At 39.8% G+C, this 49,525-nt stretch carries 46 protein-coding genes and 2 tRNA genes; 40 read left to right on the top strand and 8 right to left on the bottom strand.

Features of this window, described 5'->3' with window-relative positions; genetic code table 11:
- The first annotated feature begins 746 nt into the window (after window positions 1-746).
- From AABI99_RS06700 to ihfA, 5 genes are all read left to right on the top strand, one after another.
- Window positions 747-1,802 carry a DUF2066 domain-containing protein gene (locus AABI99_RS06700; protein ID WP_338364714.1) on the top strand — a complete coding sequence of 352 codons (1,056 nt, stop codon included), beginning with the start codon at window positions 747-749 and terminating at the stop codon, window positions 1,800-1,802.
- Complete coding sequence (hda, locus tag AABI99_RS06695; RefSeq protein ID WP_338364712.1) at window positions 1,802-2,512, top strand: DnaA regulatory inactivator Hda; 711 nt, start codon at window positions 1,802-1,804, stop codon at window positions 2,510-2,512. The genes AABI99_RS06700 and hda overlap by 1 nt, the downstream gene beginning before the upstream one ends.
- An 82-nt stretch (window positions 2,513-2,594) precedes the next feature.
- The gene (pheS, locus tag AABI99_RS06690; RefSeq protein WP_338364710.1) at window positions 2,595-3,575 is read left to right on the top strand and encodes a phenylalanine--tRNA ligase subunit alpha; all 981 of its coding nucleotides are present in this window, start codon (window positions 2,595-2,597) and stop codon (window positions 3,573-3,575) included.
- Window positions 3,576-3,590: 15 nt separating this feature from the next.
- Entirely contained in the window at window positions 3,591-5,978 is a 2,388-nt protein-coding gene (gene pheT, locus AABI99_RS06685) for a phenylalanine--tRNA ligase subunit beta (protein WP_338364708.1), read from the top strand.
- Window positions 5,979-5,980: 2 nt separating this feature from the next.
- Window positions 5,981-6,280: an integration host factor subunit alpha gene (gene ihfA / locus AABI99_RS06680; protein ID WP_036969033.1), complete on the top strand. Its 300-nt coding sequence runs from the start codon at window positions 5,981-5,983 to the stop codon at window positions 6,278-6,280.
- Window positions 6,281-6,335: 55 nt separating this feature from the next.
- Here the strand turns inward: ihfA and AABI99_RS06675 are convergent, their stop codons facing one another.
- Window positions 6,336-7,136, bottom strand: a complete 801-nt coding sequence (locus AABI99_RS06675) for a DUF2989 domain-containing protein (protein ID WP_338364696.1) — start codon at window positions 7,134-7,136, stop codon at window positions 6,336-6,338.
- Window positions 7,137-7,310: 174 nt separating this feature from the next.
- On the opposite strand from AABI99_RS06675, the gene AABI99_RS06670 reads away from it, so the two are divergent.
- From AABI99_RS06670 to ccoG, 10 genes are all read left to right on the top strand, one after another.
- Entirely contained in the window at window positions 7,311-8,753 is a 1,443-nt protein-coding gene (locus AABI99_RS06670) for a glyceraldehyde-3-phosphate dehydrogenase (protein WP_338364694.1), read from the top strand.
- A 199-nt stretch (window positions 8,754-8,952) separates the two neighbouring features.
- Complete coding sequence (locus tag AABI99_RS06665) at window positions 8,953-10,080, top strand: M14-type cytosolic carboxypeptidase (RefSeq protein ID WP_338364692.1); 1,128 nt, start codon at window positions 8,953-8,955, stop codon at window positions 10,078-10,080.
- Window positions 10,081-10,238: 158 nt separating this feature from the next.
- Window positions 10,239-11,906 carry an AGCS family amino acid carrier protein gene (locus AABI99_RS06660; RefSeq protein ID WP_338364689.1) on the top strand — a complete coding sequence of 556 codons (1,668 nt, stop codon included), beginning with the start codon at window positions 10,239-10,241 and terminating at the stop codon, window positions 11,904-11,906.
- Window positions 11,907-11,965: 59 nt separating this feature from the next.
- The gene (locus AABI99_RS06655) at window positions 11,966-12,292 is read left to right on the top strand and encodes a hypothetical protein (RefSeq protein ID WP_338364718.1); all 327 of its coding nucleotides are present in this window, start codon (window positions 11,966-11,968) and stop codon (window positions 12,290-12,292) included.
- 1 nt (window position 12,293) lies between these two features.
- Window positions 12,294-12,575, top strand: coding sequence for a DUF1315 family protein (locus AABI99_RS06650; RefSeq protein WP_004587239.1), 282 nt, complete (start codon window positions 12,294-12,296; stop codon window positions 12,573-12,575).
- Window positions 12,565-15,246 (top strand): DUF349 domain-containing protein, encoded by a 2,682-nt coding sequence (locus AABI99_RS06645; protein WP_338364683.1) that lies wholly within the window; start codon window positions 12,565-12,567, stop codon window positions 15,244-15,246. Before AABI99_RS06650 ends, AABI99_RS06645 begins: the two co-directional genes overlap by 11 nt.
- Before the next feature lie 91 nt (window positions 15,247-15,337).
- A complete protein-coding gene (locus AABI99_RS06640) occupies window positions 15,338-15,895 on the top strand; it encodes a DUF1439 domain-containing protein (protein WP_338364681.1) in 558 nt (185 codons plus the stop codon).
- A gap of 114 nt (window positions 15,896-16,009) precedes the next feature.
- Window positions 16,010-17,326 (top strand): AarF/ABC1/UbiB kinase family protein, encoded by a 1,317-nt coding sequence (locus tag AABI99_RS06635; RefSeq protein ID WP_338364678.1) that lies wholly within the window; start codon window positions 16,010-16,012, stop codon window positions 17,324-17,326.
- A 60-nt stretch (window positions 17,327-17,386) separates the two neighbouring features.
- Window positions 17,387-18,805: a sigma 54-interacting transcriptional regulator gene (locus AABI99_RS06630; RefSeq protein ID WP_338364677.1), complete on the top strand. Its 1,419-nt coding sequence runs from the start codon at window positions 17,387-17,389 to the stop codon at window positions 18,803-18,805.
- A gap of 144 nt (window positions 18,806-18,949) precedes the next feature.
- A complete protein-coding gene (gene ccoG, locus AABI99_RS06625) occupies window positions 18,950-20,332 on the top strand; it encodes a cytochrome c oxidase accessory protein CcoG (RefSeq protein WP_338364672.1) in 1,383 nt (460 codons plus the stop codon).
- A 19-nt stretch (window positions 20,333-20,351) separates the two neighbouring features.
- Here the strand turns inward: ccoG and AABI99_RS06620 are convergent, their stop codons facing one another.
- The 3 genes from AABI99_RS06620 to AABI99_RS06610 all read right to left on the bottom strand — a co-directional run bounded on the left by AABI99_RS06620 (window position 20,352) and on the right by AABI99_RS06610 (window position 22,365).
- On the bottom strand, window positions 20,352-20,762 hold the full coding sequence (locus AABI99_RS06620) for a hypothetical protein (protein ID WP_338364670.1): 411 nt from the start codon (window positions 20,760-20,762) through the stop codon (window positions 20,352-20,354).
- A gap of 40 nt (window positions 20,763-20,802) precedes the next feature.
- Window positions 20,803-21,717, bottom strand: a complete 915-nt coding sequence (locus AABI99_RS06615) for a M14 family metallocarboxypeptidase (RefSeq protein ID WP_338364669.1) — start codon at window positions 21,715-21,717, stop codon at window positions 20,803-20,805.
- Window positions 21,718-21,780: 63 nt separating this feature from the next.
- Window positions 21,781-22,365 (bottom strand): hypothetical protein, encoded by a 585-nt coding sequence (locus AABI99_RS06610; RefSeq protein ID WP_338364667.1) that lies wholly within the window; start codon window positions 22,363-22,365, stop codon window positions 21,781-21,783.
- Window positions 22,366-22,654: 289 nt separating this feature from the next.
- Here AABI99_RS06610 and AABI99_RS06605 point away from each other — a divergent pair, with 289 nt between their 5' ends.
- The 3 genes from AABI99_RS06605 (at window position 22,655) to AABI99_RS06595 (ending at window position 27,258) form a co-directional block, all read left to right on the top strand.
- A complete protein-coding gene (locus AABI99_RS06605) occupies window positions 22,655-25,117 on the top strand; it encodes a UvrD-helicase domain-containing protein (RefSeq protein WP_338364665.1) in 2,463 nt (820 codons plus the stop codon).
- A gap of 186 nt (window positions 25,118-25,303) precedes the next feature.
- On the top strand, window positions 25,304-26,860 hold the full coding sequence (locus AABI99_RS06600) for a cyanophycinase (protein WP_338364663.1): 1,557 nt from the start codon (window positions 25,304-25,306) through the stop codon (window positions 26,858-26,860).
- A gap of 149 nt (window positions 26,861-27,009) precedes the next feature.
- Window positions 27,010-27,258 carry a hypothetical protein gene (locus tag AABI99_RS06595; RefSeq protein ID WP_338364662.1) on the top strand — a complete coding sequence of 83 codons (249 nt, stop codon included), beginning with the start codon at window positions 27,010-27,012 and terminating at the stop codon, window positions 27,256-27,258.
- Between the two features lie 57 nt (window positions 27,259-27,315).
- Here AABI99_RS06595 and AABI99_RS06590 read toward each other — a convergent pair whose 3' ends face one another.
- Complete coding sequence (locus tag AABI99_RS06590; protein ID WP_338364660.1) at window positions 27,316-27,639, bottom strand: hypothetical protein; 324 nt, start codon at window positions 27,637-27,639, stop codon at window positions 27,316-27,318.
- A 274-nt stretch (window positions 27,640-27,913) separates the two neighbouring features.
- Between AABI99_RS06590 and AABI99_RS06585 the strand changes: the two genes are divergently transcribed.
- From AABI99_RS06585 to bamE, 9 genes are all read left to right on the top strand, one after another.
- The gene (locus AABI99_RS06585) at window positions 27,914-29,287 is read left to right on the top strand and encodes an integrase family protein (protein ID WP_338364658.1); all 1,374 of its coding nucleotides are present in this window, start codon (window positions 27,914-27,916) and stop codon (window positions 29,285-29,287) included.
- Window positions 29,271-30,134 carry a hypothetical protein gene (locus AABI99_RS06580; protein ID WP_338364656.1) on the top strand — a complete coding sequence of 288 codons (864 nt, stop codon included), beginning with the start codon at window positions 29,271-29,273 and terminating at the stop codon, window positions 30,132-30,134. The genes AABI99_RS06585 and AABI99_RS06580 overlap by 17 nt, the downstream gene beginning before the upstream one ends.
- A gap of 75 nt (window positions 30,135-30,209) precedes the next feature.
- Window positions 30,210-30,401, top strand: coding sequence for an AlpA family phage regulatory protein (locus tag AABI99_RS06575; protein ID WP_338364654.1), 192 nt, complete (start codon window positions 30,210-30,212; stop codon window positions 30,399-30,401).
- Window positions 30,402-30,403: 2 nt separating this feature from the next.
- Window positions 30,404-30,943, top strand: a complete 540-nt coding sequence (locus tag AABI99_RS06570; protein ID WP_338364653.1) for a hypothetical protein — start codon at window positions 30,404-30,406, stop codon at window positions 30,941-30,943.
- Window positions 30,944-31,251: 308 nt separating this feature from the next.
- Complete coding sequence (locus tag AABI99_RS06565; RefSeq protein ID WP_338364651.1) at window positions 31,252-32,283, top strand: hypothetical protein; 1,032 nt, start codon at window positions 31,252-31,254, stop codon at window positions 32,281-32,283.
- Complete coding sequence (locus AABI99_RS06560; protein WP_338364649.1) at window positions 32,280-33,605, top strand: VapE domain-containing protein; 1,326 nt, start codon at window positions 32,280-32,282, stop codon at window positions 33,603-33,605. The genes AABI99_RS06565 and AABI99_RS06560 overlap by 4 nt, the downstream gene beginning before the upstream one ends.
- 346 nt (window positions 33,606-33,951) lie before the next feature.
- Window positions 33,952-34,233 (top strand): GIY-YIG nuclease family protein, encoded by a 282-nt coding sequence (locus tag AABI99_RS06555; RefSeq protein WP_338364647.1) that lies wholly within the window; start codon window positions 33,952-33,954, stop codon window positions 34,231-34,233.
- Between the two features lie 59 nt (window positions 34,234-34,292).
- Window positions 34,293-34,763, top strand: coding sequence for a hypothetical protein (locus tag AABI99_RS06550; protein WP_338364646.1), 471 nt, complete (start codon window positions 34,293-34,295; stop codon window positions 34,761-34,763).
- Window positions 34,764-34,867: 104 nt separating this feature from the next.
- Window positions 34,868-35,227 (top strand): outer membrane protein assembly factor BamE, encoded by a 360-nt coding sequence (bamE, locus tag AABI99_RS06545; protein ID WP_338364644.1) that lies wholly within the window; start codon window positions 34,868-34,870, stop codon window positions 35,225-35,227.
- Between the two features lie 70 nt (window positions 35,228-35,297).
- Here bamE and AABI99_RS06540 read toward each other — a convergent pair whose 3' ends face one another.
- Window positions 35,298-36,215 carry a YbjQ family protein gene (locus AABI99_RS06540; RefSeq protein ID WP_338364642.1) on the bottom strand — a complete coding sequence of 306 codons (918 nt, stop codon included), beginning with the start codon at window positions 36,213-36,215 and terminating at the stop codon, window positions 35,298-35,300.
- 167 nt (window positions 36,216-36,382) lie between these two features.
- On the opposite strand from AABI99_RS06540, the gene AABI99_RS06535 reads away from it, so the two are divergent.
- Complete coding sequence (locus AABI99_RS06535; RefSeq protein WP_338364641.1) at window positions 36,383-36,643, top strand: hypothetical protein; 261 nt, start codon at window positions 36,383-36,385, stop codon at window positions 36,641-36,643.
- A gap of 174 nt (window positions 36,644-36,817) precedes the next feature.
- On the opposite strand, the gene AABI99_RS06530 is transcribed toward AABI99_RS06535, so the two are convergent.
- Both AABI99_RS06530 and AABI99_RS06525 read right to left on the bottom strand, forming a co-directional pair.
- Window positions 36,818-36,894: transfer RNA gene (locus AABI99_RS06530), tRNA-Pro, on the bottom strand.
- A gap of 171 nt (window positions 36,895-37,065) precedes the next feature.
- Window positions 37,066-37,689, bottom strand: coding sequence for an arylesterase (locus tag AABI99_RS06525; RefSeq protein WP_338364639.1), 624 nt, complete (start codon window positions 37,687-37,689; stop codon window positions 37,066-37,068).
- On the opposite strand from AABI99_RS06525, the gene AABI99_RS06520 reads away from it, so the two are divergent.
- From AABI99_RS06520 to AABI99_RS06465, 12 genes are all read left to right on the top strand, one after another.
- On the top strand, window positions 37,690-38,403 hold the full coding sequence (locus AABI99_RS06520; RefSeq protein WP_338364716.1) for an ABC transporter ATP-binding protein: 714 nt from the start codon (window positions 37,690-37,692) through the stop codon (window positions 38,401-38,403).
- Entirely contained in the window at window positions 38,393-40,894 is a 2,502-nt protein-coding gene (locus AABI99_RS06515) for an FtsX-like permease family protein (protein ID WP_338364637.1), read from the top strand. Before AABI99_RS06520 ends, AABI99_RS06515 begins: the two co-directional genes overlap by 11 nt.
- 129 nt (window positions 40,895-41,023) lie before the next feature.
- Window positions 41,024-41,548: a crossover junction endodeoxyribonuclease RuvC gene (ruvC, locus tag AABI99_RS06510; RefSeq protein ID WP_338364634.1), complete on the top strand. Its 525-nt coding sequence runs from the start codon at window positions 41,024-41,026 to the stop codon at window positions 41,546-41,548.
- 2 nt (window positions 41,549-41,550) lie between these two features.
- On the top strand, window positions 41,551-42,168 hold the full coding sequence (ruvA, locus tag AABI99_RS06505; RefSeq protein ID WP_338364632.1) for a Holliday junction branch migration protein RuvA: 618 nt from the start codon (window positions 41,551-41,553) through the stop codon (window positions 42,166-42,168).
- Between the two features lie 7 nt (window positions 42,169-42,175).
- Complete coding sequence (gene ruvB, locus AABI99_RS06500; protein ID WP_338364630.1) at window positions 42,176-43,183, top strand: Holliday junction branch migration DNA helicase RuvB; 1,008 nt, start codon at window positions 42,176-42,178, stop codon at window positions 43,181-43,183.
- 1,168 nt (window positions 43,184-44,351) lie between these two features.
- On the top strand, window positions 44,352-45,056 hold the full coding sequence (tolQ, locus tag AABI99_RS06495) for a protein TolQ (protein ID WP_338364628.1): 705 nt from the start codon (window positions 44,352-44,354) through the stop codon (window positions 45,054-45,056).
- A complete protein-coding gene (gene tolR / locus AABI99_RS06490) occupies window positions 45,043-45,474 on the top strand; it encodes a protein TolR (protein ID WP_338364626.1) in 432 nt (143 codons plus the stop codon). The genes tolQ and tolR overlap by 14 nt, the downstream gene beginning before the upstream one ends.
- Before the next feature lie 4 nt (window positions 45,475-45,478).
- Window positions 45,479-46,405 (top strand): cell envelope integrity protein TolA, encoded by a 927-nt coding sequence (gene tolA, locus AABI99_RS06485; protein ID WP_338364624.1) that lies wholly within the window; start codon window positions 45,479-45,481, stop codon window positions 46,403-46,405.
- 9 nt (window positions 46,406-46,414) lie between these two features.
- Window positions 46,415-47,773, top strand: coding sequence for a Tol-Pal system beta propeller repeat protein TolB (tolB, locus tag AABI99_RS06480; RefSeq protein ID WP_338364622.1), 1,359 nt, complete (start codon window positions 46,415-46,417; stop codon window positions 47,771-47,773).
- Window positions 47,774-47,810: 37 nt separating this feature from the next.
- A complete protein-coding gene (pal, locus tag AABI99_RS06475) occupies window positions 47,811-48,353 on the top strand; it encodes a peptidoglycan-associated lipoprotein Pal (protein ID WP_004587277.1) in 543 nt (180 codons plus the stop codon).
- A gap of 13 nt (window positions 48,354-48,366) precedes the next feature.
- Entirely contained in the window at window positions 48,367-49,116 is a 750-nt protein-coding gene (gene ybgF, locus AABI99_RS06470) for a tol-pal system protein YbgF (protein WP_338364612.1), read from the top strand.
- A gap of 219 nt (window positions 49,117-49,335) precedes the next feature.
- Window positions 49,336-49,411, top strand: a tRNA-Lys gene (locus tag AABI99_RS06465).
- Window positions 49,412-49,525 lie beyond the last annotated feature (114 nt).

Below are 49,525 nucleotides of genomic sequence, written 5' to 3'. Positions count from 1 at the left end.
AGTGCCCATTTAATCCCATTAAAAAACATTAAGAGTACTTTGCTATGTGACTCTATCGCTGTGGGTACTACGACACCGCAGGCTCCAGATACAAGAAAAGTAATATTCAGCATCTTCTTCTCTAAAGCGGAGTGTCTCTTAAGCGCAGCGCCTCTTTGTGAACAGTGTTTTGGTTATCCAACACATTAAGCGATGATAGTGCAGTATCTCACCATGACTCTACACCGCTGTCAGCACCACGATATTCTACTGCGTAGCGCACCGACTCTATAGACACGAAAGCCGTTTCATTTTGAAGCGGCTTTTTTACGTCTAGAGACAAGTGAAATCCAAACACATAATGCATTCACTTCTAAACCTATCTCGTAGATCGGGCGAGCAAACCGATATCCGACGCTAAAAATCATCGATAATAATTCTAGTGTTATTATTTTACGTGTTGGATTATCAGATATTATTCACACAGTTTCCACCACTGTCGTAGCGTGGGCTGAGTATCACTAAACTCTCAGATAAAGCACACTACATAATCATAATATTGCTTTTAAAGTTTATTGTGTGCCTACTGTAAATGCGCCTAAGCAATAAAAATCCCCTTTGCATATTACTAAGAGGCAGTTTGATTCTGTATTTTAACTTTAAAATAAACGTATTTATTCAAAATAACTAGATTACAAATATAATTTTGCTTTGTTAGTGGCTTTGATTTAGGATCAAAATAGTTTAAAACCAAGAACTAATAGCCAGTGTATAGATTATTAATTAGTGTCATATCATTTATATTTTGTTTCTCTGTATCGGCAGTCGAAGTAACTGATCTGTATCAGGATATATTAAAAGTAGACGATAAAAGCCGAGACACGCGTTTAGCCGCTAGTCGTAAAGCATTACTTAATGTCTTAGTTAAAGTCAGTGGAGATGAATCAGCTGATGAAAATAAGCTTGCTCAGCAGCGCACTAGGAACATTTCAGATTACATGCTCAAATTTGAATATGACGAAAAAGCAAATGGGCAGCTTAATCTCGTTGTTAAATTTGAAGCGCGCAAAATTAATGAATTAATTAAAGAATTAAATTTACCGCTTTGGGGAGTACAGCGTCCGTTAGTTGCGATTTGGTTAGGTATTGAAGATAACTGGCGAAGAGAGCTTGTCACACAAGAAAGTTATCCGCAGTTAGAGCAACTAATATATGACAAAGCCGGTCGACGTGGTTTACCTGTGGTAGTACCGCTTTTGGATTTACAAGATAGGCGTTTAGTCGGTATCCCTGAGGTGTGGGGTAACTTTTCAGGCCCTGTTGAAGAGGCGTCACGACGTTATAGCGCTGAGCGAAGTATTACGGCAAGAATGTATCAAGAGCCCGATAGTGAAACGTGGACTTTAGACTGGCGTTTTACTAATGATGACTTATTCGATTCAAACCGACTCGAAGGTGATAAACAACAAATAGTAGGCCAAATGATTGACAGCTTAGCGTTGGGTTTAGCCAATGAATACGCTATCGACCCTAACGCGTATTATGAACAAGCTGCGGCTACGCTCACCTTAAAAGGTACTCAAAGCTTTGTAGATATTGAACTTGCAAAACGTCGTCTACAAAGTTTGAGCGTAGTGACGCAAGCAATAATAATGCGCAAAACTCCAGAATTTGTCGAGTTTAAGCTTAACCACACCGGCAGTGTGTCAGATCTTAAAAAAGGCCTTGGGCTTGATAGTGCCTTTAGAGACTATGTAGACCCTCGCGCATTTTATCATGTTGTAGACAAAAACAGTCTTGAGTATCAATGGGTCGGTGAGTAATGCTAAGCGCTGAGCCTATGCAAATGGCACTACCTGTTACATTGCCTGACGATGAAACATTTGCCTCTTACTTTGGTGGGGAAGACTCTTTAGAGGTAAACCACCTTAAAGCGAGCTTTTTAAAGCTGGCCAACAAATTCCAGTACACCTATCTGTGCGGCTTAGGCGACTCTGGTAAATCTCACTTATTGTACGCTACTTGTATACAAGCCCAAGAGCGGGGCTTATCAAACATGCTTTTGTCTATGCGTGAAGTGATAGACTTTGGCCCTATGGTGTTAGATGGCTTAGAGGCACTCGACGTATTATGTATTGATGATGTGCATTTAGTTGCCGGCAATGATGCGTGGGAAAAAGCGTTGTTTAATTTTTTTAATCGCTTTAATGAGCCCGGAAAAATGTTAGTGGTTACTGCCGACTTACTACCTGATATGCTCAATATTAGCTTACCAGACTTAGAGTCACGGCTGAAGTGGGGAACCACTTTTCAAATTCGCTCAATGAGCGATGATGATAAAGCACAGGCATTAGTTAAGCGGGCACATATGCGTGGGCTTGAACTAAGTGATGAATGCGCCCGCTTTTTATTGACTCGCTTAAGTCGCGATATGCGTGCCTTATTAGACGTTTTAGATAAATTAGATCATGCATCAATGGCAGCACAACGAAAATTAACAATTCCCTTCATAAAATCAACGTTAAAGCTGTAGTAGGTCTAGAATCTAGACCCTGCTTTCAGTTATCATTAGTCAACAAAATTGTAATCACCTTCTGTGAAAGATCAGGTATCGAATGAACTTAGAAAATATTTTAGCGCAAGCACTTGAGGCCGTTGCAAGTGCCAGTGAAATCGCGCAACTAGAAGAGATCAGGGTTAATTACCTTGGTAAAAAAGGCGAAATCACAAGCTTACTTAAAACCCTGGGTAAAATTGCACCTGAAGAGCGTAAAGAAGCAGGTCAAGTAATTAACCAAGCTAAGCAAGATGTACAAACAGCAATTAATGAAAAGCGTGAACTTTTAGCAAGCAAAGCGCTAGAAGAAAAACTAGCTGCTGAAACAATTGATGTAACATTACCAGGGCGCGTAATGCCTACGGGTGGCCTTCACCCAGTCACACGTACAATTGAGCGTATAGAAAGCTTTTTTGGTGAACTTGGTTTTGCTGTTAAATCAGGCCCAGAAGTAGAAGATGATTTTCATAACTTTGATGCGCTAAATATACCTGAGCATCATCCTGCACGTGCAGATCACGATACCTTTTATTTTAATCCTAAGTTAGTACTGCGTACCCAAACAAGTGGTGTGCAAATTCGTACTATGGAAACAGAGCAACCGCCACTGCGAATTATTTCGCCAGGTCGAGTATACCGTAACGATTACGATCAAACGCATACTCCGATGTTTCATCAGGTAGAAGGTTTAATGGTTGATACTGATGTAAGCTTCACAGAGCTTAAGGGTATTTTACACGACTTCTTACGTAACTTTTTTGAAGAAGATATGGAAATTCGTTTCCGTCCTTCATTCTTCCCATTTACAGAGCCTTCAGCTGAAGTGGATGTTATGGGTAAAGACGGTAAATGGCTTGAAGTATTAGGCTGTGGCATGGTTCACCCTAACGTACTTAAGTCAGTGGGTATTGATCCAGAAAAATACACTGGTTTTGCATTTGGTATGGGTGTTGAGCGCTTAACCATGTTGCGCTACGGCGTAAATGACCTACGTGCATTTTTCGAAAATGACTTAAAATTCCTAAACCAGTTCCGTTAAGAGTGAAAATATAAAATGAAATTTAGTGAAAAGTGGTTAAGAGAGTGGGTAAACCCTGCTATTGATACGCAAGCTCTTTCGGAACAGCTGTCTATGGCTGGCCTTGAGGTTGATGCAGTTGAAAGCGCAGCAGCGGATTTTAACGGCGTAGTGGTTGGTGAAGTGGTAGAGTGCGCACAGCATCCTGATGCAGATAAACTTCGCGTGACTAAAATTAATGTAGGTGGTGATGAGCTACTTGATATTGTGTGTGGTGCTCCAAACTGTCGCCAAGGCATTAAAGTAGCGGTAGCAACGGTAGGCGCGGTTTTACCTGGCGATTTTAAAATTAAAAAAGCCAAATTACGAGGTCAACCATCACACGGCATGCTGTGTGCTTTTGTTGAGCTAGGTATAAGCGAAGAAGGCGATGGCATCATGGAACTGCCAAGCGATGCACCAGTTGGTACAGATTTGCGTGAATACTTAGGCCTTGATGACAATATAATTGATGTTGACTTAACGCCAAACCGTGGTGATTGTTTAGGTATAAAAGGCCTTGCACGTGAAGTCGGTGTATTAAACAGCGTTGATGTAAACGAATTACAAATTCCGGCAGTTAGCGGTACTATTGACGACGAAGTTTCTATTGAGCTTGTGAACGAAGATGCATGTCCTCGTTACCTTGGTCGCGTGATAAAGGGTATTAACCTTGATGCAGAAACACCACTTTGGATGGTTGAAAAACTTCGTCGCAGTGGTATTCGCTCAATTGACCCTGTTGTTGATATAACTAACTACGTATTACTAGAGCTTGGTCATCCAATGCATGCGTTCGATTTAAATGCAATCGAAGGCGGTATTAAGGTACGTAATGCCAATGCAGGTGAAGAGCTAGTATTGCTTGATGGTAATACTGCAAAACTAAACGAATCAACACTTGTGATAGCCGATCACAACAAAGCACTTGCTATTGCAGGTGTATTTGGTGGCGAGCAATCAGGTGTAACAGAAAAAACGTCTGATATTTTATTAGAAAGTGCGTTTTTTAACCCAGTCGCAATTGCAGGTCAAGCCCGCAGTTACGGTTTGCATACCGATGCATCACATCGCTATGAGCGTGGCGTAGATTTTACCCTGCAGCACGATGCAATGGAGCGCGCAACTGCTTTATTACTTGATATTGTAGGCGGTGAAGCGGGCCCAGTTGTAGAAGCTGTTGCTGCTGATAAACTACCCAAAGTGACAGAAGTACGCTTGCGTCGTGCGCGTTTAGACCGTGTAATTGGTCATCATATTGACGATGCGAAAGTAACCGATATTTTGACTCGTTTAGGCTTAGACGTTAAGTTTGAAAGCGATAGCTGGAGCGCCGATATACCAAGCTACCGTTTCGATATTTCTATTGAAGAAGACTTAATTGAAGAAGTTGCGCGTGTTTACGGTTACAACAGTATTCCTAATGTTGCCCCTACTGCAAAGTTAAAAATGACTACGCATGATGAGTCAACAATTGCACTAAGTAAGTTTCGTAATACCTTAGTGACACGTGGCTACCAAGAAGCAATTACCTACAGCTTCGTAGACCCTAAAGCACAGGCAGTTATACACCCACAAAGCCAACCACTGGTATTGCCGCACCCAATTTCAATTGAAATGTCGGCGATGCGTGTAAGTTTAATGCCCGGCCTTTTAGCATCGGTTGCGTATAATCAAAATCGTCAACAACCTCGTATACGTTTGTTTGAGCATGGCCTTAAATTTATCAGTGACGATAGTGCTGAAAATGGCTTACAACAAATCCCTGTATTGGGTGGTGTTATTACTGGCCTTGCCCATGGTGAACATTGGGTTGAACAAAAACGTAACGTTGATTTTTACGACTTAAAAGGTGATGTAGAAGCCCTGCTTGCTATTACTAATGATGTGAGTCGTTTTGAAATTAAAGCAGAGCAATCTGATGGTTTACACCCAGGTCAATCTGCAGTTATTTATGTAGATGGTAAAAAGGTCGGCTTTTTTGGTGCGCTTCACCCTCAAGTACAAAAATCGTTAGATATCAATAACGCGACGTTTGTATTTGAAATTGAAATGTCTGCAATAGAAAAAAGAAATTTACCGCAAGCTGTAGGGGTTTCAAAATTCCCTTCAAACCGCCGCGACATCGCTATTTTAGTGGCTGACAGCGTTAATTCAGGTGATATTTTGAGCACTATAGAAAAAGTTGGCGGAAATCAATTGGTTGACCTAAACTTATTCGATGTGTATAAGGGCAAAGGTATTGAGCCAAATTATAAGAGTTTGGCGATTGCTCTAACACTGCAGGCGGTTGATAGAACACTCGAAGAGAAAGATATCAATCTGGTTGTTGATAACGTGGTGGCCACATTGGCCGAAAAGTTTAATGCATCGTTGAGGGACTAGATATGGCGCTTACTAAAGCCGACATAGCTGAACACCTATTTGAAAAGCTCGGGATCAATAAAAAAGATGCCAAAGATTTAGTTGAAGCGTTTTTTGAAGAAATCCGCTCAGCGCTTGAAAAAGGCGAGCAGGTTAAGCTCTCTGGATTTGGTAACTTTGATCTTCGTGATAAAAAAGAAAGACCAGGCCGTAATCCGAAAACAGGGGAAGACATTCCTATTTCGGCACGCCGCGTGGTGACCTTTAGACCAGGTCAAAAGCTTAAAACCCGTGTAGAAGTGGGCACAAGCAAATCAAAATAAAAAAAAGGGCAGCGTAAGCTGCCTTTTTATTTGCGCATTATTTGATATTGCAAAGCTAAAACTCTCGAGGGGATACAAACTCACCGTTTTGTATTTGTTCATACGTTTGTTGAGCAAGGTTATCCAGCGCATCTAAGTTTTTACCATCACTCATTAGCTGGTGTTCAATAGGTAATAAATCTATATTTTCAATGCCAGCGCTTTGCGCCACTTTCGAAAAAATATAAGCGTGCTTATATTTATCATGCTTATAAAACAAACTGATTAACGAGGTATACACTTCTGGGTTTGGCTGTTGGCCTTGCTTATTTAGCTCAAGCGTTTTGTAAAGCAAATCAATCGTTTTTTCATCATCGAATTTAATGTAATAAGAGGCAAGGTAAAACTGCATTTCTGCACTGTTTGTGACACGTTCATCATTTTCCATTGCAAGTAAGCGTGTTAATGCACTTTGTTGATTGTTGCGAGACCAATGATAATAGAGCAAACCTGGATGATTAGTATTTTTTGTATCTTGATAAAGTCGCGTCATCTCTTTAATGCTAGTGAGTTGGCCTTCAATTCGTGATGTTGTTTTAGACTTTAGTTTAATGTGCTCAATTTTTGCGGCTAAAGTAATACATTGATTATAAGATTCAAATTTTTTTAGTAATTGAAATTTGTTTTCATCTGTTGGTTTTTTATATTCAATGTAGCGTTTTAAAATTACGTCAGCACGTTCGTTTTTACAGTGGCTATCTTTATTTAAATCACCGCAAAAGCCCGGAGTTTCCTCACATACTTGGGCAAGCGAAAGAGAATCTTCGCACCCCGCTAACGCTAACATTGCTACTACTAAACTTGCTCTTAAAGCCATTCCTTAACCTCAAATGAATATATACATTGTCATTCTAACGCAATCATTTGTGCGCTAACAGTAGAGAATAACTTTAGATTAACTTAGAATAGAGCGGCCTTAAGTGCATTACTCTCAAAATCTAATGCATTTTAATAGGCTATCCGTTCAAAATGATTAAATTAGGTAAATAAAATGACCTCATCTCACGAATTAGAATATACAAATAGTTGGCAAGAACGCCAAGATTACGCTGAAAGCATGCAACCTATTATTGGTAAGCTTTATCGTAACCGCGGCATAGAAATCGCTGTGTACGGCCGTCCTCTCGTAAATGCCAGTACTATCGATATTATCAAGTCACATAAAACCGTTGCTCAGTTTGAAGGCACTAAATTACGTTTACGCGAAAGCTTCCCATTTTTAGAAGCCATTAGCAAAATGGAACTAAATTCAGCACGTATTGATATTGGTAAACTTGCTTATAGCTATTTGTATAACGATGCAGCTAATGGCCGCACTGTTGATGAATTTGTAAAAGACGAATTAGCCGAAATTGCAGACTCACCTGCAAAAGAACCGCGTGATGTTGTTTTGTACGGTTTTGGCCGTATAGGGCGTTTATTGGCGCGTTTATTAATTGAAAAATCAGGCCCGTATGCTGATCTTCGTTTACGTGCAATCGTAGTACGTGGAGGTAAAGAAGGCGACCTTGAAAAACGTGCAAGCTTGCTTCGTCGTGATTCTATTCATGGCCCATTTAATGGCTCAATTACCATTGATAAAGAGCGTAATGCAATAAAAGCAAATGGTAGTTACATACAAGTTATTTATGCTAACTCGCCAAGCGAAGTTGATTACACAGCTTATGGTATCGAAAATGCGCTTGTCGTAGATAACACCGGTATTTGGAAAGATGAAGCAGGCCTTGGCCAGCATTTAGAGTCTAAAGGGGCTGCAAAAGTATTATTAACAGCACCAGCTAAAGGCAACATCAAAAATATTGTTTACGGTGTAAATAACCAAGACATTAAAGCAGAGGATAAAATCGTGTGTGCAGCAAGCTGTACAACTAATGCGATTACCCCAACGCTCAAAGCATTAAATGATAAGTTTGGTATTGCTAACGGCCACGTAGAAACCGTTCACTCTTACACAAACGATCAAAACCTAATTGATAACTATCACAAAGCAGAGCGCCGTGGCCGTGCTGCAGCACTAAATATGGTTATTACCGAAACAGGTGCAGCTAAAGCGGTATCAAAAGCACTACCTGAGCTTGAAGGTAAGTTAACGGGTAACGCAATCCGTGTACCTACACCTAATGTATCGCTTGCTATATTAAACTTAAACCTCAATAGCAGCACATCCGTTGAAGAGCTTAATGCGTTTCTACGTGAAACAGCACTGCACTCAGATTTACGCGACCAAATTGACTACACGGCCTCAACCGAAATTGTATCGACCGATTTAGTGGGTAGCCGCTATGCGGGTGTAGTTGACTCACAAGCGACCATTGTTGAAGGTAACCGCGTTGTTTTATACGTATGGTACGACAACGAATTTGGTTACAGCTGCCAAGTAGTTCGCTGTATGCGTGATATGGCTGAAGTGGCTTTCCCAAGCTTACCTCGCTAAACTAAACGCAATTATACCAAGCCAGCTTTTTTGCTGGCTTTTTTAATCGCGTTATATTTTTAAAGTGTACCCTGTGTGGTAGGCTTTGATTATTGCAATGTGTACTGCGGTTATCCCGTAATTATGCATTTACTATTTATAAAATAGTGTCAGTTCTGCAAGTTAAGCAGATAAACTTATTCTACCTTAAGGTTTTTTCATGAAAATCAGCAGCAATTTTGATAGTGGTAACATAAAGGTTATCGAAGCCACCGATCCGCTAAATATTCAATTAGAAATTAATAACGATCATCAGTCTGAGTTTTATCAATGGTTTCACTTTCGTCTAGAAACAACTCCTTATCAATTGCATAAGCTAAACATTAATAATTTAGAAAACTCAGCTTACCCAGATGGGTGGGAAGGCTATCAAGCAGTGGCATCGTACGATCGCCAAACTTGGTTTCGTGTGCCGTCAAATTATGAAAATGGCACGCTCACGTTTGAGCTAGAGCCTGAGTGCGGTAGCGTTTATTTTGCTTACTTTGCGCCTTACAGCTATGAGCGTCATTTAGATTTATTAGCCTGGGCACAAAGCGAAGAGCTTTGCCAATTACAAACATTAGGCGAAACACTTGATGGACGTGATATGAGCGTGCTTAAAATTGGTCAGCCTAGCGAAGATAAAAAAACAATCTGGATCACCGCACGTCAACACCCAGGCGAAACAATGGCAGAGTGGTTTGTAGAAGGGTTATTACATAAACTGCTTGACGATGAAGACCCGCATGCCGCAGCACTATTATCAAAGGCTGTGTTTTATGTAGTACCAAACATGAACCCTGATGGCAGTGTACGTGGACATCTTCGTACAAATGCAAAAGGTGTTAACTTAAACCGTGAATGGCAAACACCGAGCATGGAAAATAGCCCTGAAGTATATTTAGTACTTAATAAAATGCGCGAAACAGGCCTAGATATGCATTTAGATATTCACGGCGACGAAGCTATTCCTTATAACTTTGTAGCGGGCAGCGAGGGTATACCAAGCTACGATGATCGCTTAAAAGACTTAGAAGACAGCTTTAAAGCAGCATTACTGACTATCACGCCAGAGTTTCAAGATGAACACGGCTACGATAAAGACGAGCCCGGTGAAGCTAATTTAACCGTAGGCTCATCGGCAACAGCAGAAGAATTTAAAGCACTTACTTACACAATTGAGATGCCGTTTAAAGATAATAACGACTTACCGGACCCAGATTACGGCTGGTCAGACCGCCGCTCGTATCAATTTGGTCAAGATACTTTAGCGGCAATCGTAAATGTCGTTGATAAATTAAGATAAATTAGTATAAGGTAAGGGCAACATTAAAATGTTGCCCTTTTTTATTACAAAATTAACAAATAATAAAAGTGTGCAATAGCTTAGTTATCGTATTACCTAGCTCTCAATAAGTAATAAACAATCAACAGTCTCAAATAAAATAATAAGAGGTATTTAGCGTGGATGCATTCGGACAACTTTTAGATAGCCTAGATGGCATGTTAGGGGGCGCAGTTTGGTTTCCCTACGTGCTATTAGGGGTTGGTCTATTTTTTACTATTTATTTAAAGTTCCCACAAATTCGTTATTTCAAACATGCGTGTAAAGTGGTTACCGGTAAGTTTGATAAAAAAGGCACAGAGGGAGACACCACTCACTTTCAAGCACTTGCTACTGCGCTTTCTGGCACCGTAGGTACGGGTAACATTGGCGGCGTGGCCTTGGCTATTTCTATTGGTGGCCCAGCGGCACTATTTTGGATGTGGATGACGGCATTTTTTGGTATGACCACCAAATTTGTAGAAGTAACGCTTTCGCACAAATACCGCGAAAAAACTCAAGATGGCACCATGGCGGGTGGTCCTATGTATTACATGGATAAACGCCTAAACATGAAGTGGCTTGCTATTTTATTTGCCGTTGCTACTGTAATTAGCTCATTTGGTACAGGCAGTTTGCCACAAATTAATAATATTGCGCAGGGTATGGAAGCCACGTTTGGTTTTGCTCCTATGGCAACCGGTGCGGTGCTATCTATTTTACTTGCATTAGTTATACTAGGCGGAATTAAGCGTATTGCTGCAATTACATCACGTGTAGTGCCCATTATGGCTGTTATTTACATAGTGGGTGCGTTAGGTGTTATTTTTTACAATGTAGAAAACATCGGCCCTTCATTCGCTTCAATTTTTGTTGATGCATTCACTGGCTCAGCAGCCGCAGGTGGCTTTTTAGGTGCCTCGTTTGCGTATGCATTTAACAGAGGTGTAAACCGTGGCTTATTCTCAAATGAGGCCGGTCAAGGTTCAGCACCCATTGCTCACGCATCAGCAAAAGCAGATGAACCAGTATCAGAAGGTATGGTGTCTATTTTAGAACCGTTTATCGATACAATCATCATTTGTACATTAACAGGCTTAGTTATTTTATCGTCGGGTGTATGGAACGAAAAGTTCGAAACACATTTTGAGCGTTCATCAATGAGCATCATAAAAGGTGACTACTCAGAAACCAATGACGCACAGCGCCAAGAGTTATACAACTACCTTAATGGTAAAGAGAGCAAGGTAGAGCTATTCAACGGTGATATTAATGTAGTTAATGGCGAGCCAACAAGTAATGGATTTACCGTATTACATTCACGCTCAATTGGTGAAGACATCCGTTTTGGCATTACTGATAAGCATAAATACACAGGAATTGTCGAAGTAAAAGATGGCATGCCAACAGACGACAGCATAAGTTTAGTTGGTAAATCGTTAGTACACTCAGCAGAGCTTACAACCAAAGCATTTACACGTGGCTTTTTTGGCGATAGCGGTCAATACATAGTTTCAATTGGCCTATTGTTATTTGCATTTTCCACAGCTATTGCATGGTCGTACTACGGTGACCGTGCCATGATTTATTTACTTGGTAATCGCTCGGTTATGCCGTATCGCGTATTTTACGTTGCGGCATTCTTTTGGGCATCGTTTGCCGATACTACACTAGTGTGGAAATTAGCAGCTGTTGCTATTGTTGTTATGACTCTACCAAACTTGTTTGGCATTATGTTATTGCGTAAAGAAATGAAACAATCCGTAGATGACTACTGGGTTAAATTCAAAAAAGACAAAGAGCAATAAAACAAGTACAATAAAAAGCGCCGCAAGGCGCTTTTTTTATGCGTAGTATGGAGAGTAGTATGGCGATTATTCATTGCCCCAAATGTGCAAAATCAATTTCAGATAAACATCAGCAGTGTCCGCATTGCAAAAGTAATATTGGCGCACTTAATCCTGAGCAGGTACAACAGCTTCAGCGCGAACAGCAAATTAAAAAACAGCAAATGTTTATGAACCATTCTTTCTTGGCGCTCATACTATTTTTAGGTGGCTTTTTTTGCTTATACTTTTTACAACCCGCAGAAGAAACCCTTGAGTGGTACGCCTATACAGTCGCAATTGGTGTTGGCTGTATTTGGTACTTAGTAAACCGCATTATTTTAGTGACTCTAAAAAAGAAAAGATGATATGAATATTGACAACCTTGTACAAAATATCACCCCCGAATTATTTGAGCGTTTACAGTACGGCGCTTCAACGGGTAAATGGCCTGATGGCACGCCGCTCTCTGATGAGCAAAAGCAGCAAACAGTACAACTTGTTATGCTTTACCAAGCTAAAATAGCGCAATCTAACGAGCAGTTTACCATTGGTGCCAATGGCGAAATGATCCAAAAGACAAAAGCACAACTACAAAAAGAATTTAAATCAGAAAACGAAATAGCCAGGTTTAGTGAACATGATCTTTAAACACCTTTTTACACCTAAGTGGAAACACCCAAAGCAACAAGTTCGTCTAGACGCAATTGAAAAGCTTGATATAGAGCGCGACGCATCCATTTTAAGCACATTAGCACTGGAAGATAATTCAGCCGAAATACGCCGCAAAGCACTGCAAAAAGTAAACAACTTAGCCCTTTGGTGGAAAGCTTACAAACAAGATCAGGCACTCAAAGATGTTGCCGAAATACACATTTCGAACGCGGTACTTAATAACGAAAGCGCGCTGAGCTCACAAATCAAAAGCGAGTATATAGAGCGTTTTGCGCCGGTTAAAACGTTAGAAAAGCTCGCCTTTGCAGAAAAAGAGTTGCAAGTTCGGGTTAAACTGTTAAAACGTTTAGCAAACTCTAAACTCATTGAAAAAGCGTTTAAAGAAGGTAGCGAAGAGCTGCAAAGCCAACTTGTAGAGCAAGTTATAACGCACCAACTTGCAAAATCTTTAGTAAAACACGCTCAAGGTAATGCAAAACTTCAGCTTGAACAACACCTTGAAAACGAGCGCCTTGCTATAGAAATGCCTGCTCAAGTAGAGAGCGCAACACGCGTTATTTTAGCTAAGCTAAATGCCCTGCGCGATAAAAACGACTTTGCCATAGTAAACCCGCAAGCCGGCGACTTAATGGCACAGTGGCAAGCACTTGAACTAAAATGGCTAAGCGAAGATCACGTAAAAGAGTTAGACAAAAAGTATATCAGCATCACAGATAAGCTCGATGTACATATCAAAACGCTAAAAGCTGAGCATGAGTTACAACAACAGCGCTTAGCTGAGCAACAACGCCAACTTTTAGCCTTAGCAACACTAGAAGCACTAAGCGAAGAGATAGAAAATGCTTTGCAAGTAGGCCTAGAAACCCCAGAGCAGATCCAGCAAGAGTGGTTAGATGCAAAAGTTGCGCAAGCTAAACAAACGCTAAGCGATGCACAACACGGCGATAATGCACAAACTAAGCACGTTATTACAAAGCTTGAAAAGCTATTCAATCAAGTGGCAAAACTTCCAGAGCTTAGTAGCGCCATTGTGCAATTCAAAGTAGCGCTAGATGAGCTTAAAACGATTGAACCTGCACAGCAGCTAGCAGATTACGACGATGTTTTAACTCGTTTTAATAACGCATTTAAAGAAACTCGTAGCCACCTAAATGTGCTAGATGGGGCATTGCAGCAAAACTTTAAATCGCAATTAAATGCGCACAAAAAGCAGTTTTTAGCGCAAATGAGTGAGCTGACAAAACCCCTTGAAAAAAATCAAAGCACAGCTAAGCGTAAAGCACGTGATGTAAAACGCCTTATAGAGCAAGGCCGCTTTAATGTTGCATTTGGTGTATTTAAAGGTTTTGAAGAGCTGTTTGATAAACTAACGCCGCAATTTCAGCAGCCATTGGTAAACTTAAAAGCAGATTTAGAAGCACGACTTGCAGAAGCTAAAGATTGGCAAAAATATGCAGCAGCGCCCAAGCGCGAGGCACTACTTGAAGAAGTGGCATCGTTAGTCGAGCAACCGTGTGACGACCCACAACAGCGTGCTGAGCAAGTTAAAGCATTTCGTAAGCGTTGGAATGAGCTAGGTAGGCTAGATACAGAGCAAGAAAAACAGCAAGGTGAGCAGTTCGATAGCAACATAGAACTATTATTTGCACCGTGTCGTAGTTATTTTGCTGAGCAAGAGGTCGCACGCGAAGCGGCAAAAGCGCAGCGTGATGTGCTGATTAACGACATGAAAGCCTTAAGTGAGCAAAATACAGAGCTTGAAGGGTTTGATTGGAAGCAATTTGAAAGCCAGTATAACCGTTTAAACAAAGCATGGCGAAGCGTTGGTAAGGTTGATCCTAAAACATACCGCGTATTGAACGAAAACTTTAAAGCACAGCAGCAAAGTGTACTTTCTACACTAAACGCATACCACAAGAACAATGCAGCACAAAAAAATGCATTAGTGGAACGTGCTGCGACGCTTTCGCAAAGTGAAGATTTAGCTGGCGCTTGCCAAGAGTTAAAGCAGCTACAACAGCAATGGCAAACCATAGGCTTTGCGGGCTTAAAAGCTGAAAATGCACTCTGGCAAAAGTTTCGTCAACATAACGACGAAACCTTTAACAAACGTAGTAGCGAATTTGAGCAGCAAAAGCTTGCGCAAAACGAGACAGATAAACAAGCCGCATCAGAATTAGCAGATCTAGAAAGCGCCCTTGAGCACATTAATCAAAAAGCGCAATTGCATGATTTAGAAACTAAAGTAAAAGACTTTACGCAATATAAATCGCTTGCGCCTAAAGTGGCTGCATTGCTAAGTGCTATTGATGAAAAGCTTGTTTTATTAACAAGCCAAGCTCAACAGGCTCAATTTGAATCACTGTTTTTGGCACTTGAAAATAATGATGTAGTACCGAGTCAGTTTCAAGCACCCTTAGCCACCTCACTTAGCAGTGAGCAACTTATAACAAGAATGGAAATTCTTGCTAATGTAAGCTCACAAAATTCAGCACTGAGAATGGCCGAGCAAGTGGCTATGTTGGATGATAAACACCGTGGTGAACACGCTGATTTAAACTATTATTTAAAACAGCTATTAGCGCTCAGTCAGGGTTCAGTTGAGCCTGACACACTGGCTAAAATAAAAGCTATATTTGCAGCATAAGCATGCAAATAGTCTGTATTAAACACAGGCGTATAATAAAAGCCGCTGTTAAAGCGGCTTTTTTACAATTTAAAAGAGGATAAAAATAAGCATGAGAGTTTTATTACTGTTTGTAACCACACTGTTTTTAAGTGCATGTAACTCTACGCAAGGGGTGTCAGTTTATTCATTTACCAACTCAGAAGTAGAAACTGTACTAGGTAAGCAGCTTCCTAAGTTAAGCGAAAAAGTCAGCCTAATGGGTTTACCTGTGCAGTTTGATGTAAACGACTTAAGTGTAAATATAGGTCCTGATAATCGCGACGTCGTGGTACTAGGCGCAGACTCAAGTGCACAAATAAATGCATTTGCGCTAAAGTACCCTGTACGCTTAAAGCTACAAATTGAGGGGAGCCCGTTTTACGACAGTGAAAAAAAAGCCGTGTTTTTACGTAATGTCAAATTGTTAAACTCGAGCATAGATGCAGGAGGTTTTAGAGGTAACCTAGCGGCACTTGATAACGAAGCGATGGAGGTAATAAATACTTTTCTAGCATCAAACCCTGTTTACACATTAAATATGAACGATCCTAAAATGATGCTACTAAGTAAGTTACCACTCGATATGAAAGTGGTTGAAGGAGCAATTAAATTAGTACCTCGCCTTTGATAAATTAAACCACTATTGGTGATAGTTTTATCGTTTGAGCGCAAGCAAATTAGATCTAGCCTAGCAAAGTTTACGTATCTATTAGCCTGTTATTCAGGCTAATTAGGTTTTACAATGGCAGCTTCGCGCAGCGTACCTACCTCAAGACTCTCCCGATTTGCAAAGCTTGGCTCTTTAGCCGGTGGTGTTGCGACCAATATGCTAATAGCGGGTACTAAAAGCACGCTAACTGGTAATGGCTGGAACAATAAAGATTTACTCTTACAACCCAAAAATATAGAAAAACTTGCCCATCAGCTGGCACACCTTCGAGGCGCAGCCATGAAGCTTGGGCAATTATTGTCTATGGATGCAGGGGAATTATTAAGCCCCGAGCTTACCCAATTGCTTTCCCTGCTTCGTGCAGATGCAAACCCAATGCCGCATAACCAACTAATTAAGGTTTTAAAAACCGAATGGGGAGATGACTGGCTTAACCGGTTTTCGCATATAGAGCTTAGGCCCTTTGCCGCTGCCTCTATTGGGCAGGTACACTTAGCCCATCAAGAGAATGGCCAAAAGCTGGCAGTAAAAATTCAATACCCAGGTATCGCGCAAAGTGTAAATAGCGATGTAGATAATGTGATTGCACTTTTAAACATTGCTCGTTTGATCCCTAAAGAGCTTGATATACTGCCATTAGTCAATGAAGCAAAAGCACAGTTACTCGCAGAAGCTGATTATGAGCGTGAAGCATATTACCTAAAAAAGTATGGAGAATTATTAGCCCACAACCCTCATTTTAAAGTACCTAACGTGTATATAAATCATAATACAAAGCGTATTTTAGCTATGGAGCATGTGCAAGCAACCCCCATAGAGGCACTACAAAACTTACCTCAAGAAGAGCAAAATAACATCGCAACTCACCTTATAGATTTATTCTTTAAAGAAATGTTCGCGTTTAAACTAATACAAACGGATCCCAATTTTGCTAATTTTCATTATCAAACCCAAAGTAAGCAAATTGTGTTATTTGATTTTGGCGCAACCAGAGAGATCTCAAGCAAGTTGAGTAAAGCCTACCTTGCACTTTTTATTGCTGGCAGCGAAAACGACAGAGCTGGTGTGTTAAACGCTGCACGTGAAATAGGTTATTTTAAAGATGCGCTAATAGATTCTTATAAAAACCATGTTATTGATTTGTTTTTAATGGCGTGTGAGCCATTAAGAACAAAAGGCGAGTTTGACTTTAAAAATAGCCAGCTTGCCACACATATTAAAAATGCAGGACTTGAGCTAAGTGCACAATCACAGCAATGGCATACACCGCCCGTTGATGCGTTGTTTATTCACCGCAAGCTAGCAGGGCTGTATTTAATTGCCGCAAAGTTAAATGCAAAAATAGATGTTACCGCGTTAATTAAGCCGTATAGTGAAAACCGCTTTTAATAACTGCTTAACTTTAGCAGTTATGGCATAATAATCGTGATATTTCGCGAGGGTAATGCAATGATTAAGCAGTTTTTAAATGATCCTAAGCTTTTGCTTAATGCAGTAGGCGAGGGCATTTATGGTTTTGATTTATCGGGCAATGCGGTGTTTGTTAACCCCGCAGCTGAACGCATGACCGGCTGGACAGCCGATGAATTGCTTGGTAAAAAAATTCACCAATATCACCATCACAGCCATGCCGATGGTACGCCTTACCCTGCTGATGAATGCCAAATATATTGCACCATGTTTGATGGTAAACGCCGCGAAGTTAAAAACGAAGTGTTTTGGCGAAAAGACGGCACTTCGTTTGCGGTAGAATATACATCAACGCCAGTTTACCGCCAAGGGGCACTCATTGGTGCGGTCGCGGTATTTCGCGATATATCAGTGCAACAACAAACGCAAAATGAGTTAAAGCAAGCGCTTGAGCAAGTTAAACATTTAAGCGAGCAACTGCAAGATGAAAACAACTACCTCATAGCAGAGCTTAACGAAGATTGGCAAGATTCGGGCTTAGTTGGCAAAAGCCATGTTTTTCAAACCATGTTGGAGCAAATTAAACTTGTTAGCGAAACCGACAGCACAGTATTGATTTTAGGCGAAAATGGCACGGGTAAAGAGCTGGTGGCCCGTAACTTACATAGATTAAGTAAACGCAGTAATCAAGCATTTATAAAAGTGAACTGCGCAGCATTTACGCCAAGCTTGCTTGAGTCTGAGTTATTTGGCCACGAGCGCGGTGCATTTACCGGCGCCAATGAGCGACGTAAAGGGCGTTTTGAATTAGCTGACAAGGGCACGCTGTTTTTAGACGAAGTGGCGGAGCTGCCGTTAGAAGCACAAAGTAAACTGCTACGGGTATTGCAGGAACAAGAGTTTGAACGTGTAGGTGGCAGTACAACGCTTAAGGTGAATATAAGAGTATTAGCAGCCACTAATCGCGATTTATGGCAAATGGTGCAAAAAGGCACGTTTCGAATTGATTTATATTATCGCCTCAATGTGTTCCCCATTAAAGTCCCCGCGCTTAAAGAGCGTAAAGAAGATATTCCTTATTTATGCACTAATTTAATTACTCAACTCAACAAACGTTTAGGTAAGCAAATTAAAGGTTTAAGCAAAAAAGCGATAAGTCAATTACAGGCTTATGATTGGCCAGGTAATATTCGTGAATTGCAAAACGTTTTAGAGCGTGAAGCCATTTTAGCTAAAAATACGGTGCTTAAGTTGAGTCAGCCATTACAAGGTGATACTCGCTCAGCAGTAAATACATCATTGACACTTGCAGAGGCGCAAAAGCAGCATATTTTAGCAGTGCTTGAGTTATCACACTGGAAAATATCAGGTAATAAAGGCGCTGCCGCTAAATTAGGCCTGCCAGAGAGCACTTTACGATCTAAGATGCGTAAACTCGGAATTACAAAAAATACGTGATATATCGCGAAATTCGCAATATTTCGCGACATCAAATATTCCTATCTCTATAAATTTGTTTATTATCAATGTGTTAAGTAAGCTTTCAGCTTGGTCTGAAAGTTGCAAAAGTAGCATTAATACCGTCACTATTAAGTAGCTACTATGAAGTTTGATATTAAAGAAGAAGACATGATCATCAAGCCCTATAACACACCAGGGCCCATTTATATTCGTGAGCAAAAGGGGTTTTATCAAAAAATACGCCGAAATCTTGGATGGTTTCTTATGCTTGTATTTATTGCTATCCCTTGGATTCAATACAAAGGTGAGCAAGCCGTATTACTTGATGTAGCCACACAAAAGTTTACTATTTTTGGCTTAACCTTACTGCCGCAAGATTTTATGATTTTAGCGCTGCTATTTATGGTAGGCGCGTTTGCTTTGTTTTTCGTCACGAATTGGCTTGGCCGTGTGTGGTGTGGTTACACCTGTCCGCAAACAATTTGGATGCTTATGTTTAGCTGGGTTGAGCAACGCATAGAGGGGACCCGCAATCAACGTATAAAGCTAGATAAATCGTCATGGAGTGCACTAAAGTGGCGTAAAAAAATAACAAAACATGCTGCGTGGCTTGTTATATCGCTGCTTACTGCAACGTCGTTCATGGCATATTTTATCCCTGTTAAAAGCCTATACCTTGAAATGTTTACTTTGCAGTGGTCGGGCATTACCAGCTTCTGGGTATTTTTGTTTGCATTTTGTACATACGGAAACGCCGGCTTTTTACGCGAAAAAATGTGTAACGTGGCATGCCCGTATTCGCGCTTTCAATCAGTGATGTTCGATAAGGATACACTGGTTGTTAGCTACGACGCCGAGCGCGGCGAAAACCGTGGCCCTCGTAAACGCAAAGCCGACCCTAAAGCACTTAATTTAGGTGATTGTGTTGATTGTAATTTATGTGTAGAGGTATGCCCCGCAGGCATAGATATACGCAACGGTTTACAATACGAGTGCATAAATTGTGGTTTATGTATTGATGCCTGTAACGGCACCATGGATAAATTTGGCTACCAAAGAGGATTAATAAAATACGCCAGCGAAAAACAGCTTGAGGGTAAAAAAACCAACCCATTTAGACTCAAACTCGTCGGTTATGGGGCGCTAACAGCAGTGTTGATTATTTCTATGTTCGCATGGGTGGTACAGCGCACACCAATCGAAGCATCGGTATTGCGCGATAGAAATGCGCTGTACCGTGTTAATTACGAAGGCTTAGTAGAAAACCCATACACACTCACAATTATTAACAAAACGCAGCAGCCATTGCATTACAGTATCGCAATAGAGGGGTTACCTGTTGCAGAACTAAGTGCGCCAAGCTCGATTTTGGTTTTACCTGGGGTGATGAAAAAAATTCCGGTTACTGTCACCGCAGATGGCTACGATTTAGCAAGAAAAGTAACGCCAGTGAGCTTTGTTATTTCGGCTAATGAAAACCCAGACATAAGCATTACTAAAACGAGTCAATTTTATAAAAACTAGCGCTAAGGCTTGAGCTAATTTAGCTCAAGCCATTGTTTAACTGTGATGAAATAAAGCGTTTAGCGTCATCAAGGTTATTAAACAAACACTCTTCAAAGTTAACCTCGCGTTTAGCGTTTTGCATTATTCGCTGCATTTGGCTGATCGCAATAGACGAGGTTAGAACAAAAGCGCTAATTAAGCAGTTAGTGTGCTGCATTTGTGTACTAATGGAGACCATTTCTTGCTCTGCTTCAGGTGTGGCTGCAAGTACACACGATGAGTCGCTAATGTAACCCCATTGTTTGCCGTCAAAGCGAGACACTGTTTCAAATAGGGCGGTTTTAAAGTTGACCAATAGCTCCAGATCTAAATTTCCGCTAAATTGAGCAATCACTATATTGCCCTCAACGGATAACGTTACCTCTGCATGCTTAGTTTTATATTTCATCGCAGCTCCTTGTATTTAGATATTTGGTAAAATATTAACGTTAAACTGACTTTAAATAATCTAACGCACCAGTAATAACAGCCACTTGCGCCTGAGTACATTGCTCGTCTGAAGCGCTTGGACTATCTGGGTATACCTCAGTGGTGGTTACATAGGGAGCATCAGTAAAGCCCATACATAAACCTAACTCACGAGCTGAGTAATTTATAACGCCAAATTGCTCCTGTGGTACACCAATTAATTGATTATTTTCGTCACTAGGTGCAATGTGTGTCACCTTCTCAACGCTATTTAAAATGGCTTTTTGAAACTCAGGAGCCGGTTTTTCGCTATCTGCCACTAAATAAAAACCATCAGGAATATTCCAATTGGTATTAATTTTACCATCGCGGGCAGCTAATGCCGGTCTAAACTCACTGTTATCAGTGTCGGTGGTTTCGTGCAAATCGATATGTGCAATTAACTGCGTATTAAGTGATGCCATATATTTCATAATAGCAGCAGACTCTTGAGCTGGGCTATTATCGTAAAATGAGCGATTTGGGTCTATAGCGTCTGGATTCCAGCGGTTTATGGTTTCAAATCCCCAGGGGCTAATACATGGGGCAATAATAAAGTTAAAATCATTTATATATTCTTGAGCGTCAGTTTGAGCAAATGCCAGCGCCCCCATAACGCCGCTTGTTTCGTAACCGTGTACACCCCCAGTAATTAATACGGTAGGGCGATCACTTTGCCAATTTTTACTTTTGAATAAATACAGTGCAAAGTTGAGCGGTGGATAGTTTAGTTCACCGTATTGCTCAACACTTAAAAACTCATTGGGTTGATTAACTCGGCTGACTACAAGCTGGCTGTAATCACGCTTTTTGTGTTGAAGTTGTAACCACTGAGTTTTTTCGCTGTTGTTCCAAGGTATGTTAGGCGTGCCTATTGGGTATGTTGTATCGCTCATTATATGCCTTTGATTTGTATTTTATAAAGGCGTTAGCTTATCGCTGCTGTATAAAGGCTGCAACTAGAAATCCGCAGCGACTCCAGTTGAGTTTTCGTATAGGTTGGCGTTTTCGCGTTTATGCTTTTCAAATAAATACTCGCGTAGTGCTTCTTTGCCACTTTTGAAACTGACAATTTTTGCTGCATAACCTAAATTAGTTTTACGTACTAAATCTACAAGCAGAGTGACTTTTTTACGATTAGGTAATTTAAATGTAATATGCTGTTCATGAGTAAGGCTATAGCGATGATCGCGGGGTTTTAGAAGCACGCCACTGCTAGAGAGTGAAAGCACATAAAAGCGCTCACTTTGTAAATAAAGATCGGAATAGCGCCAGCTTCTGTCTACGCCTTCGGTGTCAATAACCTCTGGAGCACTCAGCACTGGGCTTAAGTAACCATCGTCATTAAGCTTAAACTCAAGTGGAAACCAAAGCTGATAATGCCCTATCTCTGCTAACATGGTTAGTTTAGCGTGAGAGAGTAGGCCCTTTAACGTATCAGGTAGAGTGGTTCTGAGGGTAAGCTGTGAGTTATCGTGTTTATCGTCCTTGCTACTGCCTACAACAGACGAAATAAAACTTAACTCTTCCTTAGTTAAATCCATATTATTCCCCGTTTAATAAAAGCTTCACATTAAACCAATAGCGCACGTGGTTCAATATTTATACGTAAAGTTAAGCAAATCTAAACACGTGTATAAAGCTAATAAGTAGGGCGCATTTTTTCTAAACAAACGATAACGCAGTATAAGCCCCCAGCTTAATTGCCAACAGCTTTAAAGTTTTATGCTTATAATTTAGCTGGTTATCTACACTAAACTTTTAAAGTAAAATGCGCCTTAGTACCTAAACTATGGTAATATTTGTTTTTAATTTATAGCTATTTAAGGTTTTATGGCGCAGTTTATTGCCAAACCAAGTTGGTTAGGACGTTTTTTTACCCGTATAAACACCGTGACTATTGAGCAAAGCTCACTCGTTATTCATTTCAAAAATAATACTTCGCAAAGCTATTTAATTAGCGATTTCACCAATTTTATACAGTTTAAAACGGCTATATTTAGTGCAAAAATGACTATACATCATGGTCAAAAAACCAACGTTAGCTTTTTAAATAAACACCAAGCTCTGGTACTTACTGAGCAGCTGAATAAGGTATTTGCTAATCACTTAGAAGAAAAAGTCACTAGCGCAAAAACACTTATAAAACGTTATGCCACTAATGAGTATTTACGTGATTCAAACATACCCTTACTTAAATCTGCAGTATTTTCACTTGCAAAGCAATACCGTGAATTACCTAAACTTTGGCAGCAGTATTTATCACCGCTTAGTGTAAAATTTTTCACTATTTTAAACAGCTCCCCAACACAAGAGCACGCAATAGAACAGTTGCGTAAAAGTTATGAGCAAAAAATACTTGCAACAAGAGCTGACTTTTATAATTCAGTAGAATCAAACCCCCTTACTCAAGAGCAGCGCCTTGCTGTTATACGCAATAACAACAAAAACTTAGTACTGGCGGCCGCAGGCACTGGTAAAACGTCGGTTATGATTGCAAAGGCTCTAGATTTAATTGCATATGGAGGCATAAAAAGCGAGCAAATTTTGATGCTTGCATACAACAAAAATGCCGCTAACGAATTAACGCAGCGCTTTACATTGAGGGCGCAAAAAGCGAATTTAAATACAGCGCCGCCTACTATTTTAACTTTTCATGCACTTGCGCTTAAGATAATAAAAAACGCAAATAAAACTGTTAGCTTATCACCTCTGGCCAATGACTCTGCCGCGCTTAATAAATGGTTTACTCAGTGGCTAAGCAACACCCTAAAGACAGACGCTGGTTTTTGTAAAACGTTTGTTGAGTCACTGTATGAGCCCAATAAAAACTTAAATACCCAAGCGTATCACACACTATCGGGGTTAAAAGTCAGTAGTTATCAGCACTTATTGATTGCCAATTGGCTTTTTTTATATGGGATTGAACATACCTATCAAAATGAGACCACCGCCGACTTTTATTTACCTACCTATCATATTTATCTGGCACATTTTACGGTTGATAGACAAGGTAATTCAGTGCCGTACAGCACTGACGCGCATACGAGCGAGCATATTAAATTTGTGCGTGGGCATCATAAAAAGCAGGGCAATGTATTGGTACAAACGTATGATTATTACTGGCAAGAAGGTCAGTTTGAGCAGCGGTTAAAGGCGCAACTACAAAAACATAAAGTGAATATTAAACCTTTTGATAACCACGCTGTATACGCACGTTTATCAACAACTGGGCTGTTAAAGCAAAATATAGAAAAATATTTAAGTTGCCTAAACGCAATAAAAGTTGAGCAGTTATCTAGCCCACAAATAGCAGCAAGAGTAGCCAAAAGTGGCATTATAAATCATAAACGTTATGCAACATTATTGGTGGCAATGCAGCGTGCATACAATGAAAAATTGAAAGAGCAAGGTGCTATAGACTTTGAAAGCATGCTCACAAGTGCCGCTCAGCTAATTAAAGCAGGGAAGGTAAGTGTACCTTGGCACCACATTTTAGTAGATGAATTTCAAGATATTTCACGCGTGCGAATGGCATTTTTAAAGACCTTAATACGTTACGCTCAACAACCCTGTTTTACTGCCGTTGGTGACGACTGGCAGGCTATTTACCGTTTTTCAGGGGGAAACTTGGCGCTGACGACCCGTTTTAACGATTTAATTGGCAGCCACTCACTCACGTTATTGCAAAAAACGTTTAGGTATAACAACAGCATTAGTGAGGTCGCAGGGCGCTTTGTGATGCAAAACCCTGAGCAGTACACAAAGCATATCAGCACGCATACGCAAGTGAGCTCGCCACACGTTGTGTTACTTGATGATTTACACCAAGGTAAAAAGTCAGTAGCGCTAAAAGTGCTGCAAACCATAGCCACAATTAATAAAAATAATAGCACGGCAAGTATTGCTGTATTAAGCCGTTATCGATTTATGCTTAACGAGATAGAGCAGCACGTAGCAGGTAGCGACTTTGCTAACCCACTCCATTTTTGGACGCTTCACGGCTCAAAAGGACTCGAAGCTGATTACTGTATTATTGTAGGCTTTGAGCAAGGTAATTTAGGTTTTCCTAGTACTAACTCTGGTAATTTACTTGTTGAGGCCTTGTTGCCCGCACCAGATACCTTTAAACACGCAGAAGAGCGGCGCTTACTTTACGTTGGGATCACGCGTGCTAAGCACACATGTTATTTAATTGCCCCTCCCAGTGCATATTCTGATTTTATTAAAGAGCTAATAAACGACAGTTACCCTATTCATATCGCCTCTACATTATTTACAAAACAGGGCAAATAAAAAATAAGGCTTAGTAATGAATGAGAGTGGGGTTTATAGGGTTTATAAAATACAGTACTTAATTAAGCCACTAAGTACTCCACGCTCAAGAGGGCTTATCAGCTAAGTTTACGAAAGCTGCTGGCTATTTAGGCTGCCATTATAAGCTGTTAAACTAAATGCCTATTTAGATTATTTGAGAATGTTATGCGTACCAGTGCTTTTTTTACGAAGCGAGTGAGCTTTGTATTTATCTTATTTACATTATTGCCATTTAAAGGCGCTGCGCAGCAGCAAGAGCAAACCCTTATTTTAGCTGGCAGTGCAATTAATACGTGCAGCGAAAAAGCACCGTCAAACTGCAACGCACAAAATAATGCGGTATTTAAAGTCAGCAAAGCGAACATTTCGCGAATCAAGTCAAACTGGCCTACTAACAATACGACTAACCAAGCAAACGTATTAAGTCTCTTACGTACGCTTAGTAGCAAAAATGAAAAGGCAATGTCTAAAAGTGAGTTACTTTGGCAATGGCGAGACATAAATAACGAGCAACTTAATAGTTTAACAAAGCAAGAGTTTAACTTTGTGTTTGATATGCTTGAACATCCCCCCTCAAGTACGAGCCCAAAAGCTGAGCTGCAAACTAATGGCGTATTGCAATTTATTGCCGGCAGCTTAAAGGTCGCTAACCCAACGCCTACCTTATTAATTGTCAGCGCTGCTCAGCGCGACCCATATGCACATGTTGCGGCGCTCAAAGCGCTATTACCACACAGTATAAATACCCAATGGTTGGCGCTTACACCAGCCCTTGCCAGCGCCATCACGAATAATCGTTGTGATGATTTACCCGTATTGCGCCAATCACAAATGAACCTTTATAACCGCGGCTATGTATATCCTGAGCTTACACAGGCAGAGCAAACGCTTTGTGAAAACGGAGTTGAGGCGTTAGTTAAATTAATAAATACAAGTACCGGCGTTTTATTTAGCGACGGCACAGCTAAAAATGCATTAAAAGCCCTGTATGATGAAAGTAACACTGCCTACCCCTGGACGAACGCGCTTAAAACACGCCCCGTTATTATAGGATTAGGCGCTGGGAGCAAAATACAAAGTGAAAAAGTTTACCTGTCACAACAACAAAGCACTAGGGCATTTAAAACACAACCTAGTCAACAGTTTAATGTACTTAACGGATTAAACACCTTTGAATACGGCCCATTAAGTATGCACTTTAGTGAACAAAACCAAACATTTACTTTGGCTGCTACGTTAGATAGCCAACAACTTAAAAACGCTGATTCAAAACATGGCTTTGGGATAGATGAAAATACTGCATTGGTTGTTATTAAATCTGCCAAAGGAAATTTAATGACGGTTATTGGCAACAATGGAGTGGCACATTTAAGCTCTCAGCAAAAAGCCAATAGCTATAACTACTCGTACTGGCCCGCACGCAGCGTAATAACTATTACAGATAATGGGTTTAGCCTAAGTGAACGCACAATTAGCCAAGCTCTTTCTCCGGTTAAAATACCCCCTTTACCGGTGCAGCGATTTGCCAATATTTTAACTAATTCTAAACTGCGCTCGCTTACTCAAGCTATGTGCTTAAGCCAAGAGCAAAGTGCAGTGGGCCAGCAGGATGATCTTTTAATTCACTTAACAGCTACTAAAAACACCGATTATTACCGTGTTAATACACAGTCATTTGGTTGCGCTGTAAGTAATATGTCACTTAAGTTTGAGCGTTTTTAATATTAAGCTTTGTACACATAGCCCAAATATAAAGGTTTAAGTTTAGTGTAATGGGTTTTAAAATAACGGTAATTAAATTTATACCTATGCGCTTAACTCAATGGTTAAGCGCATAAGTATTAACGAGCAGATTTTCTAGAGAGCAATTTATGAATAACGAGCACGACATAATCAACAGCCTAACAGAGTTAGAAAACTTTTTAGTGATGCTAGAGAACGGCGGCTTAGGATTAAAAGGCGTTGCAGGTGTTGGCCTTGCGACTAATAATAAAGACGGTAGCCACTTTGTTGCGGTGTTTGATGATAAGCAACAGTTATTACTGGCCAGAGGCGTAACCGACGAAGTGTTTGAAAACGGCAAAGACATGGTACGCAACGGGGTAGGGCGTACACACTAATCAACCTCAAAAGCGCCCTAGGCGCTTTTAACTACCTTATATCCACTCAAAAAAAGTTTACAGTCTGCCAACTTGTTTAGAACTAATGTTAGTGACAATATTATTCTCAAAACGGATAAAAACAATGTACATCCCGCCAATTGAGCCTTTTAGTTTATAAGTAAACTCTTTTGTTTTAACGAGCTTATCGCCATTACCAATATCAACAGCCTCATTAAGCACATCTTTATAAAGTGGTGCACCCACCAGAGCTACAATGTCGGATTTAGTTTTACCCACACTCAACAGATTACCGTTTTTGAGCCTAAAGCTACCGTGTGCAAACGCCAAGCTTGAAATAAAAATAGATATAAATAAGGGGAATACAATACGCTTTTTCATCACTTGTCCTTAAACACATAGTATTTAATGCTAGGTATACAAGCTAATTGAAAAAAAGATACAAAAAGAAAATACAGAAGGGAATTAAATGGTCGGTATGGCAGGATTTGAACCTGCGACCCCTGACACCCCATGACAGCTAAGGGTGTTGTTTTATAAAGCCTAAAAACAATAAGTTATTGTATTTCAATGTTTTAAATTTTCATAAGGTTTCAACAAATTTCTAAAAATTAAGCTATACTGGCTACACATTGGCTACACGCTCGGTTTTAAAATGGTAGACTTAACTTCAATTACTCAGGCTAAATTGTCAGCATTTAAAAAAGCTGCTTCACCACGACAGCAGTTAGGATGCGATAAAATAGCAGGTTTCTTTTATCTTAAACTTTCCAGTGGTGGCGCATGGCGATTGCGCTATACCGATTTACTCGGCAAACGCAGAACAGCCACAATTGCAGACGCAAACATAAAACCAAGCCAAGCAGCACAAGAAGCTATTTCTTGGAAAGCTAAGCTTAGGGATGGAATTGATCCGCTCTCGCATAAAGAAGAACTAGTACAGAAGCAACGTGAAGAAGAACAATTAAAAGCGGCAAATGTTTACTTAACTGTAGGGGCTTTTTTTGATGCTATCTATTCACCCCATAAATTAGATAACTACAGGTATGGTGCTGGCACTTTAAAAGTGATTAAGCATAACTTTGAGCACTTGTTTAACCGCGATATGGATAAGTTAAATAGTGCTGATATTTTACAGTGGTACAACAAGCGCAGAGCTAAAGGCATAAAGCGTTCTACATTAGTCAGAGATTTTGGCGCATTTAAAGCGATGCTTAACTATGCTGCTCAACCATTAAAGGGCGTAAGTGAGCCTATTCTAAAAGTGAACCCAATTAAAAGCCTGACTCTGCCAGCACTCACTATTAAAGAGCAAGACGAACTAGAAGCCCATAACGAAAAGTTAAGCCACCAGCGCGATATATTCAGCAAAGAAGTTAAACAGCAAATACATAAAGGTTTAGCGCTCTATGCTGGTAAATTGAAAGAGCAAAGGCGTTCAAGCATAGCCCACGGCAAAAGTCATTTAGTAAACTTAGATAGCTTAACTTACCCGCACTGGTTTATTCCTTTTTGTCATATAGCCCGTTTAACAGGGATGCGCCCAGCAGACATTTATAATTTGAAATGGGAAAACTTACTGTTTAACCAATTTAATGACCAAACAACATTAACCTTTACACCTAGTAAAACTAAAAAGGCTGAGAATAGCCGAAAAGTTAAGTTTCCTGTTACGGGCGAGTTAAAGCATGTGTTTGATTGCTGGGCAGCGCAACAAGAACAGGCTAAACATGGCTTAATTTTCAAATCAGAACGAACTAACAGGAGTTTGGAGCGTAAAGCTCATCTTAGACACTGGAAGCAAGTTAAAGCGCTTGGCGGTGTGCCTGAAAGCTTAGATTTTTATTCATTTAGGCATAACTTTATTTCTGAGCTGGTGGCGCGTGGTGTGCCTGTGTTAACTATTGCTGGCTTAGTCGGTCATAAAGATGGCTCGATGATAGCTACTAATTATTTACGACATGATGATCAAGATGTAGCAAGCATTTTGAATAGTTTTAAAGGATTTAATAATGAAAAAATTGTCTAATGAAGATCAAAAAAAATTGCGTTCATTGTTAGGGGATTATTGTGATCAGTTTAAAGTAGTAGCTGCAATACCTACTCGGTACTCTAAAATTGAAGGAGTAACAGAAAAAAAAGCAGGGGCAATAGAATACATCTCTTTTATTGCTTATCCTGAAATAGATAAAGAGGATAACCGCAAAGCGTTTTCTGATGCGCTACTACAAGCAGTATTAAAATCGCAAAACTCATTAAATGAACTTCATAAAAATTTCGAATCCCCCAAAGAATGGCCACGCATAGAGAGTTGTATTAGAAAGGGTAAAAAACGGTACTATAAAGCATGTGTTTTTTGGCAAGCTTATACTCATTTTTGTAATTATGTAAACCAAGCTGAACGTAATGAAAGTGCGATTAATTATGGTTGGCATGACTTTTTAATAAAATACGCTTCGTTTTATCAAACTTATGATGATGGCTTTGGTTTTGGAGGTTCTAAGCTGGATTTTCAAGAGCTATATAGTAACCGTTTAAACTTTCCGAATATTAAGAATCATGGAGATAAAGAGGATATACGACCATTAAGAAAGCATTGGTCTGAATTGAAAAGCTCTCTGAATTTAGTGTATGGACTTGTAAAAGCTTTTGAAAAAGAAGGGGTTAAATCATTACCCATCCTAAACACTTTGATTTCTAACCCTTTCTGGGTAGATGATGCAATAAAAAGTAGTCAGTATAAATTAGCAAAATATTTGCTAGTTATGGATAAACCACAATCGTATATTAAAACAGACATTAATCCACTTCAAATGCCTTTTCTTGATTTATCCTTTGATCCTATTTTTGTTAGAAGTGAGAAAATTTTCCAATAGATACAGTTTTGATCCCCTTTGAACTTAATAACCTCAAATATTATGAAACCTCTATAAACAAAAGAGGTTTTATTTATGAAAGATACTCAAACTCCATACAATTTACGCTTAAAAAATGCGGCAGCCTATATCGGAGTTAGTAAGCCGACCCTATGGCGTTTAGCAGAGCGAGATCCAAGCTTTCCTAAAAAAATATGTATTAGTAAACGTTGTTGTGTATATCGAAAAGCAGACCTTGATGTGTGGTTAGCTGGTAAGGAGGTATAGCAATGAAAATACTTAACGATTTTGATCTCTATTATATTCCTAACACTAATACTCAAGCTTACAAATTACTTTTGTTACTTTTAGAAAATGACGAAGTTTTAGAGTCTGATCTAACCCATACTTTTAATGGTCGCCAGCGAAGCCCAATACAAACTTTGGGAGGGGATAAATATTGCTGGAGCATTATTAACCGCACAAATGATAAAGGCGTTATTGTTGCGCGTAGTTTAGACCCTAGACATAAATCAGGTTCAAAGCTTGATGATGCTAAAGCAAGAGCTGAGAGAAAAAGTGAATATAAACACGATTCGCATAAACTCGCTAAGCAAGGCCGAATTAGGGAGTCTAAAGCCTTTATTGAATCTATCAGAGCAAAGTCAGAATTAGCCGACTTAGTAAGTAATGCTGCAAACGATGATTACTACTATCAACAAACCGAAAATGAAAAAGCCACTACAGCGACAACTGTAACGGCCTCTAAACTAAATACTGGTGGGGATAGTTTGGCGACTAACCACCAGCCGAAAAAGGAGTCAAAATAATGAGTCCTTTTAAAAAATACAAACAAATAAAGCTTGCGATAGATAAGTTACTCAACTCAGAGGTAAGTGTAAAGCTTAGTGAGCTTTTAATGCTTCTAATTTTCCAACTGGGATCAGTTGCACATTTTATTGTTTGTGCGCTTGAATCGGGGGTTTTATGATTGAACAAAAAAAAGCCCTCAATAAAGGGCTAATCAAAGTGGCATGTTTCAGCTTCTATTATATCAAAAATATTATTGTTTTGCTGAGTATTCATACTCTTGTAGCCTCAGCATACTTATGTATTAATTTTAATAGGGGGGCGGAACATGCTTAATTTTTTACATGGTAAAAGTCACAATGTCACCGCTGATTTTTCGTATATAAATTGGCATGAGTTAAAGCTAAAGGTTACAAGCCCTCAATACTTAGGCGCATTAACACCGAGAGAAGCTAAAGCTAAATCGGCTGTTATAGCGGCTACCGATGCGCCTAATAAAACTAAAGAGTCGATTCTACTACATGATAACTTTACGTTGCTTAGGCTTGATTTAGACGATACTAATTTAGAGTTAGCTACTATTGCCGATATGCTTGAGAGCATGTGTATAGGGTCATACTTAATTCATACCACAGCAAGCCACCAGCAACAGGCCACAACAAACCGTTATAGAGTTTATATAGAACTAGCCGCTTCTATTACCTATAAGGTGTGGGCAGCTATGGAAAGCTATTTGAGTTATATATTTAACGCTGATGATTGCGCTAAGCGTCCACAGCAAATTATGTATTTACCTGTTCGTTTAAAAGATGATAGCTACCAATTTAAAATTGCAGAAGGAAGGGCGCTTGATGTTGAAAGCTCTCAGCTTTACAAGGACGCACAGCAATTTGAAGCAGAGCAAAGCAAACAGCTAGAACAGGCTACTAGACTGCCTATAAAGCCAGCTTATCAAACTCAGTTAATAGGTAATCAGGTTTCTATTATAGATGCTGTTAACAGTGCTTACGAATGGCATGAACTGCTTTTAAGTTATGGCTACAAAGCACAAGGTAAGGCTTATTTGCCGCCAGAATCCACCAGTAAACAAGCAGGGGCTTATATATTAACAAGTCATACCGATGGTAAAGAGCGTTATTATTCGCACCATAAAAATGACCCCTGCGCTAATGGCTTGTGTATAGATAAGCTTGATTTTATGGTGATACGTTCCTATCAAGGGGATTATAAAAGAGCGTTAAAGCAAATTGCTGAAATGTACTTTCCTGACTTGCATAAACACAACCTAAAAGAGTACAAAATCAATAAGCAAAACCAACGTAGCCAGACACTGTTTTTAGGTGAAGGGGGCAAGCTATGATTGATACTATACCCGCACCACATAATAAGTACGGAATTGATTTACCACAAAACACGGTATTAGATAGGCCACGTTTTACTGATTTAAAAGAAGATAGTAAAGGCAATGTAAGAGTATTAAATACTAATCAAAACCTCGCTGATTTAGCTCAATTTTGTAGCTTAGGCTTTAGGCTTAACATGATGACGTTTAATAACGAGGTGTGCGATATGTTGGGCAACTTAATAGCTGACTCTTACGACAGCATAAATAGTAAACTTATATCTGCTGCAAATATCTATGGTTTACCTGAAAAGGCAATAACTACACATTTAGTCGCGCTATGTGAGGAAACTAAATACCACCCTGTAAAGTTATACCTTGATGGTGAAAAATGGGATGGTAAAGAGCGCGTAAGTGCGGTTATTAGGTGTTTAAACGCTAAACATGAAGCACTAGCCGATACTATATTAAAGCACTGGCTGGTGGGCTGTGTGGCTTCTCTTTATGAGAAGAACTTTAACAGTAAGCTTGTACCAGTGTTACAAGGTGATCAATCTTTCAGAAAAACAGCATTTGTGTCTCGTTTTGCAGAGATTATTCCACATGCGTTTTTAGAAGGAGCAGCATTAAACCCCGATGATAAAGACAGTGTTCTATCGTGTATTCGCTCTTTCATAGTTGAACTCGGGGAGCTTGAACGCACCAGTAAAAACTCGCAAGGGAGCTTAAAAGCGTTTATTACTAATAAGGTTGATACGGTTCGCCCACCTTATGCAAGGCTCGATATTAAAAAACCAAGGCAAACACATTTTATTGCCACGGTTAACGGTAGTGAGTTTTTAAAGGATGAAACAGGCTCAAGCCGCTTTGCTGTTATTGAAATGGAACAAGCCGCTAACATGAATAAACTAAACGAGTTGCTAGGATGGCACTATGACGGTACAGGCTCACTTAAACAGATTGACGAGTCACAGCTAAAGCAGTTTTGGCTTGAAGTTAAACAGTTATATTTAGATGGTCATGGCTGGATGTTGAAAGATCATCACCTAGAGCAAATAGCTTTAGTAAATGACAGCTATCAAGATAAGGGGTTTGCTTATGGTTACATATACGATAATTATATAGCACCAGCCAGTATGATCGATTTTGCAAACGAAATTGATAGGCCGCAGTGTATAAATGGTTGGTTTACTGCTGGTGAGTTAACTTATGAAGATAAAAAGCTTAGCTCACATTCAAGGATAATAGTTGGTAAAGCGTTAACACAGTTGAGCCGAGAGGGTTTTTTAGAATTAAAGAAAGCGGGGGGGAACAAAACTCGATACAAATTAATTAAGTGATTTATAGCCGCTTCTTTTATATCAACAGTTAGTTTAGTTGAGTAAAGTTAAGCTTTTAAAATCTACCTAACCTTTACAAAAGCCCTTTATTCATAAGGGCTTTGTTCGTTTTTAGTTAGGAAGTTAAGTAACTTTATATAAATAATCAAAATAGCTGATTAAATATTGGGTAGTTAGTAAAAGGAATAAGGACTACCGAGTATAGAAAAGGCTAATATAAAAAAGTTGGCGATTTTGCTTAACACCTAACCTAAATTATTTTAGGTATTAAAATTCAGCTGGTTAGTAGTTGTTAGGTATCAAAATATAAGCTAACTATTTACTTAACACATAACAAGAGTCGGTTATGGTTACAAAAGTTATTTATAAAATCACTTACCCAAATGGAAAAATTTACATAGGAAAAGATCTTACTAATACGTTTACCTATTTTGGAAGCGTAAACGCTGATTTGGTGGCAGCAGATTTTTCACCAGAGCAACGCAAAAGTATTACCATAACAAAAGATATTATTTTTGAATCAACTGATCCAAAAGAAATTAATAAGCGAGAAGTGGAGCTAATTAGAGAGTATCAGTCAAATAACCCCGAGGTCGGATATAATAGATGGCCTAAATTCGTATCATAGATACAGCACCTTAAAAGGTGTATGCTCTATTTTTTGATAATAATTTAAAGGGAGTTAGCATGCTTTATGAATATCTAGTGTTTATGTTTTTGTGCGGATTAATAACAGGGATTATTGGAAGCAATAAAGGAAGAAGTGGGTTTCTATGGTTTGTAATTGGTTTTCTGCTAGCGCCTCTAGGTATTGTATTGGCGCTTGTTATTAAAAAAGACAATCAAACTCTCGAAAGCAAAGCTATTGCTTTAGGTACTCAAAAAAAATGCCCGTTTTGTGCTGAATTAATAAAAGCTGAAGCCGTTATTTGTAAGCACTGTAATAGAGATCAAACAGAACATAACACCTCAATGCAAAGAGGCAACAGCCAAAAAGCGTTACTAAATGCTATCGCCGATAATGATATTGAAGCCGTCAGAAGTATTTTAAATTCAGTCAAAAATATATCTTATGAGGACTTTTCTACACCACCATTGGAATACGCAGAGTTGCATGGAAATGAAGAGATAATAAGTTTAATCAAAAAAGCATTTTAAAAAGAACGGTAATCTATTCCTTTTAAAGCAATAGCTTTTAAGAGGTTGAATATATGCTAATGCTTGTATATTTTAATAGCTCATACAAAGAAAAGGGAACAACTATGAAATATGGAATTTTAATTTTATGTGCTTTATTGCTTACGGCCTGTGCTACTGCAAATTACACAACTGGCAGCGATTTTAAAACGGATAAAGTGGATCAAATAGAAAAGGGCGTTACAACTAAAGAGCAGGTTGCTGATTGGTTTGGAGAACCGTATTCAAAAACGGTTATTAATGGCAATCAAGTAAAGTGGCTTTATTTTTATTCACAAGGCACGTCAAAAGCTCAATCTTATGTGTTTACTATGAAAGTTCAAACCGATGGTACTCAAAAAACGCTAGATATATTGTTTGATGACGGCATTGTTTCAAACTACACCTATACCAATGGCGCGGCGCCACAAATGAGTATTAATTGATATAAATGATAAGGGCGGCGTTTAATTACTTATAACGCCGCTCTTTAATATTGAAAGTACCTAAATAGATTTACTTCTCAACAATAACCGCAGTACCCGAAGCCACAATAAATAGCATACCTGATTTACCACCGCCCGATATTTCGCTGTAATCTAAATCTATGCCTATGACAGCATTAGCACCTAATGAAAAAGCCTCTTTCCTTAATTCGGCTAGAGCTGTTTTCCGCGCGTCTCTCAAAGTATTTTGTATGCTGTTATTTCTACCGCCGAAGGTGTCACTGAGGCTGGCAAATATATCTTTAAATATATTCATACCATAGGCGCACTCGGCCGTTATAACGTCCAACCTTTTAAGCACTTTTAAATTTGATGTTGTTTCAGTGGTGAGTATAACTTCGTTAGGTGTACGAATAATTTTATAGTTACTTGCTGTAAGATCATTTTTCTTTTTTTTAATTTCGCTTAAATTTTTCTCGTTACTACTCTTTTCTTGCGAAGCCGAAAGTTTTTTCTTTAGGTATATGTCTTTTGTAGTTTCTATTTTATGGGCTGTTTCTTTAGAAACACTCGTTACATATTTTCCATAGAATAGGACGTCATAAGAGGAGTTACATTCGACAGTCCTTAAACCAGCTATACCATATTCTTTTGATTTAAAACTTAATAAAGCACTAGATAGGCCGATTTTATTGTTGTTTATGTCAAATAGGTTATCTTTAGCAGTATTGTTTATTGCTGTACTTTCTTTGATCCCATACTTTTTATAAACACCAGATTGACTATAAATAGTTGTTAGATTACACAGAAAATTATTGTCGTAAAATATTGATGCGACACCTTTGTAACCATCTTTTTCTAATGAAAAACTGAGCTTGCTAATTTCATAAGTTATTTCGGTAAAGTTATTTGTTAGGCCGTTCTCGTTTAAAGTCCATTCGGGTTTTGTGCTTGAAGATTTTGATTGCTGATTGTCTGATAAAAACATAACCGTCCTTAGTAGTTGCTGTTTTATCAGAGTTACAAAAGAACGAGCCAATTTCAAGCTATTTAAGCCTACCAGTGCAAAGCTGTGCTTACCCTTTTTTATACAGGCATTGCGTACCTGTAACTTTGCTTAAAAGGGTATAATAAGAAGTCAAATGAGGGGGGGTTATGAAACGAATAGATAAACTTAACAATGACAGGCAAATATTTGAAGCGTTGGCGAAAGTATTAAATGAAGCGAATAGATTTAAAAATCCGAGTTATGAATTGTTAGTAAATTACTTAAATGACAAAAACTTAAAAACTAGTTGGGGTAATGCTTGGACTCGAAAAAGCTTATTCAGGTATTTACAAAGAAACGGCTTTTCTGGTGTGTGGGGCTTACGTAATAGCTTAGATCAATACACTCAACTAGCTAAGTTTATTTAGGGTATCTTCAGTCATCGTAAAAAGGGTCTTTCGCAACCAATACGCGCGAAGGATTATAAAGGTAAATTTTTATTTCCCGACTATAAAAAAAGAGCAGAGTGGCTACAGATTGGCTACACGAAGTGTTTTTGTAGAAAATAACTTATTAGGATTTGGGGTAAGTTATTGAAAAGATGGTCGGTATGGCAGGATTTGAACCTGCGACCCCTGACACCCCATGACAGTGCGCTACCAAGCTGCGCTACATACCGACGTTGTTTGCAATAGTACGTATATTTTATTAAAAATCAATAAGTGATTGTTTGTTTGCACGTTTATTGTGCAAATAAGCTAAAAACTTTACTTATATGCGCAACTTAAAAGGCTTTGCTTTGTCATAATACAAAACATACAGCCGTAGGTTAAACCAAAGAGAATACGCGTTAGTCTTTATTTAGCCATTGATTGATCGAGTCGTACATTTCATCACGTATCAGCGGTTGAGCCTCTTTATTTGGATGTAATTGATCTCTTTGCATTAAGTTTGGCTTATCAGCCACATTAAGCATAAAAAAGTTAAGTAAATGAGCGTTTGTTTTTTCACTGACTTGTGTAAAACTGTCGGTAAACATTTTACTGTAACGCGGCCCGTAATTTGGTGGAATGTAAATTTCCATTAATGCAACCATCGCATCTGCCGCTTGGCTTTTTTCAATTAAGTTTATTAAGTTTGCTTGCATTTTGGTGACAGGAAAACCTCGTAAACCATCATTAGCACCAAGCTCAATGAGTACATGGCTTGGTTGGTATTGCTCGAGTAGGGCATCTAGCCTGCGTAAAGCGCCACCTGTAGTTTCGCCACTAATACTGGCATTAATTAGCTCTATATTACGTTGCTCTGCATCGTATTTATCTTGTAACAATTTAACCCAGCCTTGTTCTTGTTTTAGGCCATAGGCTGCACTTAAACTGTCTCCAAGTATTAAAATCGTGTTGTCTGCTGCTGCACTAAGTGGTTTGATAACTAAAAATAAAACGAATACAAAACGTAGGATTGAATGAGTCATATGTCAGCGCTTTCTCAATTAAATATTATACAAGTAAATGGTTTGTCTAAAGTGGTCTCTACCTTTGAAGGTGAGTTGCACATCCTCAGCGACATCAGCTTTAATGTCAAGCATGGCGAGTCAGTTGCTATTGTTGGCACATCGGGTTCAGGTAAATCCACGTTATTAAGTTTATTAGCGGGGCTTGATACTGCAAGCAGCGGCGAAATTACCCTTGATGGCGAGCCACTGCACAAACTAGATGAAGAGCAACGCGCGGCACTACGTGCTGAAAAAGTCGGTTTTGTATTTCAGTCGTTTATGTTGGTGCAAAGCTTAACGGCGCTCGAAAATGTCATGCTGCCGGCTGAGCTTGCTGGCGAAAGCGATGCTAAAGAGCAAGCCCTCGCATTACTTGAAAAAGTGGGACTAAGCCATCGTATTGATCATTACCCATCGCAACTCTCTGGCGGTGAGCAGCAACGTGTTGCCATTGCACGTGCTTTTATTGGCACCCCTAAAATTTTATTTGCTGATGAGCCTTCTGCCAATTTAGACAGTAAAAACGGCAAAATGGTGGAATCGTTACTATTTGATTTAAATCAGCAGCATGGCACTACGCTTATTTTAGTAACCCACGATGAAGCGCTTGCGCAAAAATGCCAACATATTGTGCAAATTGAAGCAGGGCGGTTAGTTAAAAACTCAAAAGAGGAAATAGCGAATGTGGGCTAAGTTAGCACTTAAATTATTTGCCCGCGAGTTTCGCCGTGGCGAACTAACAGTGATTAGCGCCGCTATTGCCCTTGCGGTTTTAACGGTGCTTACACTTTCAATGGTCACTGAGCGAATCGCACAAAGCATAGCGCAAAAAAGTAGTGCGTTTATTGCTGCAGATAGAGTGCTGTCCAGTGCTCATGAGTTAGATACCGCATTTATTACTAAAGCAAAACAAGAAAACCTACAAACAGCTCAAATGGTTTACTTTGACACTATGCTTTTTGCTAATGACGAAATGCAATTTACCTCAGTAAAGGCGGCGTCAAACGAATACCCGCTAAAGGGCAAGCTAAAAGTAAAATCATCGTTACTTGGCGAAACACAAATAGCACAAGGCGGGCCAAAACCTGGTAACGTGTGGCTAAGTGAGTCGGTTTTTTACAGTCTAAATATTGATATTGGCAGCCAAGTAGAGCTTGGCGCAGCCTTATTTAATGTAGAAAAAGTGGTTGTAGAGGAGCCAGACGCACCATTTAATGTATTTTCGAGCAGTCGCAGAGTGCTTATAAATATTGCAGATGTGGCTAAAACAGAGGTTGTGCAACCTGGTAGCCGAGTGAACTACCGCCAACTTTACGCAGGCGATGAGGCCGACATCACGCGTTTTTATGAGTGGTTAAAACCACAAATGGCCGAAAACCAACGTTGGTATGGTGTTAAAGATAGGCAATCACCAATAGCAAATAGCTTAAACCGAGCAGAGAGCTTTTTATTATTAGCCGGTTTACTGGGCATTATTTTGGCTACCGTTGCTATTGCTGTATCGGCAAAACGCTATTGTGAGCGTCAGTACGACCCCGTAGCAATGATGAAAACACTTGGTGGCAGCCGTGCTTTAATTCGTAAAATATATTTTATGCACCTACTTATGGTGTGTGCCATGGCCGTGATTGTGGGTTTAGCTATTGGCTATGGTTTACAAGAAATTGCCACAGGGTATTTAGCTAAAAGCATGGGGACAAGCCTACCTGCAGCAGGGTTTAAACCTTGGCTGGTGGCCATTAGCACTGGCGTTATATGTGCGGTTATGTTTTCTATCAAGCCATTGCTTGATTTATTTGATATTCCGCCGCTTAGAGTTTTGCGCCGTAATTTAGGCGACAGACTAGCGGTAAGCCGTGTGCACTTAGGTTTAAGTGCGCTTACAGTGTTTTTATTAATGTGGTTATTTAGTAACAACATTAAAATAACGCTTATTTTGTTTGTCTCTACGCTTGCGTTAATAGGTGTTTTATTTGTTGTTTCAAAACTAATATTTGGCGGCGGCCGCAAATTAGGTTTAAAACCAGGTAATAGCTGGTCGTTAGCGATTGCCTCTATACAAAAGCGTGCAAACGTTAATGCGGTGCAGTTAATTAGTTTTTCGCTGGCGATAAAATTGCTACTGTTTTTGATTGTGCTTAAAAACGACATGATCTCAGATTGGCAATCGCAACTGCCAGCCGACGCACCCAATGCATTTTTAGTGAATATTACGCAAAACGAGCTTGAGCCGGTAAATAACTACTTAGCAGAAAACGATATTTTAGTATCTGATTTTTACCCAACCATTCGCGGGCGCGTAAATGCAGTGAATGGTGAGCTGGTTGCGCGTAAAGTATCGTTGCAAGATAACGAGAAAAAAGATGAAGAAGCGCGTTCAGGTATTGGCCGAGAGCTTAACCTAACATGGCTTGAAGATGTACCGGCACAAAACGAAATTGTACAAGGGCAGTGGTTTGGCGAGGGCGCAGTAGGTGAGGCCTCGGTTGAGGAATCAATGCTTGAGCGCCTAGATGTAGAAATAGGCGACACCTTAACATTTTTAATTGGTGCGCAATCTTTTGACGCCAAAATCACCAGTGTGCGTAAAGTAAATTGGGCTACGCTAAAGCCTAACTTTTTTATTATTTTAAGCCCCGATGTGCTTAAAGACTTTCCTGCAACCTATATTTCATCTGTGCGTATAGAGCCTGAGCAAAAGAAAGCGTTTAGCCAGCTATTACGTACTTACCCAACCATTACCGCCATTGATGTAGATAATTTTGTAAAACAAATTCAATCTACGATTGAGCAGGTGTCCTTAGCAATTGGCTTTGTGCTTGCTATTGTGGTGCTGTGTGGCGCATTAGTACTTATATCGCAAGTACAGGCAAGCCTTGGCGAGCGAATGCAAGAAATAGTTATATTGCGCACCTTAGGGGCTAAAGGGCGGCTAATCAAAAACGCGACTCTTTACGAGTTTTTACTTTTAGGTGGTTTAGCCGGATTTGTAGCAGCCTTATTTAGTGATGTAGCTTTGCTGATTGTACAGCAGCAAATGTTTGACTTAGCTGGTAAGTTGCACCCGGCAATTTGGCTAATTGGGCCTGTGTCGGGCGGGGTATTTGTAGCTGCACTTGGCTACTTTATGATTGCCCGCAAACTTAAACAAAATACCCAAGGCCTAGTACGTGCCTTAGCCTAAGTTATCGTTTATAACGCTAAACGCCCGCACTCAACTGTGGGCGTTTTTGTTTTTATGTGTCACTGGTAATTTATACAGTGCTCTGGCATTATTAGCGTTATTGAAAAATAACAATAATGAGTGTGCTGTTTGGCCATTATTTTAGGGATAGACCCCGGCTCTCGTTTAACCGGTTATGGTGTAATTGCTCACCAAGGTGCTAAGTTTACGTATTTGGGTAGTGGCTGTATTAAATTAGCCGAGCACCCGTTCCCCATACGATTAAAAATGATCTACCAAGGGATCACACAAATAATAGAGCAATTCTCGCCCGAAATGTTTGCCATAGAAAAAGTATTTATGGCGCACAACCCAGATGCTGCACTAAAACTTGGACAAGCTCGTGGAGCCGCTATTGTGGGGGCTTCTATGGCCGAGCTACCTGTATTTGAATACTCTGCACGGCAAATTAAGCAAGCAGTGGTTGGCAATGGTGGTGCCGATAAATCACAAGTGCAACATATGGTCAAAAATATTTTAAAATTACCAGGTACACCCCAAGCCGATGCAGCCGATGCACTGGCTATTGCAATTTGCCATGCGCACTCAGAACAAAATTTAATAAAACTAGCGGGTAGCGCAAGCAAAACCGTTAGAGGACGTTTAAGGAAATAAATATGATTGGCCGTTTAAATGGCGTTTTAGTCGAAAAACAACCGCCCGAAATTTTACTCGAAGTAAGCGGCGTAGGTTACGAAGTACAAATGCCCATGACCTGCTTTTACGACTTACCTAATGTTGGCGAAAACGCTATTGTGTACACGCATTTTGTAGTACGCGAAGATGCACAGCTATTATTTGGTTTTAATAGCAAAACCGAGCGCGCCTTGTTTCGAGAGCTATTAAAAGCAAATGGTGTAGGGCCTAAACTCGGTTTGGCAATTTTGTCGGGCATGTCGGCGCAACAATTTGTCAGTTGCGTCAATAACGAAGATGCGACAACATTGGTTAAATTACCTGGCGTGGGCAAAAAAACAGCCGAACGGTTAGTACTCGAAATGAAAGACCGCTTAAAAGATTGGGGCAACGATTTATTTACGCCATTTAGCGATAACGCTGTAATAGAGCCTGCCACTGATGCAACTATTGCTAATAATGCCGCAGACGATGCTGTATCGGCACTGGTTGCGCTTGGTTATAAATTGCCACAGGCGCAAAAAGCAGTAAAATCGGTAAGTAAACCAGATATGTCTACTGAGATCCTTATCAAAGAATCTTTAAAATCAATGTTGTGAGTAACCCATGATTGAAGCTGATCGTTTAATTGACGCGAGCGAAAAAACCAACGAAGACACCATAGACCGCGCAATAAGGCCCAAGCTTTTAGCCGATTACACAGGTCAGCCGCATGTTAAGCAGCAAATGGAAATATTTATAGAGGCAGCGCGCAGCCGTGGTGAAGCGCTGGATCATCTATTAATATTTGGCCCGCCGGGTTTAGGTAAAACGACCCTTGCTAATATTGTTGCCAATGAGCTAAATGTAAGTATTAAGACCACCTCAGGCCCAGTGCTTGAAAAAGCCGGTGATTTAGCAGCGCTCCTTACAAACCTAGAAGAAGGCGACGTACTGTTTATTGATGAAATACACAGGCTAAGCCCGCAAGTTGAAGAAATTCTTTACCCGGCAATGGAAGATTATCAGCTTGATATTATGATAGGTGAAGGCCCCGCTGCGCGTTCGATTAAATTAGATTTACCCCCTTTTACGCTTATTGGCGCAACAACCCGAGCTGGTTCATTGACCTCACCGCTTAGAGACCGTTTTGGCATAGTGCAGCGCTTAGAGTTTTACTCTATTACTGATTTATCGCAGATAGTGGGTCGCTCCGCCCATTACCTAGATTTGCAAATGTGCGACGATGGTGCCATCGAAATTGCTAAACGCTCGCGCGGCACACCACGCATAGCAAACCGCCTATTGCGCCGTGTACGCGATTACACGCAAGTAAAATCAGACGGCACAGTCAATGCCTCGGTTGCTGAGCAGGCGCTAGATATGATTGATGTAGATAAAAGCGGTTTTGACTACATGGATCGTAAATACTTACTTGCCATCATCGAAAAGTTTATGGGTGGTCCCGTAGGGCTTGATAACTTAGCCGCTGCAATAGGTGAAGAAAAAGAAACCATTGAAGATGTGATTGAACCGTTTTTAATTCAACAGGGTTTTATACAGCGTACACCGCGCGGGCGAATTGTGTCAGACAATGCATACCATCACTTTGGTTTGCTCCCTAAAAAAGATTAATTAACCTCAGCCTGCTACATACAATGTGGCGGGCATAACTCTTCATTAATTGAAAATTTAACTAATTTTACTCAGTCCTTAGCCACTTTGTTGCAAATGTAACCACTAAATTAAAATCGTTTCGCAATTCACTTAACGTTAAGACAGGCGTGGCTATGCTGCGTACCAGTAATTATATCGCGGTTCGTATTCTCTATTTATATAGCTATAACAGTTTTATTATTTACATTAAAAGTTGTTATGCCAACGTACGAAATTAAGTGCTTTAAATAAGCTTAAATGGGTTACGAAAAAAGTAGCATTTCATCTTGTTATATTAAATTGTGATGGCTTTTTAGGTAAAACCGCACTTGCAAAATAAATTTGCTGCATATAAAAGGACGCGAGCACAGGTACTTAGCCTATTAAGCAACTAATTCTTTGCCAGAGTGAGAAGCTTTTAATCCGCCGTGGGTAGTACAGTTAAATAAATTTTAGGCAAAAAAAAGCCCGCAAATAATGCGGGCAAACAACAAGTTGAAGGAAGTAATCCAGAGGAACTACGTTTTACTAAATCAGGTTTTATCCAAAACAAGTAAAACAATGTAATACGATTAAAAATCCTATTACTGAGAACTTTGCTTAATGAAAAGTGTTTCATTCAATGCGTCAGCTCGGTATGGGAGAATAATACGGAATATGAGATTTTTATTCAAACTAGAAAATTTAAGTTTTCAGATAAAAAAAACTAATCTGATGAATTTTTTTATTGTTTATAACTTGTACGTTAATTATTCGTTAATATTATAACTTAATGAAAATTAAGAAATAAGTTGTTTTGGTTGTCTTTATTCAGCATTAGTTTAATTAGTACGTGGTTAATGCCGAAAATTACTTTTGAGTGCTTATGCATTTTTAATGAATAAACGCTGCATTTTAATAAGTTTACTGTGTATATTTACGCACTTTTACAGAATTTAGTTGTTTTTCATTAAATCTATTCGTCGCGTTTTAGAAACAAAGCAGTGTTATAGCGTGTATTTAACGTTTTTTGTTGCCAATTCATAGCAATATCGTTGTCAGTAAACCCTTGACTCGATACACTAGTTGCAACTTATGGCCGTTATAATGGTCTTATACACACAAAGTAACCAAATTGACGTTTTTTGAAATTATTTAGGAGTTTAACGTGGGATCAGGGCTTAATTTTTTAGATCTAATTCTAGAAGCCAGTTTGCTTGTACAGTTAGTGATGTTAGCGCTAGTTGCAATGTCTGTAATGTCATGGGCAATTATTTTTCAGCGTAAAAAAGCCATTGGCGATGCCTTGTCTGATGCAAAAAAATTCGAACAAAAATTTTGGTCAGGTATCGATTTAAGTAAATTGTACAACGAAATTTCATCACGTAGCGGCCAGTCTCATGGCATCGAAGCGTTATTTACATCAGGCTTTAAAGAGTTTGCACGCCATAAAAAGAATACTTTTCAAAGTGCTGGCATTGTAATGGAAGGTACACATCGTTCTATGCGTGTGGCACTTTCGCGCGAGATAGAAAAACTAGAATCGAGCTTATCGTTTTTAGCAACCGTTGGCTCAATTAGCCCATATATCGGCTTATTTGGTACGGTGTGGGGTATTATGAACGCCTTTATTGCACTTGGTGAAGTTAAACAAGCCACATTACAAATGGTTGCCCCAGGTATTGCAGAGGCATTGATTGCCACAGCTATGGGTTTATTTGCGGCGATTCCCGCTGTTATTGCCTATAACCGCTTTTCTAACAAAGTTGAAAAAATAGAATCTCATTACATTAACTTTATGGAAGAGTTTGCCAATATTTTACACCGTCAAGCAGCTACCCAAATAGAGGCTAAAGCGAATGTATCAGCGTAAGAAGCGTCGCCAAGTCGCAGAAATTAATGTAGTACCTTACATTGATGTAATGTTGGTATTACTAATTATATTCATGGCAACCGCACCGCTTATTACTCACGGTGTAAAAGTAGATTTACCAAAAATGGAAGAGTCGGATTTAGTTGATACTAAAGACACGCCCCCCATTATTGCCTCAATAGACTCAGCAGGTAAGTACTATGTAAGCATAGGAACCGATCCTGAAGAGCCGATGGAAGCACTCGATGTGGCTGCTGTTATTAAGTTACAGCTAATGAAAAACCCTGATATACCTGTAATGATTAAAGGCTCTGGTAAGGTATCGTACCAAGAAGTATTGTTATTAATGGACTTTTTAAAGAATGCTGGCGTACCATCTGTGGGGTTAATGACAGAATCCTTTGAGGGGACACAGTAGTAACATGAATAGTTCTATAATCAAGTCAATACTTTTACATTTGGGCTTAGGCGGCTTTTTGTGGGCAACTGCAAACATTCATGCCCCAGCACCTAAAGTAATGGAAGTGACGCTTAATTCGGCTATTCCTGAGCCTGATAATGCAGTTTCGGCTGTCACGGTTGACCAAAAGCAAGTTGAGCAAAAAATTGCTGAGTTGCAAAAAAAAGAAGCCGCTAAGAAACGTGCTGAAGACAAACGCATTCGCGATTTAGAACGCAGAGCGGCCAATGCACGTAAACAGCGCGAAGCCGAAGCCCGTAACATTAAAAAGCTAGAGCAACAGCGTAAAGCAAAAGAGAAAGAAAAAGCGCAAGCAGAGGCTGAAGCTAAAAAAGCGCGTGAAATTGAACAAAAAGAGCGTGCTAAAGCAAAACAAGCCGAAAAACAAAAGCAAGAGGCCGAAAACGCTGCTAAAGCTGCTGCAGATAAACGCAAAGCAGAAGAAGAGGCACTTAAAAAGGCCGAAGCTGAACGTAAAAAGCGTGAAGCAGAGGCAAAAGAGCGTGCAAAAGAAGCTGAGCGTAAACGTCAGCAAGCACTGCAAGAGCAAATGTTACAAGAACAACTTGCTAAAGAGCAGGCTGCACGTAATAAAATACGCCAACAGCAAGTAGTAAGCGAAGTTGATAAGTACCGCGCTTTAATTATGGCCCGTATTCAGCAAAACTTACTCATTGATGAAAAAATGAAAAACCAACAATGTCGAGTCAATATTCGTCTTGGGTTTAATGGCTTAGTTACGCAAGTTAAATCATTAGGGGGTGATAAGTTAGTGTGTGAAGCTGCGCTTAGAGCCGTTCGCATGGCCGACACTTTACCTGTATCTAAAGATAAAGACGTGTTTGAAAAACTTAAGAATATTAATTTAACAATCAAACCAGAATTCTAAAGGAATGATATGTTCAGCAAAATTAAAATAGCCTTTGTAGTTATATTATTAGGGTTTCAAGGGGTAGCCAATGCAGCCCTTGAAATTGTAATAACAGAAGGTGTAGACGGCGCTCGCCCTATTGCCATAGTGCCTTTTAAGTATAACGGTGTTGGGCCAGTGCCACAGAAGTTGAGTGACGTTATTGCTGCCGATTTAATGCGCAGTGGTAAGTTTAAACCGATAGATGTTGCACAAATGCCACAGCAACCAAATAAAGATGGTGATATAGACTACGCAGCGTGGGTAAACCAAGGTGTAGAAGCTATTGTGGTTGGTGAAATAGAACAGCAAACTAATGGCCGCTATTTAGTTCGTTATGAGTTAGTTGATGTTATTCGTGGACAAATTACCGGCGGTCAAACTCAAATGATGAGCAACGGTAAGCTGATCAAAAACCAAGACCACATTTTAGAAGCGCGTGAAAGTGTGATTAGTGAAAGTGGCTTTCGCCGTTATTCACACCGCATCAGCGATGTTGTTTATGAAAAGCTAACCGGTGAAAAAGGCGCGTTTTTAACAAAAATTGCGTACGTAATTGTACGTGAAGATCAACCAAAACCTTACCAGTTAGTGGTTGCTGACTACGATGGCTTCAATGAGCAAGTTTTGCTGCGTTCAAAAGAGCCACTAATGTCGCCAGCTTGGTCGCCTGATGGTACTAAGCTTGCGTATGTAACGTTTGAAAATCGCCAGAGCCAAATTTACATTCAAGACCTATACTCAGGAAAGCGTGAGCTGATCACAAGTTACCCAGGTATTAATGGTGCACCGCAATTTTCGCCAGACGGTAAAAAAATGTTATTGGTACTTTCTAAAGACAAAACAGGTGCTACCGAAGTTTACGTTTTAGATTTAGCAACCCGTAAAGAAACACGCCTTACACGCCACCGTAGTATAGATACTGAGCCATCTTGGTATCCAAATGGCCAGGATATTGTGTTTACATCTGAAAGGGGTGGTAATGCCCAGATTTATAAGTTAAATTTAAGAACTGGTAGGTCACAACGATTGACCTTTGACGGCGATATGAACCTAGCGGGTTCTATAACGCCAGACAGTAAAGAATTAGTGATGGTTAACCGCACCAATGGGCAGTACCATCTTGCTAAGAAAGAGCTGGCTACAGGTGCGTTTCAAGTATTAACACGAACGCGCCTTGATGAATCACCGAGCATAGCGCCAAATGGTTCGATGATCATTTATAGCACGCTTCATAATAATAAACAGGTACTCGCGCTGGTATCGATGGACGGTCGCTTTAAAGCACGTTTACCCGTGCTAGACGGACAAGTAAAGGCACCAGCTTGGTCGCCATATTTACAGTAATATTTGCTGGTTTACTCAAAAAATAGGAATCTACTCAATGCAACTTAACAAAGTACTTAAAGGCCTGCTAATCGCTGTGCCAGTAATGACATTAGCCGCTTGTAGCTCATCGTCAGATATTGATGAAGGCGCAGCTAACCAATCTAACCAAAGTGCAGTTGAGCAATCAACAAACACGGATACAGTTGAAGTAGCAACAATTTCACCTGAACAACAAGCTGAAGAGCAACTTCGTCAGAAATACGAAGCGCTTCGTCAAGAGCAAATTATTTACTTTGACTTCGATAAAGCAACTGTTGAAAACAAGTACGCTGAGTTATTACGTGCACACGCCGAATTTTTAGTTCAAAACCCTTCAGTAAAAGTATTAATTGAAGGCCATGCTGATGAACGCGGTACGCCAGAGTACAACATTGCACTAGGTGAGCACCGTGGCCAAGCGGTAGAAAAATACCTACAAAGCTTAGGTGTTTCTGCTAGCCAAATGTCAGTAGTTAGCTACGGTGAAGAGAAACCAATGGTTAAATCTCGCACTGAGTCTGCTTTCGCTAAAAACCGCCGTGCGGTACTAGTTTACTAAGATAAGAGATATTATGAAGCCGAAAATTATTTTGGCAGCCATGATATTGAGCGGGAGCACCCAAGTTTTGGCTGCTCCCGCTCCTGTTTCAGAAGCTGCAAGTTCACAGTCGAGCGTAGAGAAGCGTTTAGCGTCACTAGAAAACATGATGCGATCACGAAACTTATTACAAGTTGAATTACAGCAACAACTAAATTTACTCCAAGATGAAGTAAGCCAAATTCGCGGTGTGACTGAAGAGCAAAGTTATAAACTTGAAAAAGTACTTCAGCGCCAACGTGAGCTTTATCAAGAAATAGAAAACCGTGTAAGCCAAGCTTATACACAACCAGCTACTACGCCTGCAACCGATTATACGCAATCGAGCGATGCGCAAACCTATAGCAGTGATTTATCTGAAAACGAAGCATATGAGCGTGCTGTAGCGCTAATAATGAAAGATAAACGCTACGATCAAGCTATTCCTGAGTTTCAAACATTTTTAACGACCTATCCTAACTCTGTGTATGCCTCTAATGCACACTATTGGTTAGGGCAGTTGCTGACCATTAAAAATGATGGTGTAAAAGCAAGCGAGCACTTTAAAGTGGTGGTTAATGAGTTTCCTAACTCAAATAAACGTCCAGATGCAATGTTAAAGTTAGGTACGCTTTTACAAGAGCAAGGGCAAAACCAACAAGCACAAAAAATATTGGGTGATCTAATTAACCAATATCCAAGTACAACTGCTGCAAAACTAGCAACCGAGCGTTTGGCTAATTAGGGTGTAGTGAACTGGCTAATTTGTAGCTTAAACTACATAGAAATACTCGGCGGATCTTGTATTTGCATGTAGTTTGAGCACAAACGCTTTAATTTTGCTCACCTAGGCATAAAAACTAAAAAAAAGAGACATTTTCGGTTGCACTCATTTTATAAATAAGTATTATAAGCGCCCGCAGCAAACGAATGGTTACCCCACTCAAAATGCGGCAAAAAGAGCGGGTCATTAGCTCAGTTGGTAGAGCAGTGGACTTTTAATCCATTGGTCGATGGTTCAAGTCCATCATGACCCACCATTCTTTATTAAAGAGTGGTTCAATCGGCGGATTTACGCACACGCTTTTATTAAGCACACAGAGCGGGTCATTAGCTCAGTTGGTAGAGCAGTGGACTTTTAATCCATTGGTCGA

Source organism: uncultured Pseudoalteromonas sp. (genome assembly GCF_963922945.1).
Taxonomy (GTDB): Bacteria; Pseudomonadota; Gammaproteobacteria; order Enterobacterales; family Alteromonadaceae; genus Pseudoalteromonas.
Note: the sequence above shows the minus strand (reverse complement) of the source record. Positions and strands in the feature narration are given on the sequence as shown.

Bases quoted from the DNA above. Each gene is read 5' to 3' on its own strand.
- hda (WP_338364712.1), top strand. From the start codon at position 1,802: ATGCTAAGCGCTGAGCCTATGCAAATGGCACTACCTGTTACATTGCCT.
- pheS (WP_338364710.1), top strand. From the start codon at position 2,595: ATGAACTTAGAAAATATTTTAGCGCAAGCACTTGAGGCCGTTGCAAGT.
- pheT (WP_338364708.1), top strand. From the start codon at position 3,591: ATGAAATTTAGTGAAAAGTGGTTAAGAGAGTGGGTAAACCCTGCTATT.
- ihfA (WP_036969033.1), top strand. From the start codon at position 5,981: ATGGCGCTTACTAAAGCCGACATAGCTGAACACCTATTTGAAAAGCTC.
- AABI99_RS06675 (WP_338364696.1), bottom strand. From the start codon at position 7,136: ATGGCTTTAAGAGCAAGTTTAGTAGTAGCAATGTTAGCGTTAGCGGGG.
- AABI99_RS06670 (WP_338364694.1), top strand. From the start codon at position 7,311: ATGACCTCATCTCACGAATTAGAATATACAAATAGTTGGCAAGAACGC.
- AABI99_RS06665 (WP_338364692.1), top strand. From the start codon at position 8,953: ATGAAAATCAGCAGCAATTTTGATAGTGGTAACATAAAGGTTATCGAA.
- AABI99_RS06655 (WP_338364718.1), top strand. From the start codon at position 11,966: ATGGCGATTATTCATTGCCCCAAATGTGCAAAATCAATTTCAGATAAA.
- AABI99_RS06650 (WP_004587239.1), top strand. From the start codon at position 12,294: ATGAATATTGACAACCTTGTACAAAATATCACCCCCGAATTATTTGAG.
- AABI99_RS06645 (WP_338364683.1), top strand. From the start codon at position 12,565: ATGATCTTTAAACACCTTTTTACACCTAAGTGGAAACACCCAAAGCAA.
- AABI99_RS06640 (WP_338364681.1), top strand. From the start codon at position 15,338: ATGAGAGTTTTATTACTGTTTGTAACCACACTGTTTTTAAGTGCATGT.
- AABI99_RS06635 (WP_338364678.1), top strand. From the start codon at position 16,010: ATGGCAGCTTCGCGCAGCGTACCTACCTCAAGACTCTCCCGATTTGCA.
- AABI99_RS06630 (WP_338364677.1), top strand. From the start codon at position 17,387: ATGATTAAGCAGTTTTTAAATGATCCTAAGCTTTTGCTTAATGCAGTA.
- ccoG (WP_338364672.1), top strand. From the start codon at position 18,950: ATGAAGTTTGATATTAAAGAAGAAGACATGATCATCAAGCCCTATAAC.
- AABI99_RS06620 (WP_338364670.1), bottom strand. From the start codon at position 20,762: ATGAAATATAAAACTAAGCATGCAGAGGTAACGTTATCCGTTGAGGGC.
- AABI99_RS06615 (WP_338364669.1), bottom strand. From the start codon at position 21,717: ATGAGCGATACAACATACCCAATAGGCACGCCTAACATACCTTGGAAC.
- AABI99_RS06610 (WP_338364667.1), bottom strand. From the start codon at position 22,365: ATGGATTTAACTAAGGAAGAGTTAAGTTTTATTTCGTCTGTTGTAGGC.
- AABI99_RS06605 (WP_338364665.1), top strand. From the start codon at position 22,655: ATGGCGCAGTTTATTGCCAAACCAAGTTGGTTAGGACGTTTTTTTACC.
- AABI99_RS06600 (WP_338364663.1), top strand. From the start codon at position 25,304: ATGCGTACCAGTGCTTTTTTTACGAAGCGAGTGAGCTTTGTATTTATC.
- AABI99_RS06595 (WP_338364662.1), top strand. From the start codon at position 27,010: ATGAATAACGAGCACGACATAATCAACAGCCTAACAGAGTTAGAAAAC.
- AABI99_RS06590 (WP_338364660.1), bottom strand. From the start codon at position 27,639: ATGAAAAAGCGTATTGTATTCCCCTTATTTATATCTATTTTTATTTCA.
- AABI99_RS06585 (WP_338364658.1), top strand. From the start codon at position 27,914: ATGGTAGACTTAACTTCAATTACTCAGGCTAAATTGTCAGCATTTAAA.
- AABI99_RS06580 (WP_338364656.1), top strand. From the start codon at position 29,271: ATGAAAAAATTGTCTAATGAAGATCAAAAAAAATTGCGTTCATTGTTA.
- AABI99_RS06575 (WP_338364654.1), top strand. From the start codon at position 30,210: ATGAAAGATACTCAAACTCCATACAATTTACGCTTAAAAAATGCGGCA.
- AABI99_RS06570 (WP_338364653.1), top strand. From the start codon at position 30,404: ATGAAAATACTTAACGATTTTGATCTCTATTATATTCCTAACACTAAT.
- AABI99_RS06565 (WP_338364651.1), top strand. From the start codon at position 31,252: ATGCTTAATTTTTTACATGGTAAAAGTCACAATGTCACCGCTGATTTT.
- AABI99_RS06560 (WP_338364649.1), top strand. From the start codon at position 32,280: ATGATTGATACTATACCCGCACCACATAATAAGTACGGAATTGATTTA.
- AABI99_RS06555 (WP_338364647.1), top strand. From the start codon at position 33,952: ATGGTTACAAAAGTTATTTATAAAATCACTTACCCAAATGGAAAAATT.
- AABI99_RS06550 (WP_338364646.1), top strand. From the start codon at position 34,293: ATGCTTTATGAATATCTAGTGTTTATGTTTTTGTGCGGATTAATAACA.
- bamE (WP_338364644.1), top strand. From the start codon at position 34,868: ATGAAATATGGAATTTTAATTTTATGTGCTTTATTGCTTACGGCCTGT.
- AABI99_RS06540 (WP_338364642.1), bottom strand. From the start codon at position 36,215: ATGTTTTTATCAGACAATCAGCAATCAAAATCTTCAAGCACAAAACCC.
- AABI99_RS06535 (WP_338364641.1), top strand. From the start codon at position 36,383: ATGAAACGAATAGATAAACTTAACAATGACAGGCAAATATTTGAAGCG.
- AABI99_RS06525 (WP_338364639.1), bottom strand. From the start codon at position 37,689: ATGACTCATTCAATCCTACGTTTTGTATTCGTTTTATTTTTAGTTATC.
- AABI99_RS06520 (WP_338364716.1), top strand. From the start codon at position 37,690: ATGTCAGCGCTTTCTCAATTAAATATTATACAAGTAAATGGTTTGTCT.
- AABI99_RS06515 (WP_338364637.1), top strand. From the start codon at position 38,393: ATGTGGGCTAAGTTAGCACTTAAATTATTTGCCCGCGAGTTTCGCCGT.
- ruvA (WP_338364632.1), top strand. From the start codon at position 41,551: ATGATTGGCCGTTTAAATGGCGTTTTAGTCGAAAAACAACCGCCCGAA.
- ruvB (WP_338364630.1), top strand. From the start codon at position 42,176: ATGATTGAAGCTGATCGTTTAATTGACGCGAGCGAAAAAACCAACGAA.
- tolR (WP_338364626.1), top strand. From the start codon at position 45,043: ATGTATCAGCGTAAGAAGCGTCGCCAAGTCGCAGAAATTAATGTAGTA.
- tolA (WP_338364624.1), top strand. From the start codon at position 45,479: ATGAATAGTTCTATAATCAAGTCAATACTTTTACATTTGGGCTTAGGC.
- tolB (WP_338364622.1), top strand. From the start codon at position 46,415: ATGTTCAGCAAAATTAAAATAGCCTTTGTAGTTATATTATTAGGGTTT.
- pal (WP_004587277.1), top strand. From the start codon at position 47,811: ATGCAACTTAACAAAGTACTTAAAGGCCTGCTAATCGCTGTGCCAGTA.
- ybgF (WP_338364612.1), top strand. From the start codon at position 48,367: ATGAAGCCGAAAATTATTTTGGCAGCCATGATATTGAGCGGGAGCACC.